At 63.8% G+C, this 55379-nt stretch carries 59 protein-coding genes and 1 pseudogene (1 of these 60 running past the window's edge); 48 read left to right on the top strand and 12 right to left on the bottom strand.

What is annotated here, in order from left to right:
• On the top strand, positions 1 to 492 hold the final stretch of the coding sequence (locus DDF70_RS14130) for a phage major capsid protein (protein ID WP_114945501.1). The gene continues 747 nt to the left of window position 1, outside the view; the window shows 492 of its 1239 coding nt (coding positions 748-1239); its start codon lies beyond the left edge, outside the window; the stop codon is at positions 490 to 492.
• A gap of 187 nt (positions 493 to 679) precedes the next feature.
• Here DDF70_RS14130 and DDF70_RS14125 read toward each other — a convergent pair whose 3' ends face one another.
• Complete coding sequence (locus tag DDF70_RS14125; protein ID WP_114945500.1) at positions 680 to 1477, bottom strand: S1 family peptidase; 798 nt, start codon at positions 1475 to 1477, stop codon at positions 680 to 682.
• 81 nt (positions 1478 to 1558) lie between these two features.
• Positions 1559 to 2299, bottom strand: a complete 741-nt coding sequence (locus DDF70_RS14120) for a S1 family peptidase (RefSeq protein WP_114945499.1) — start codon at positions 2297 to 2299, stop codon at positions 1559 to 1561.
• A gap of 24 nt (positions 2300 to 2323) precedes the next feature.
• Here DDF70_RS14120 and DDF70_RS14115 point away from each other — a divergent pair, with 24 nt between their 5' ends.
• The 7 genes from DDF70_RS14115 (at position 2324) to DDF70_RS36580 (ending at position 5756) form a co-directional block, all read left to right on the top strand.
• Positions 2324 to 2890: a head-tail connector protein gene (locus tag DDF70_RS14115; protein WP_114945498.1), complete on the top strand. Its 567-nt coding sequence runs from the start codon at positions 2324 to 2326 to the stop codon at positions 2888 to 2890.
• 431 nt (positions 2891 to 3321) lie between these two features.
• Positions 3322 to 3657, top strand: coding sequence for a phage head closure protein (locus DDF70_RS14110; RefSeq protein ID WP_114945554.1), 336 nt, complete (start codon positions 3322 to 3324; stop codon positions 3655 to 3657).
• A complete protein-coding gene (locus tag DDF70_RS14105; RefSeq protein ID WP_114945497.1) occupies positions 3654 to 4064 on the top strand; it encodes a DUF3168 domain-containing protein in 411 nt (136 codons plus the stop codon). The genes DDF70_RS14110 and DDF70_RS14105 overlap by 4 nt, the downstream gene beginning before the upstream one ends.
• 194 nt (positions 4065 to 4258) lie before the next feature.
• Positions 4259 to 4669 (top strand): phage major tail protein, TP901-1 family, encoded by a 411-nt coding sequence (locus tag DDF70_RS14100; protein WP_114945496.1) that lies wholly within the window; start codon positions 4259 to 4261, stop codon positions 4667 to 4669.
• Positions 4670 to 4819: 150 nt separating this feature from the next.
• Positions 4820 to 5152, top strand: coding sequence for a gene transfer agent family protein (locus DDF70_RS14095; protein WP_114945553.1), 333 nt, complete (start codon positions 4820 to 4822; stop codon positions 5150 to 5152).
• A 56-nt stretch (positions 5153 to 5208) separates the two neighbouring features.
• Positions 5209 to 5421 carry a phage tail assembly chaperone gene (locus DDF70_RS14090; RefSeq protein WP_114945495.1) on the top strand — a complete coding sequence of 71 codons (213 nt, stop codon included), beginning with the start codon at positions 5209 to 5211 and terminating at the stop codon, positions 5419 to 5421.
• 50 nt (positions 5422 to 5471) lie between these two features.
• Positions 5472 to 5756 carry a hypothetical protein gene (locus tag DDF70_RS36580; protein ID WP_162820401.1) on the top strand — a complete coding sequence of 95 codons (285 nt, stop codon included), beginning with the start codon at positions 5472 to 5474 and terminating at the stop codon, positions 5754 to 5756.
• Between the two features lie 114 nt (positions 5757 to 5870).
• Here DDF70_RS36580 and DDF70_RS36575 read toward each other — a convergent pair whose 3' ends face one another.
• Entirely contained in the window at positions 5871 to 6269 is a 399-nt protein-coding gene (locus DDF70_RS36575) for a hypothetical protein (RefSeq protein ID WP_162820400.1), read from the bottom strand.
• 354 nt (positions 6270 to 6623) lie between these two features.
• On the opposite strand from DDF70_RS36575, the gene DDF70_RS14080 reads away from it, so the two are divergent.
• On the top strand, positions 6624 to 7307 hold the full coding sequence (locus DDF70_RS14080; RefSeq protein ID WP_245435488.1) for a phage tail tape measure protein: 684 nt from the start codon (positions 6624 to 6626) through the stop codon (positions 7305 to 7307).
• Positions 7308 to 7407: 100 nt separating this feature from the next.
• Here DDF70_RS14080 and DDF70_RS14075 read toward each other — a convergent pair whose 3' ends face one another.
• The gene (locus tag DDF70_RS14075; protein ID WP_114945492.1) at positions 7408 to 7653 is read right to left on the bottom strand and encodes an HP1242/YdcH family protein; all 246 of its coding nucleotides are present in this window, start codon (positions 7651 to 7653) and stop codon (positions 7408 to 7410) included.
• An 85-nt stretch (positions 7654 to 7738) separates the two neighbouring features.
• Between DDF70_RS14075 and DDF70_RS14070 the strand changes: the two genes are divergently transcribed.
• The 19 genes from DDF70_RS14070 to DDF70_RS13980 all read left to right on the top strand — a co-directional run bounded on the left by DDF70_RS14070 (position 7739) and on the right by DDF70_RS13980 (position 30212).
• On the top strand, positions 7739 to 8377 hold the full coding sequence (locus DDF70_RS14070; RefSeq protein WP_114945491.1) for a DUF2460 domain-containing protein: 639 nt from the start codon (positions 7739 to 7741) through the stop codon (positions 8375 to 8377).
• Positions 8378 to 8549: 172 nt separating this feature from the next.
• The gene (locus DDF70_RS14065; protein WP_114945490.1) at positions 8550 to 9440 is read left to right on the top strand and encodes a DUF2163 domain-containing protein; all 891 of its coding nucleotides are present in this window, start codon (positions 8550 to 8552) and stop codon (positions 9438 to 9440) included.
• 164 nt (positions 9441 to 9604) lie between these two features.
• Positions 9605 to 10033 carry an NlpC/P60 family protein gene (locus tag DDF70_RS14060; protein ID WP_114945489.1) on the top strand — a complete coding sequence of 143 codons (429 nt, stop codon included), beginning with the start codon at positions 9605 to 9607 and terminating at the stop codon, positions 10031 to 10033.
• Positions 10033 to 13884, top strand: coding sequence for a baseplate multidomain protein megatron (locus tag DDF70_RS14055; protein WP_114945488.1), 3852 nt, complete (start codon positions 10033 to 10035; stop codon positions 13882 to 13884). The genes DDF70_RS14060 and DDF70_RS14055 overlap by 1 nt, the downstream gene beginning before the upstream one ends.
• A gap of 59 nt (positions 13885 to 13943) precedes the next feature.
• Positions 13944 to 15482 carry a DUF2793 domain-containing protein gene (locus DDF70_RS14050; protein ID WP_114945487.1) on the top strand — a complete coding sequence of 513 codons (1539 nt, stop codon included), beginning with the start codon at positions 13944 to 13946 and terminating at the stop codon, positions 15480 to 15482.
• 9 nt (positions 15483 to 15491) lie between these two features.
• Complete coding sequence (locus DDF70_RS14045; protein WP_114945486.1) at positions 15492 to 16091, top strand: glycoside hydrolase family 108 protein; 600 nt, start codon at positions 15492 to 15494, stop codon at positions 16089 to 16091.
• Positions 16040 to 16249, top strand: a complete 210-nt coding sequence (locus DDF70_RS14040) for a hypothetical protein (protein WP_114945485.1) — start codon at positions 16040 to 16042, stop codon at positions 16247 to 16249. Before DDF70_RS14045 ends, DDF70_RS14040 begins: the two co-directional genes overlap by 52 nt.
• 95 nt (positions 16250 to 16344) lie before the next feature.
• On the top strand, positions 16345 to 16659 hold the full coding sequence (locus DDF70_RS14035) for a PepSY domain-containing protein (RefSeq protein WP_162820399.1): 315 nt from the start codon (positions 16345 to 16347) through the stop codon (positions 16657 to 16659).
• Between the two features lie 116 nt (positions 16660 to 16775).
• A complete protein-coding gene (locus DDF70_RS14030) occupies positions 16776 to 17447 on the top strand; it encodes a response regulator transcription factor (RefSeq protein WP_114945483.1) in 672 nt (223 codons plus the stop codon).
• Positions 17444 to 18841, top strand: coding sequence for an ATP-binding protein (locus DDF70_RS14025; RefSeq protein WP_114945482.1), 1398 nt, complete (start codon positions 17444 to 17446; stop codon positions 18839 to 18841). Before DDF70_RS14030 ends, DDF70_RS14025 begins: the two co-directional genes overlap by 4 nt.
• Positions 18842 to 18906: 65 nt before the next feature.
• Positions 18907 to 20007: a c-type cytochrome biogenesis protein CcmI gene (gene ccmI, locus DDF70_RS14020; protein ID WP_114945481.1), complete on the top strand. Its 1101-nt coding sequence runs from the start codon at positions 18907 to 18909 to the stop codon at positions 20005 to 20007.
• Positions 20004 to 20462 carry a cytochrome c maturation protein CcmE gene (gene ccmE, locus DDF70_RS14015; RefSeq protein ID WP_114945480.1) on the top strand — a complete coding sequence of 153 codons (459 nt, stop codon included), beginning with the start codon at positions 20004 to 20006 and terminating at the stop codon, positions 20460 to 20462. The genes ccmI and ccmE overlap by 4 nt, the downstream gene beginning before the upstream one ends.
• A 28-nt stretch (positions 20463 to 20490) precedes the next feature.
• Positions 20491 to 22473, top strand: coding sequence for a heme lyase CcmF/NrfE family subunit (locus tag DDF70_RS14010; RefSeq protein WP_114945479.1), 1983 nt, complete (start codon positions 20491 to 20493; stop codon positions 22471 to 22473).
• Between the two features lie 3 nt (positions 22474 to 22476).
• A complete protein-coding gene (locus DDF70_RS14005; RefSeq protein ID WP_114945478.1) occupies positions 22477 to 22935 on the top strand; it encodes a cytochrome c-type biogenesis protein in 459 nt (152 codons plus the stop codon).
• Positions 22936 to 23029: 94 nt separating this feature from the next.
• Positions 23030 to 23530, top strand: coding sequence for a hypothetical protein (locus DDF70_RS14000; protein ID WP_114945477.1), 501 nt, complete (start codon positions 23030 to 23032; stop codon positions 23528 to 23530).
• 126 nt (positions 23531 to 23656) lie between these two features.
• Complete coding sequence (locus DDF70_RS13995) at positions 23657 to 24871, top strand: S1C family serine protease (RefSeq protein ID WP_114945476.1); 1215 nt, start codon at positions 23657 to 23659, stop codon at positions 24869 to 24871.
• A 154-nt stretch (positions 24872 to 25025) separates the two neighbouring features.
• Complete coding sequence (locus DDF70_RS13990; RefSeq protein WP_114945475.1) at positions 25026 to 25724, top strand: response regulator transcription factor; 699 nt, start codon at positions 25026 to 25028, stop codon at positions 25722 to 25724.
• A 10-nt stretch (positions 25725 to 25734) separates the two neighbouring features.
• Entirely contained in the window at positions 25735 to 27168 is a 1434-nt protein-coding gene (locus DDF70_RS13985; RefSeq protein WP_114945474.1) for a HAMP domain-containing sensor histidine kinase, read from the top strand.
• A gap of 92 nt (positions 27169 to 27260) precedes the next feature.
• Positions 27261 to 30212 (top strand): bifunctional [glutamine synthetase] adenylyltransferase/[glutamine synthetase]-adenylyl-L-tyrosine phosphorylase, encoded by a 2952-nt coding sequence (locus DDF70_RS13980; protein WP_114945552.1) that lies wholly within the window; start codon positions 27261 to 27263, stop codon positions 30210 to 30212.
• 37 nt (positions 30213 to 30249) lie between these two features.
• On the opposite strand, the gene DDF70_RS13975 is transcribed toward DDF70_RS13980, so the two are convergent.
• Positions 30250 to 32523, bottom strand: a complete 2274-nt coding sequence (locus DDF70_RS13975; RefSeq protein WP_245435487.1) for a PAS domain-containing sensor histidine kinase — start codon at positions 32521 to 32523, stop codon at positions 30250 to 30252.
• 245 nt (positions 32524 to 32768) lie between these two features.
• Positions 32769 to 35420 (bottom strand): aminopeptidase N, encoded by a 2652-nt coding sequence (gene pepN / locus DDF70_RS13970; protein WP_114945472.1) that lies wholly within the window; start codon positions 35418 to 35420, stop codon positions 32769 to 32771.
• 197 nt (positions 35421 to 35617) lie between these two features.
• Here pepN and DDF70_RS13965 point away from each other — a divergent pair, with 197 nt between their 5' ends.
• The 7 genes from DDF70_RS13965 (at position 35618) to ybaK (ending at position 42671) form a co-directional block, all read left to right on the top strand.
• Positions 35618 to 36058 carry a VOC family protein gene (locus DDF70_RS13965; RefSeq protein WP_114945471.1) on the top strand — a complete coding sequence of 147 codons (441 nt, stop codon included), beginning with the start codon at positions 35618 to 35620 and terminating at the stop codon, positions 36056 to 36058.
• 133 nt (positions 36059 to 36191) lie between these two features.
• Positions 36192 to 37679, top strand: coding sequence for a xanthine dehydrogenase small subunit (gene xdhA, locus DDF70_RS13960; RefSeq protein ID WP_425374079.1), 1488 nt, complete (start codon positions 36192 to 36194; stop codon positions 37677 to 37679).
• A 4-nt stretch (positions 37680 to 37683) separates the two neighbouring features.
• Positions 37684 to 40014 (top strand): xanthine dehydrogenase molybdopterin binding subunit, encoded by a 2331-nt coding sequence (xdhB, locus tag DDF70_RS13955; RefSeq protein WP_114945469.1) that lies wholly within the window; start codon positions 37684 to 37686, stop codon positions 40012 to 40014.
• Positions 40011 to 40976 carry a xanthine dehydrogenase accessory protein XdhC gene (xdhC, locus tag DDF70_RS13950; protein WP_114945468.1) on the top strand — a complete coding sequence of 322 codons (966 nt, stop codon included), beginning with the start codon at positions 40011 to 40013 and terminating at the stop codon, positions 40974 to 40976. Before xdhB ends, xdhC begins: the two co-directional genes overlap by 4 nt.
• Positions 40977 to 40982: 6 nt before the next feature.
• The gene (locus tag DDF70_RS13945; RefSeq protein WP_245435486.1) at positions 40983 to 41468 is read left to right on the top strand and encodes a nucleoside deaminase; all 486 of its coding nucleotides are present in this window, start codon (positions 40983 to 40985) and stop codon (positions 41466 to 41468) included.
• A gap of 54 nt (positions 41469 to 41522) precedes the next feature.
• Entirely contained in the window at positions 41523 to 42179 is a 657-nt protein-coding gene (locus tag DDF70_RS13940) for an urease accessory protein UreE (protein ID WP_114945467.1), read from the top strand.
• A gap of 21 nt (positions 42180 to 42200) precedes the next feature.
• Positions 42201 to 42671, top strand: coding sequence for a Cys-tRNA(Pro) deacylase (gene ybaK / locus DDF70_RS13935; RefSeq protein WP_114945466.1), 471 nt, complete (start codon positions 42201 to 42203; stop codon positions 42669 to 42671).
• A gap of 55 nt (positions 42672 to 42726) precedes the next feature.
• Here ybaK and DDF70_RS13930 read toward each other — a convergent pair whose 3' ends face one another.
• Entirely contained in the window at positions 42727 to 43023 is a 297-nt protein-coding gene (locus DDF70_RS13930; protein WP_114945550.1) for a hypothetical protein, read from the bottom strand.
• Between the two features lie 219 nt (positions 43024 to 43242).
• Between DDF70_RS13930 and dusA the strand changes: the two genes are divergently transcribed.
• The 5 genes from dusA to DDF70_RS13910 all read left to right on the top strand — a co-directional run bounded on the left by dusA (position 43243) and on the right by DDF70_RS13910 (position 47873).
• Positions 43243 to 44247: a tRNA dihydrouridine(20/20a) synthase DusA gene (dusA, locus tag DDF70_RS13925; protein WP_114945465.1), complete on the top strand. Its 1005-nt coding sequence runs from the start codon at positions 43243 to 43245 to the stop codon at positions 44245 to 44247.
• Between the two features lie 319 nt (positions 44248 to 44566).
• Positions 44567 to 44848 carry a hypothetical protein gene (locus tag DDF70_RS36570; protein WP_162820398.1) on the top strand — a complete coding sequence of 94 codons (282 nt, stop codon included), beginning with the start codon at positions 44567 to 44569 and terminating at the stop codon, positions 44846 to 44848.
• Between the two features lie 59 nt (positions 44849 to 44907).
• The gene (locus DDF70_RS13920; RefSeq protein WP_245435494.1) at positions 44908 to 45708 is read left to right on the top strand and encodes an ADYC domain-containing protein; all 801 of its coding nucleotides are present in this window, start codon (positions 44908 to 44910) and stop codon (positions 45706 to 45708) included.
• A 723-nt stretch (positions 45709 to 46431) separates the two neighbouring features.
• The gene (locus DDF70_RS13915; RefSeq protein WP_205772431.1) at positions 46432 to 46953 is read left to right on the top strand and encodes a hypothetical protein; all 522 of its coding nucleotides are present in this window, start codon (positions 46432 to 46434) and stop codon (positions 46951 to 46953) included.
• A gap of 137 nt (positions 46954 to 47090) precedes the next feature.
• A complete protein-coding gene (locus tag DDF70_RS13910) occupies positions 47091 to 47873 on the top strand; it encodes an ADYC domain-containing protein (protein ID WP_114945462.1) in 783 nt (260 codons plus the stop codon).
• A gap of 34 nt (positions 47874 to 47907) precedes the next feature.
• On the opposite strand, the gene DDF70_RS13905 is transcribed toward DDF70_RS13910, so the two are convergent.
• The 3 genes from DDF70_RS13905 to cobS are packed head-to-tail and all read right to left on the bottom strand — an operon-like array spanning position 47908 to position 49676.
• Complete coding sequence (locus DDF70_RS13905) at positions 47908 to 48612, bottom strand: retropepsin-like aspartic protease family protein (protein ID WP_114945461.1); 705 nt, start codon at positions 48610 to 48612, stop codon at positions 47908 to 47910.
• A complete protein-coding gene (locus DDF70_RS13900) occupies positions 48609 to 48824 on the bottom strand; it encodes a DUF1289 domain-containing protein (protein WP_114945460.1) in 216 nt (71 codons plus the stop codon). The genes DDF70_RS13905 and DDF70_RS13900 overlap by 4 nt, the downstream gene beginning before the upstream one ends.
• A gap of 15 nt (positions 48825 to 48839) precedes the next feature.
• Complete coding sequence (cobS, locus tag DDF70_RS13895; RefSeq protein WP_114945459.1) at positions 48840 to 49676, bottom strand: adenosylcobinamide-GDP ribazoletransferase; 837 nt, start codon at positions 49674 to 49676, stop codon at positions 48840 to 48842.
• 78 nt (positions 49677 to 49754) lie between these two features.
• On the opposite strand from cobS, the gene cobT reads away from it, so the two are divergent.
• From cobT to DDF70_RS13860, 8 genes are all read left to right on the top strand, one after another.
• On the top strand, positions 49755 to 50780 hold the full coding sequence (gene cobT, locus DDF70_RS13890; protein ID WP_114945458.1) for a nicotinate-nucleotide--dimethylbenzimidazole phosphoribosyltransferase: 1026 nt from the start codon (positions 49755 to 49757) through the stop codon (positions 50778 to 50780).
• Entirely contained in the window at positions 50777 to 51280 is a 504-nt protein-coding gene (locus DDF70_RS13885; RefSeq protein WP_114945457.1) for a thermonuclease family protein, read from the top strand. The genes cobT and DDF70_RS13885 overlap by 4 nt, the downstream gene beginning before the upstream one ends.
• Positions 51281 to 51348: 68 nt before the next feature.
• Positions 51349 to 51987, top strand: coding sequence for a uracil-DNA glycosylase family protein (locus DDF70_RS13880; RefSeq protein WP_114945456.1), 639 nt, complete (start codon positions 51349 to 51351; stop codon positions 51985 to 51987).
• A gap of 170 nt (positions 51988 to 52157) precedes the next feature.
• Positions 52158 to 52319 carry a hypothetical protein gene (locus tag DDF70_RS36565; protein WP_162820396.1) on the top strand — a complete coding sequence of 54 codons (162 nt, stop codon included), beginning with the start codon at positions 52158 to 52160 and terminating at the stop codon, positions 52317 to 52319.
• Between the two features lie 80 nt (positions 52320 to 52399).
• Positions 52400 to 52747, top strand: coding sequence for a hypothetical protein (locus DDF70_RS13875; RefSeq protein WP_114945455.1), 348 nt, complete (start codon positions 52400 to 52402; stop codon positions 52745 to 52747).
• A 174-nt stretch (positions 52748 to 52921) separates the two neighbouring features.
• Positions 52922 to 53143, top strand: coding sequence for a hypothetical protein (locus tag DDF70_RS13870; protein ID WP_114945454.1), 222 nt, complete (start codon positions 52922 to 52924; stop codon positions 53141 to 53143).
• 152 nt (positions 53144 to 53295) lie between these two features.
• Positions 53296 to 54087 (top strand): enoyl-CoA hydratase-related protein, encoded by a 792-nt coding sequence (locus tag DDF70_RS13865; protein WP_114945453.1) that lies wholly within the window; start codon positions 53296 to 53298, stop codon positions 54085 to 54087.
• A gap of 12 nt (positions 54088 to 54099) precedes the next feature.
• A complete protein-coding gene (locus DDF70_RS13860) occupies positions 54100 to 54306 on the top strand; it encodes a hypothetical protein (protein WP_114945452.1) in 207 nt (68 codons plus the stop codon).
• Positions 54307 to 54341: 35 nt separating this feature from the next.
• Here the strand turns inward: DDF70_RS13860 and DDF70_RS13855 are convergent, their stop codons facing one another.
• Entirely contained in the window at positions 54342 to 54773 is a 432-nt protein-coding gene (locus tag DDF70_RS13855) for a M10 family metallopeptidase C-terminal domain-containing protein (RefSeq protein ID WP_114945451.1), read from the bottom strand.
• Between the two features lie 241 nt (positions 54774 to 55014).
• A pseudogene (locus DDF70_RS39215) lies at positions 55015 to 55299 on the bottom strand (hypothetical protein); the annotation flags it as partial.
• Between the last annotated feature and the right edge of the window lie 80 nt (positions 55300 to 55379).

Raw genomic sequence — 55379 nt, 5'->3', positions numbered from 1 at the left:
TTTCTCACCGCCGACACGGTCGCGGAGGAGAACTGGGAATGGGGCAAGCTGGGCACCGTCCGGACGGGCGGCGCGACCTTTCCGGCAGACGATCCATCCGATGTGCTCGTGGACCTGATCTATGCCCTCAAGGCCGGCTACCGCCAGAACGCCTCCTTCCTCATGAACCGCAAGACGCAGAGCGCGATCCGCCGGTTCAAGGACGATAACGGCCAGTACCTCTGGGCTCCGCCCGCAAGCATCGGCCAGGCCGCGACCCTGTTGGGCTTCCCCGTCGTCGAGGCCGAAGACATGCCGGACATCGCCGCGAATACGTGCGCAGTCGCGTTCGGCGATTTCAAGCGCGGCTATCTCATCGTCGACCGCGCGGGCATGCGCGTGCTGCGCGATCCTTATTCCGCGAAGCCCTATGTGCTGTTCTACACCACCAAGCGCGTAGGCGGCGGCGTGCAGGATTACGCGGCGATCAAGCTGCTGAAGTTCGCGGCGTGAAGGATACCAAGCCTACGAGTGCAACTCGCCGCGTCATCCTACCCACTCACGTCATCACCGGCCTTGTGCCGGTGATCCCGTTTCTCAAGGACGCCGTGCTCTTCCAATCGGGATGGCCGGGACGAGCCCGGCCATGACGTGGAGGGTGTGGCCGTAGGGTCAGTGCCGACGCGGTGAGTGCGCCGTCCTAATTCCCCGTCCATGCGCCATTCATCGCGCCCAGATAGCGCATGTTGGACGAGATCCAGCCGAGGTGCTCGACGACCGGGGTCACGGCCGTGAGGCCGCCGCAGGCGCTCGGCTCCCGGCTGCGCAGGGGGCCGCTCGACCAGCTCGTGATGCCGTAAAGCAGATAGCCCGACTGGGTGGCGGCCAGGATCGGGCCGCCGGAATCGCCCCGGCAGGCACCGGCGCCGGTCGTTTCCGCCAGCCGGTTGCGGTCGGCGACGATCAGGACGCGGTTGGCCACTTCGATGGGGCCGAGTGACACCAGGTTCGTCTGGCGAAGAGTCCGGGCCGTGCGCTTCGCCCGTTCGGTCAACACGCCGAAGCCCGCGATGGTTACGCCGTCGCCCACGTCGATCCGGCCCGCCTGGGATGGACTGAGAGGCAGAAAATCAGGGCCGAGAGCGCGGTCGAGCTTGAGAATGGCGAGGTCGATCCCCGGCTGCGTGCGCGGCGTGGTGCCGGGCACGAAAGTCGGGTGAACCGCGAGCGCGGCGACGTTGAAGCGCTGCTGCTTGAAAGCGCGGTTGAGTGCCGTCACCCGGTAGGCGGCCCGATCCGTCATGCAATGGGCGGCGGTGAGCACGAGGTCCGGCCCGACGATCACACCGGAGCAGAGTTCGCCGGTGGAACTCTCGATCGACACCACGGATCGGCGCAGCCCATCCGGATCGCGCGAGGTCGCACCTTGCAGGACGGCCCATGCGGGAGTGGCGACAAGGGCGAAGACGGCAAGGGCAAGGGTTGGCAATGCGCGCATGGAATGATGATGCCGTAAGGGAGAGGGATTTTTTAAGGCAAGATCTTGTCCGTCAGGATAGTTCCTTTTCTCCCGGAAAATCTAGTTCTCGCTCCATGAGGCCATACGATTCCAGCCTTTCAGAATCCGGTCGATCCATTCGCGCTGCGGGCCGACGAGGATGCCCTGCGTCACGCCTCCGCAGCTTCGTCCCTTCGCCGGTGATGACCAGCTTGTGATTGCCGCGACTGATGTTCCCGAGGCCATCGGCCCGCCCGAATCGCCCTGGCACGCGCTTGCCGTGCCGGAGCCGTCCGCCCAGAGCAGAATCCTGCTCGGGCCAAAGGGCTCGACGGCCGTCAGGGAGGCGGTGCGGAAGGTGCCGGAGCTTTTGGCGTCGCCCTCGCGGGCGAGGCCGTAGCCGCCGACGGTGACGGGGCTGTTCCTGGTGACGGATCCGGCCGAAAGCGTCGCTCGTTCGAACCGTGCGGGCAGGGCCTCGGGGATCCGCACCAGGGCGAGATCGATGGAACGCTGCCGGGTCTCGATGGCCTTCGCGTTATAGCCCGGGTGCACCGCCTTCGCGGCCGGCGTGATCAGCACCGGCTCGCCGGTCTCATCGCGAAAATGCACCCGGTGCTCGGCGGCGCCCGTCACGCAATGGGCAGCCGTGAGCACCACGTCCTTCGCCAGCACCACGGCGCTGCACACGCCGCCGTTCGAACTCAAGACCATGACGCTTCGGCGGGCGAGGGGGCCTTCATCCTCGGCGCCGCCGACGATGGCTTTCGCCTCCGCGGCCATGAGCGGCAGGGCGAGGCAGAGCATAACCAGACGTTGCATGACACATAAGGATCCCTGTTCACGATGATTCCCATATTCATCAGCGGCCCCGCCGTCGAGCCCGTAACGCTTAACGAGATGAAGGCCTATCTCCGCGTCGATGACGACGACGGCACACAGGACGACCTGATCGCGGGACTCGTCAAGGCGGCCCCGCTCATGGTCGAGGCGGCCTCGCGGCGGGTCCTGATCGAGCAGCGCTGGCATGTTGTGCTGGATGGCTGGCCCGCCGGCGGAACGATCCTGCTGCCTCTCTCGCCGGTGATCGCGGTCGACCGCATCACGGTGGCGGATCCATCGGGCGACACGTCCGACGTTCCGGCAAGCGCCTTCGAGACGGATGTGCTGAGCGATCCGCCGCGCATCCTGGTCGCCGATGCGCCGCAGCCCGGCAGGCCGAGGAACGGCATCTCCATCGAGCTGCGGGCGGGCTATGGCGCCACTCCCGATGCGGTGCCCGCCACCCTGAAGCTCGCGATCCGCATTCTCGTCGCTCATTGGTTCGAGAACCGGGGCGACGCCATCGGCGAGCAGATCCTGCCGCCGGAGGCGCTTGCCCTGGTGTCGCCGTTTCAAAGGATGCGGCTGTGACGCTCCTCCAGGTCATGGCCGGGCTCGTCCCGGCCATCCACGTCTTTGATCCCAACTCTCCCTTCTCATGCTGAGAGGCTGGTTCGTGTAGCGCGGGCAGCTCTCCTCCCCAACAGGTCTCAGGCTTGCCCGAGACCTGTCTTCCTCCCCACCGGCAAGTCGGGAACACCCGACTTGCCGGTGGGGAGGAGCTGGAGGTGGGGGTGTGAGCGCCACGCTGGTCCAGTTCAGCGCCGACACCCCCACCCCGGCTGCTTCGCAGCCACCCCTCCCCACAAGGGGGGAAACACCCGCACCACTTTATGGGCCAGCCTTTCAGGATGAGGTGAGAGTGTCCTGAAGCGGGATCATCAGCACGGATACCGGATCAAGTCCGTGAGATGCTGGCGTGCGATTCCTCGACTTCTCCATTTCCTCCCAAAGACATTCCCATGAAAACCAAGTCCATTTCCATCGGTGCGCGGGCGCGCCGGTTCGTGCTCGAAATGCCGCTCGAGCGACCCGACGGGTTCGGTGGCGTCATCCGCACCTACACGCCCGGTCCGCAACTCTGGGGCGCCATCGAGATGCTCTCCGGCGCTGAGCGCGTGCGCGCCGACCGCCCGGAGCAGAGCCTGACTCATCGCATCACCCTGCGCTATCGCGAGGGCGTGACGGGCGCCATGCGCCTGACGGCCGGTCTGCGCCGCTTCGCCATTCGGGCCGCGTCCGATCCGGACGGTTCGAAGCGCGATCTCGTCTGCCTCGTCGAGGAGATGCGGGCATGACGAGTCCCGTTCTCGCGCTTCGCCGCGCGATCCTCGATGCGGCGGCTGCGGACACGGAGCTGCGCGCGCTCATGGGCGGATCCCTGCGTCTCTACGACGGGCCGCCGCGCGGCGCCGAGCCGGTCTATGCCCTGTTTTCGGACGTCCGCGCGACGGATTGGTCCACCGATCACGACCGCGGCCACGAGCAGAATCTCGGCATCGTCGTCTGGTCGGAGCGCGGCAGCGCCCGAACAGCGCTGGCCGTCGCCGAGCGCTTTGACGCGATTCTCGACGATGCATTGCTTCCGCTCGACGGTCACCGCCTCGTCAATCTGCGCGTCACGGAGCTCTCTTCCGAGCGCGACAAGGACAGCGGCCTCGCCCGCGTCAGCTTACGCCTGCGCGCGGTGACGGAGGTGGCGTGACGGGTTTCTGACAACTGTCATTCCGGGGCGGCCAAAGGCCGAGCCCGGAACCTATAGCCGCTGACAATTCAGAATGGAGCGGCACCCCGACCGCTTCTTCCTAGAGTGCCGGCGTTTATGGGTTCCGGGCTCCGCCGGGCGGCCTGGAATGACAGTGAAGACCTTTCTTTTCCTCATTCAACAAAGGACATCCCATGCCTGCTCAGAAGGGCAAGGATCTGCTCATCAAGATCGGTGACGGCGGCAACGGCTTCGTTACCGTGGCGGGATTGCGCACGCGCCAGATCGCCTTCAACACCGAAACCGTCGACGTGACCCATGCGGAATCCGCCGGACGCTGGCGCGAGCTGCTTTCCGGCGTCGGCGTGCGCCGCGCGTCGATCTCCGGCTCCGGCGTGTTCAAGGACGAAGCCTCCGATGCGCGCATGCGCCAGGTCTTCTTCGATGGCGACATCCTCACCTACCAGATCGTCATTCCGGATTTCGGCCGCATCGAAGGTCCGTTCCAGATTACCAGCCTGGAATATCGCGGCGACCATGCGGGCGAGGTGACGTTCGAGATGGCCTTCGAATCCGCCGGAGCGCTGACGTTCGTGGCGCTGTGAGCGCCTGTCATTTTCGAACAGTACTGAAATTCCCTGCGTCATCCCCGGGCTTGTCCCGGGGATCCATGTCTTTGCTGTGATCAAGGCGTGGATGGCCGGCACAAGGCCGGCCATGACGACAAAGGACTTCTCCAACGGGAAGGAACAACCATGCCCAACAGACGACGGGGCGAGGTGGCGCTGCAACTCGGCGACGCGCGCTATACCCTGTGCCTCACACTCGGCGCGCTCGCGGAACTCGAAGAGGCCTTCGGCGTGCAGGACCTCATGGCGCTCGGCGAACGCTTCGGCTCCGGCCGCCTGTCGAGCCGCGACCTTCTCACGCTGCTCGGCGTCGCCCTGCGCGGCGGCGGGCAGGCGATGAGCGACGCGGAGGTGGCGAAGCTGCCGCTGCATGAAGGCATCGAGCCCGTGGCCGCGGCCTTGGCCGATCTTCTCGTCACGACCTTCGGTGGAGGCGATGAAACGCCAAACCCTCGCTAGCGCATCGTTCGAAGCCGGACGATGCGCTTGCGAGGGAGGGGAGCATCGTGTCCGATATGCGCAGCGCAGAATGCGAGTCTGACGCTTTCCCCTGGGACGCCGCGCTGACCCTGGGCCTCGGCATCCTGCACTGGAGCCCGGACTCCTTCTGGCGCGCGACGCCGCGTGAATTGATGGCGGCCTGGGGTGGATTGAACGGCGGACAGAAATCCAGCCCCGCGCTCAGCGGCGATCTCAGGCGGCTGATGAAGGCATTTCCGGACGGGTGAAGAGCATCCCTTATTCGACCGCGACCTAAATCTTGCCGAGAAGGCAATCGATGAAGATCGCATACGCCAGCTCCCGACGTTCATTGAGCTTTCTGCTGGAGCTCACCTTCTGTTCCAAGAAACTTGATGCCTTTTGTTTCAGCGCACAGAATATATATTCGTCGATGGGTTTCCCCAGTGACATCACCGTATTTCAGAGGCGCGACGGCTTTCGCTGCTTCAAATTTGCATTCTTTGCCTGCTTGTTCCCATTGCTTGTGAGTGAGTACGCCTGCATCAAAAATCAGGTCCGGCTTTTTGCTTGCGGTGTTGCAGCCGCCGAGCAAGACTATTGATAAAAACACAAATTAAGGTGGGCTAATGGCTCCCAACAAGAAGAAGTTGCCGGCTGATTTAGGGCAAGATTCTATCGCCGAGGATGGCAAACGCCAGCTCACCACACTCATAGTTCAATTCCAATAATAAGGTTGGACTGCGATGGTCTTGGGTCCTCGGTTGTGTACGGTATCAGTGCTCCCGAGGAAAGTTGCTCCTTTCGACTCTGCGCAAAGGATGTAAAGTTTACGGTATCGCTCAGTTGCAATGATGCCGATCTTGATCGGTGCAACTTCTTTAGCAACCTCGTATTCGCAAGTCTTATCAACATGCTTCCATTCAGCCTCTTTCAGCGATCCGATCTGGAAGAGAAGCTGAGGCCTTTCTCGCTTGTCGACACATCCCATAGTGGATGCCAACGCCAGAGCTATTATTGAAGAACGTATAATGCCTACAAACCCCCAAGACCAACCGAATGTGATTTCGAATGACGAAAGAGAGAAAGATCGCACCCGCCAGCTCAATACGCTCATCGGCTTCTCCGAAAAGTTCGGTGATTCCCTGTTCGATGCTTTCGCCAGGAAAATAACGAAAGGTATTAAGGTCGATGTCTCTCATGCACTCAGGAGAGAATTTCTAACATTCCTCAGCCTTAATGCTCTCCAACATATTCTATTCCTTTAAGATCAAGGCATTTTACGTACACACGTAGCCAGGGATAATAACCATACCCGGGTTTTACAGCCGCAGTTGCCTTCTCGGCTTCGTATGAACATTCCCTTTTAGCTTGCTTGAGTTCTGCGTCGGAGAGTTTCGAAACGTAAACCGGCTCGGGCGGCTTCGACGTCGTGCAGCCAGCCGTCAAACACACTGTAAGGAGAGCAGTCGTGAAGGATCCCCTTAAACAAGAGGAAATGACCCCTGCCGAGAAGGCAGTCGATGAAGATCGCAAACGCCAGCTCAACACGCTCATTGGCCTCTCCGAAAAGTTCGGCGACTCCCTGTCCAATGCTTTCGCCAAGAATATCGCGGAAGGCAAGAAATTTTATAACGTTATAAAGTCGGTCCGCCAATCAATTGTGGAAACCGGCCTGCGCCTGGCACTTGCGCCCCTGCAGATGGCTCTCAGCCAGAGCGTGAAGGGCATGATGACGGATTCCCTACAGGGATCGCTGCCGCTCGACGGCGGTGGTCTGCTCGGCGGCCTCGTCAAGGGACTGGGCTCGATCGTCGGCTCCCTGTTCGGCGGCGGAGGCTCCGCCTTCGCCAAGGGAGGCGCGTTCTCGCGCGGCATGGTGATGCCATTCGCCCAAGGCGGGGTGATCGGCGCGCCGACCTATTTTCCGCTGGGACGCGGGCTCGGCCTCATGGGCGAGCAGGGCGCCGAGGCCGTGATGCCGCTGGCGCGCGGGCCCGATGGACGGCTCGGCGTGCGCGGCGGTGGAGGCGGGCGGCCGCTCTCCGTCACCGTGAATGTCACGACGCCCGACGCGGAGAGCTTCCGCCGTTCCGAGGCGCAGGTTTCCGCAGCACTGGCCCGGGCGGTCGCGCGCGGCCAGCGCGGGATGTAGTTTTTAGAGCAGTTTCCACTTTCGTAGAAACTGCTCTCTTTTTTGCCTTGCCGCATTTTCTGACGGTGAACCGGATCCACTTCACCGAAAAATGCTCTACTCAGCCGCCCGCACCGTCGAGCATTGCCATGATCTCGTCCTTGATCTGCAGGCGGCGGCGCTTGAGGTCTTCCTCGACCTCCTCGGGCCTGGGCTCCACCCGGGTCTCGATCCGGTGGATGGTGCGGTTCAGCTCGTCGTATTCATCATAGAGCCGCGCGAAGTGATTGTTGCTCGTCTTGAGCTGGTGGATCCGGTCGCGCTTGTCCGGAAAATCGTCCGCGAGATCGTTGGGAGCGTTGCTCATTGCCTGCCGCCTCCTTGTCGTTCGGGTTTCGCGACATCAACGCCACCCCGGCTTTTTTCGTTTCATCTTTCGAAAGGGAGGGATCATGCCCTCGGATTTCCATGAGGTCCGCTTTCCGCTCGACGTCAGCCTCGGCCGCCGGGGCGGGCCGGTGCGGCGGACCGATATCGTCACGCTGTCCTCCGGACGCGAGCACCGCAACAGCCGCTGGGCCGGGGCGCGGCGCCGCTACGATGCCGGCCTCGGCGTCAGGACCGTCGATGCGCTGCACACGGTGATCGCTTTCTTCGAGGAGCGGCGCGGTCGGCTCCACGGCTTTCGCTTTCGCGACCGAACCGATTGGCGCTCCGGCCCGCCTTCGAGCGAGCCGACGCCGCTCGACCAGCGCATCGGAACCGGCGACGGGCAAACGTCAAGCTTTCCGCTGGTGAAGGTCTACGGTTCATCCTTCGCGCCTTACAGCCGCCCCATCGCCAAGCCAGTCGGCGGGACGGTGCGGGTGGCGGTCAACGGGATCGAGCAGAGCGTCGGCACGGGCTTCAACTGCGATCCCACGACGGGCCTCGTGACCTTCATGGCCGCGCCGCTCCCTGGAGCCGTCATCACGGCAGGCTTCGCGTTCGACGTGCCGGTCCGCTTCGACACGGACGAACTCGACATCGACCTTTCCACCTTCGACGCTGGCGGCATCCCGCAGATCCCGCTGATCGAGATCGTTCCTTAAGCCACTCCGCCGGAATCCCCTGCCGGGAATGACACCCACCACGTCATCACCGGCCTTGAGCCGGTGATCCCGATCCGAAAAGCGCTGAGCCACATAGCATCGGGATGGCCGGGACAAGCCCGGCCATGACGTCGTGCGTTTTCCCAACCTTCGCATCTAAGAATAGAAATTCATGCGCACGATCCCCCCAAACCTCGCCGCCCATATGGCAGACGGGACAACGACTCTCTGCCATTGCTGGAAGCTCATCCGGCGCGACGGCACGACTTTCGGCTTCACCGATCACGACCGCGATCTTTTCTTCGGCGGCACCGTCTATGCCGCGCGAACCGGGTTGGAGGCCGCGGAAGTCACGGCCGAACTCGGCTTCGCCGTAGGCGGCGGCGAAGTGTCGGGCGCGCTCGTGTCCGCGGGGCTCACCGAAGACGATATTGCGTCGGGCCGCTACGACGATGCGAGCGTCGAAACCTGGCTCGTCAACTGGAGCCAGGTGGAGGAGCGCCTGCTCCTCGACATCGGCTCCATCGGCGAGATCCGCCGCGCCGATGGTGGCTTCGTGGCCGAGGTGAGGGGGCTCATGCACCGTTTCGACGAGGAGCGTGGACGCCTGTTCCGCGCTACATGCTCGGCCGATCTCGGCGACGAGCGATGCGGCATCAATCTCGCTTCATCCACCTATGGTGAGACCGGAACGGTCACGGCAACGGACGGCACCCTGACCCTCGCGGCATCCGGCATCGGCTTCTCGGACGGATGGTGCACGGCGGGCCAACTCACTTGGGTCAGCGGCGACAATTCAGGTCTCTCGGCGGAGATCAAGGTGCACCGCGCCATCAACGGCACGGACGAGTTCGACCTCTGGCAACGCACGCCAATGGCCATCAGGATCGGCGACACGTTCCGCGCCACGGCCGGATGCGACAAGACCCATGCCACCTGTCGGAAGAAGTTCAGGAATGCCGCGAACTTCCGCGGCTTCCCGCACATGCCCGGCAACGACTTCATCATCCGTATGCCCCAATCGGGCGAGCCGGGCCTGGATGGCGGGAGTTTTTTCAGGTGAGATTGACTTGCGGATTCGTTCTCCACGCAGCCTCATCCTGAGGAGGTCACGTGAGTGACCATCTCCAAGGACGAGGCGTCTCCAGTGCTCTCTGGAACCTCCTTCGAGACGCAGCTGTGCTGCTCCTCAGGATGAGGGCTATTTCTTTGCAAACAATTTCAATCATGTCCCAAACCCACCTCATCCTCGCCGAGGCCCGTTCGTGGATCGGTACGCCTTACCGGCATCAGGCGTCGCTCAAGGGCGTCGGCTGCGATTGCCTCGGCCTCCTGCGCGGGGTCTGGCGCGGCGTCATGGGCGCAGAGCCCGAGTTGCCGCCGCCTTACTCGCCCGATTGGGCGGAGGCCGGGGCCGATACGCTCGTGGCGGCGGCCCGAAAATACCTTGTCGAAATCGCATGCGATGAGTTCACGGCAGGCGACGTGCTGCTCTTCCGCTGGCGCGCGACCATGCCGGCCAAGCACTGCGCTATTGCGGCCTCGCCCGACAGCATGATCCACGCCCATGACGGCGCGTCGGTGGCCGAGGTCGCGTTTCATCCCTGGTGGCGGCGCCATTTGGCTTTCGCCTTTCGTTTTCCGGACATAGACTGATGGCTACAATCGTTCTTCAAACCGTCGGTGCCGCAGTCGGGGGCATGATCGGCGGACCCATCGGCGCCATGGCCGGCCGTGCGCTGGGCGGTCTCGCAGGCGCGGCTATCGACAACGCGCTGTTCAGCGGCGACAGCACCAAGCATGTGGAGGGGCCACGCCTCAAGGACATCGACGGCCTCACTTCCACGGAAGGTGCGCCGATCCCGCGGGTCTACGGCCGCGCGCGCATCGGCGGCCAGCTCATCTGGGCAACCCGGCTCGAGGAGGTGGCGAACACCGACCGCTCGAGCCAAGGCGGCAAAGGCATGGGCGGGCAGAAGACGACGACCACCAGCTATTCCTATTTCGCCAATCTCGCGGTCTGCCTATGCGAGGGGCGCATCGCCTTCATCCGCCGCGTCTGGGCCGACGGGCGCGAGCTCGACCTCAGCACCGTCACCATGCGCGTGCATGCGGGCAGCGAGACGCAAAGCGCCGACCCGTTGATCGTCGCGAAGGAAGGGGCGCAGAACGCACCGGCTTATCGCGGATTGGCCTATGTGGTGTTCGAGCGACTGCCGCTTGCGGATTTCGGCAACCGCGTGCCGCAATTCTCGTTCGAGGTGGTTCGTCCCGTCGACGGGCTCAACCGCATGATCCGCGCCGTGTGTCTCATACCCGGTGCGAGCGAGTTCGGCTACGATACGCTGCCGGTCACGCAAGTGCTCGGTCTCGGCAAGACACGGCCGGAAAATCGGCATCAGATGCAGCGCGACACCAACGTGGCGGCATCGCTGGATGCCTTGCAGGCTCTTTGCCCAAATCTCAAGCGTGTATCGTTGGTGGTGAGCTGGTTCGGCGATGATCTGCGCGCCGGATCCTGCCTCATCGAACCGCGCGTGGACGTGAAGACCAAGAGCAATGACGGCACCACATGGTCCGTGGCGGGCGTGACGCGTGCAGGCGCGAAGGCGGTATCGCTCGTGAGCGGATCGCCGGCCTATGGCGGAACGCCCTCCGACGAATCCGTCAAGCGCCTGATCGCGAACCTGAAGGCGCGCGGGCTCCAGGTGGTACTCTATCCTTTCGTGATGATGGACGTTCCCGCCGGCAACGATCTGCCGGACCCCTACGGCGGCACGGGCCAGCCGCCCTATCCCTGGCGGGGGCGCATCACCTGTCATCCCGCGCCAGGAAAGAGTGGCACCCCCGACGGAACAGCGGCGGCCGCCACGCAGGTCGAGCAATGGTTCACCCGCTCCGCAGGGTTCAACCGCATGGTCCGGCATTATGCCAACCTCGCGGAGCAGGCCGGCGGTGTTCACGGCTTCATCCTAGGTAGCGAACTCGTCGGTCTGACCCGCGTACGCTCGGCATCGGGAGTCTATCCCGCCGTCACGAGGCTCAAGGCGCTTGCGGGCGAAGTCCGCGACATCCTGCGGGCGTCCACGAAGATCGTCTATGCGGCAGACTGGACGGAATACGGCGCCCATGTTCTCGACGGCGGCGACGAGGTGCGCTTTCCTCTCGATCCGCTCTTAGCCAGCGACGACATCGATGCGGTCGGGATCGATTACTATCCGCCGATCTCGGATTGGCGCGACGGCCCCAATCATGCGGACCTGCCCGCTGCCCGCAATATCTACGACGTGGATTACCTGCGTGGGCGGCTGGGAAGCGGCGAGGCCTTCGACTGGTACTATGCGAATGCCTCGGAGCGGGCCGCGCAGACGCGGCGGCCCATCACCGACGGCGCTTACAACAAGCCCTGGATCTTCCGGGCGAAGGATCTCGTGTCCTGGTGGTCGAACCCGCATGTGGAGCGCGTGAACGGCGTCGAGACCAGCGCCACCTCCTGGCAGGCACAATCGAAGCCCATCTGGCTGACCGAGATCGGCGTTCCGGCCGTGGACAAGGGGCCGAACGGTCCGAACGTATTTCCCGATCCCAAGTCCTCGGAATCCGCCTATCCGCCGTTTTCACGAGGCGTGCGCGACGATCTTGTTCAGGCGCGCACGCTCGAAGCGATCCTGTCGCGGTTCGATCCGGCCCAGAGAGGCTTCCTCGCGGAGTACAATCCGGCATCGTCCACTTACAATGGGCGCATGGTGGACCCGGACAACGTGTTCGTATGGGCCTGGGATGCGCGACCCTTTCCGGCTTTCCCCGATTTCGACACGGTCTGGGCTGATGGCGGCAACTGGGAAACTGGCCACTGGATCACCGGCCGCATCGAGGGCGCGACGCTCGACCGGCTGATCGCGCGCATCCTGCGGGATTACGGCTTCGCCGATCCCGGTGCCATTCCGGTCGACGGTTTCGTGGACGGCTACGTGATCGACCGGCCCATGTCCGTGCGGGGTGCGGTCGAGCCTCTGCTGCGTCTCTTCGGCGTCGATGCGGTCGCGCGGGGCGGCAGCATCGCGTGGCAGGGGCGTGGCGGGCGAGCGGTCGTGCACCTGACGAAGGACGATCTCGTGCTCGGCGAAAAGGAGCCGTCGCTCAAGCTCACACGCGCCCAGGAAACCGAGCTTCCGCAGCAGGTCGAAGTCGGATTCATCGAAGGCGACACGGATTACCGCCGGGCCTCCGTGGCCTCGCGGCGGCTTTCCGGCTCGAGCCGCCGCGAGGCGAGGGCGGACAGCGCCGTCATCACCCGGCGCGCGGAGGCGCAGCGCCTCGCCGATACCTGGCTGCAGGATCTTTGGGCAGGACGTGAAGGCGCCGAGTTCGAGCTGTCGCCGCGACGGATGGATCTGGAGCCTGGCGACGTGATCGTGATTTCGACCGATGCCGGTGAGAAGCTGCATCGCATCACGCGCATCGCCGACGGTCCGACGCGCAGGATCAGCACCAGGGCCGTGGAACCCGCCGTCTTCGAGCGGCCGGGCCTGTCCGTTGAGAAACCCGTCAAACGTCCGCCGCCGGTGCCCGGCAAACCGGCCGTCGTTGTGCTCGATCTGCCCGCGGCTCTCGGCGATCCGGCGCCTCTGCAATATCTCGCCGTGGCGGCCGATCCCTGGCCCGGTGCCATGACGATTTGGCGATCCGGCAATGGGACGAGCTTCACGCCCGTCCGCGTCCTCGAGCTGCCGGCCGTGATCGGTCGTACCAAGACAGCCCTCATACCGGGACCGCTCTGGCGCTGGGATCCGTCAGGCGTGCTCGACGTGGAGATTTCCTCCGGCGCCTTGAGCTCCATCGACGACGAACCCGTCCTCGGCGGCCGGAACCTGTTCGCGCTGCAAGGACCCAACGGCCGATGGGAGATTTTGTCCGCCGCGCGTGCGGAGTTGATCGGGGAGCGCATGTACCGCCTCTCGCGGTTTCTGCGTGGCCTTGCCGGTTCCGAGCCGGAGGCCGCCCGCACCGTGCCGGCGGGCGCGCTCCTCGTCAAACTCGACGAGGCCGTGGTGCCTCTCACTGCGAGCCTGCAGGATCTGGGAGGGACCTGGCGCTACAGGATCGGTCCCTCGGGTCGGGACCACGGGGATCCTGCCGTCACCGAAGTCGTCGCAACGGTTGGGCGGGACGCTCTCAAGCCGTTCAGTCCCGTGCATGTCACGGCCCGGCGGGAACCGGGGGGCATTCGCCTCGAATGGGTGCGCCGCACCCGCCGCAACGGCGACGGCTGGGAGGCGGACGAGGTTCCGCTGGGCGAGGATGCGGAGCGCTACGAGATCGATATTCTCAAGAACGACGCCGTCGTGAGGACGCTGACCAGCGCGCAGCCGTCCATCGTCTACGGCAACGCCCAGGAGACGGCTGATTTCGGCGGCATCCAATCCACGCTCGCCCTTCGCATCGCGCAGATGAGCGCCGTGGCCGGGCGCGGTTTCGAGCGTCACGCCACGGTTACTGTTCGCTGACCTTTAGATGACACCCACCGCTAATTTTCGCATTTTCCTATCAGAGAAAAATTGATTCCATGTCGTCGACACCCCATCTCGCTCTGCCGCTCCTCGCGGCCGCGCAGGCGCAGAAGCACGTCACCCACAACGAGGCGCTCGCATCCCTCGATGCACTCGTGCAACTCGCGGTCAGGGAACGCGACCGCTCCGTCGCGCCGGCATCGCCCGCGGAGGGCGACCGGTTCCTCGTCGGAGCCGGCGCAACCGGCGCATTCGCCGATCAGGAGGGGCATGTCGCCCTATTCGATCTCGGAAGCTGGCGCTTCTTTGCGCCGAACCCGGGATGGCTCGCCTATGTGGAGGCCGAAGACCTGTTCGTCGTCTTCGACGGAAGCGAATGGAAACCGTCCGGGGCGGTTCCGGACGAAATCAACAACTTGGAACGGCTCGGAATCGGCACGGCGGCGGACGGCGTCAACCGCCTGTCGGTGAAGCTCAATGCGGCGCTCTTTACCGCGTTGGGTACAGATGAGGGCGGCACGGGCCATCTGCGCTTCGTGCTCAACAAGAGCACGGAAACCGGCGTTCTGTCTCAGCTCTATCAGCGCGCCTACAGCGGGCGTGCGGAAACGGGCCTGATCGGCAACGACGATTTCGGCATCCGCGTCTCGGCCGACGGGAGCCAGTGGCGCGATGCGCTGCTGGTGGATCACCGGACGGGCGTTGCATCCTTCCCTTGCGGGCTCGCCAACGTGCCGGGATCGAACCTTCTGATCAATGCCGCCTTTCTCGTGAACCAGCGCAAGTTTCCGGGCGGTGCTCTGAGCGCGGGACTCTATGGTTTCGACCGCTGGAAAGGCGGCCCGGGCGGCTGTACGCTCGGCCTCGCGGCGGACGGCACGATCACGCTGTCCGGCGCGCTCGAACAGGTGATCGAGGCAGGTCCTGCGGCGGCGCAGATCGGTGCCGCGAGTTTCGCGGGCGCGACCCTGACCCTCTCCGTCGAGGATCCGTCAGAGCCCCTACCGATCTTCATCGGGTCGAAGGCCGCGACGATCCCGGCGGGAGCCGGTCGCCGCTCGGTGAGCGTGACGCTCGACGGGGTCGAGACAGGCAACATCACCGTGCGGCTCCAGCCGTCGGGCACGTGCTCCTTCAGGCGCGTCAAGCTCGAGGTCGGGGCGTACGCGACACCGTGGGCGGGCACGGTGCTCGAAGTCGAGGAGTTCCGTTGCCGCCGCTATTACCAGCGACTTGCCGTGAGCGGCGGAACAGCCGGAATCCTGGGCGCTCTCGGGCAGCGCGTGGGAGCCAACAACATCGATCTCCCCTGTACCCTGCCGGTGCCGATGAGGGCCGATCCGGTGCTGGTGACCAGCGGGTTCTCGTGGTCGAACGGAACACCCGCGGGCAATCAGGTCGGCTTCTACAACAACAGCGGTGCTTCGTGGTCGAGCCTCTCGGGAGCATTGACCGTGACGGCCGTGACACCCGCGAGCCCAACCTGCATCGTCCTCAGGTTCCAGGCCAGCGCCACATTCACCGGTGTGACGGGAGCCATCGGCAACCTCTACCTGGGCAATCAGGCCTTCATCGCCCTGCAGGCGGAACTGTGAGGATCGCGCATGACTGCTTCTCCATACCGCTTCGAAAAAGCCGTCGAGCAAGTGCTGAAGCACGAGGGCGGGTTCGTGCAGCACCCCCGCGATCCAGGCGGCGCCACCAAGTTCGGCATTACCCGTGAGACGCTCTCCCGGGCAAAGAAGCGCCCGGCATCCGTTAACGACGTTCGCCGCCTGAGCCGGCGGGAGGCGATCTCCATTTACCGGCAGCTCTATTGGGACGCCGTGCGCGCCGAGGAGCTTCCACCCGGACTCGATCTCGCCGTCTTCGACCTCGCGGTCAATTCCGGCCCGGCACGGGCTGTGAAAATGCTGCAGACGGCTCTCGGAGTCGAGGCGGATGGGATCATCGGCCCGGTCACGCTGAGGGCCGCGCGCGAGGCCGATATGCCGGACGTCATTCGCCGCCTCACGAAAGCCCGCCTCGGGTTCCTCGGCCGCCTCGCCACTTGGCCCGTCTTCGGCGGGCTGGCGCAGGCGTGTCCTCGCCATCGAGCAGGAGGCTCTCCGGCTCGCATCCCTTCCATTCTCATCTTCAAGGAATGTTTGATATGTTCGAGACCAAGACCATTCTCGCCAGCCGCACCGTATGGGCCAACCTGATCGGGCTTGCGGTTCTCGTTCTCGGGTTGTTCGGCTTCGATGGGACGGCTCTCGCTACGGGGTCTTTCGAGGAGGCTCTCGTGCAGCTCGTCGCGGCGGCAAGCTTTATCGCCTCGACCGTTTTCCGGATCCTGGCTACGAAACAGATTCTGAATTAGAAGCATTTTCAGGGGGATGGGGCTGGTTTCGTGCCAGGAAATCGGCCTTCGAAGCATTCAGAATTTGTTCATTGCGGCAAGGTCATGGTCGGTTCATGCGTTTGGTTTGGCTGGTCATAGCATTATGGGGGGTAACGGGGGCGGCGTTCGCGCAGAGCCCGGCGGCTGCCCTGCAAAACTGTCTGCCGCCCCGCGAGATGCAGGAGGCCGTGGCCGCCAAGGGCGTCGTCGCACCGGCAGCCGCCGTGATGACGGCGCGGCGCCAGGTCCCGGGGGCGGACGTGGTCCGGGCCAGCCTGTGCCGCAACAGCAATGATCTTGTCTATGTGATCTCGGTCCTGCAAAAGGACGGTCGCATCGTGCAAGTGATGATCGAAGGCTCATCAGGGCGCGTGAAATCGGTCCGCTAGCGCATCGCGCGCCCAAGGGCCGCGCCAGTGAAGTGGATCCGGTTTTCACGTCCGAGCAGGGTCGTTAAAGGAATTCAGCATCGGGTCGATCCGATGCTTTAGGGGATACTCGAACCGTGCGCTTACTTGTTGTCGAGGACGATAGAACTCTCAATAAGCAGATCGTGACGGCCCTTGAACAGGCTGGCTACGCGGTCGATACCGCCATGGATGGCGAGGAGGGGCAGTTCCTCGGAGAGACCGAACCCTACGACGCGATCATCCTGGACCTCGGCCTTCCCAAGGTGGACGGAGTTTCGGTCCTGACCGCCTGGCGCCGTGAGGGGCGCAAGACCCCGGTGATCATTCTCACCGCTCGCGACCGCTGGAGCGACAAGGTCCAGGGTTTCGATGCCGGGGCCGACGACTATGTCACGAAGCCCTTCCACATGGAGGAACTTCTCGCCCGCGTCCGCGCGCTGCTGCGGCGCTCGGCGGGGCATGCCACGAGCGAGATCGCCTGCGGCCCCGTGAAGCTCGACACGCGTTCCGGTCGCGTGGCCGTGGACGGCAACCCGGTGAAGCTCACCTCCCACGAGTACCGGCTCCTCTCCTATCTCATGCACCATACGGGCCGCATCGTCTCGCGGGGCGAGCTGACAGAGCATCTCTACGATCAGGATTTCGACCGGGATTCGAACACCATCGAGGTCTTCATCGGCCGCCTGCGCAAGAAGCTCGGGGTCGACATCATCCAGACCGTCCGAGGCTTGGGCTATCTCCTCGACGCGGGCCAGACCAAGACGTGACCCGCCTGCCGCCGTTCGTGCGTCGTTTCGCCAGCCGGCCCATCGCGGTCCGGCTCGCAGTCTCCTCGGTCTTCTGGAGCTTCGTGATCCTGCTGATCGCGGGGCTCATCCTGTCGACGCTCTATCGCGACAATACGGAGCGCGCTTTCGATCAGCGGCTCCTCGTCTACGCCAACACCCTTGCCTCCAACCTTGTCGGGCCCGGGGACCCGGATCGGGATCTCGGCCCGATCGGCGATCCGCGGTTCGAGCTGCCTCTGTCCGGCTGGTACTGGCAGGTGGCTCGGCCCAACGCGGCGGCGGGCGAGATCCGTTCCTCGAAATCTTTGTTCGGCGGGCAATTGCCGAGCCTCGCTTCGGGCGACAACCGTTTCGGCCAGATCCGCCGCGGCTACGGCAAGGCACCGGACGACCGAAATCTGCGCATCATCGAACGCGACATCGATCTTGGCGAGGATGGGCGTTACATCATCCGCGTTGCCGGCCCGGCCGATGAGATCGATGTGGCCGTGCGGGATTTCATCTTCGCGCTCACCGTCACCTTCGCGCTTCTCGGAATCGGCTTAGGTTTCACGACGCTGCTGCAGATCCGCTTCGGCCTGCGACCACTCGCCAATCTCCGCAGCGCCCTCGGCGCGATCCGGCGGGGCGAGGCGGAACGGATCGTGGGCGAGTATCCCCGCGACATTTCCCCGCTCGCCAGCGAGCTGAACCTCCTTCTCGACACCAACCGCGAGATCCTCGAGCGCGCCCGTACGCAGGTCGGCAACCTCGCCCACGCGCTCAAGACCCCGCTCAGCATCATTATGAACGAGGCCGAGAACGCGCCCGAGGACGTTGCCGCCAAAGTCCGCGAGCAGGCGACGACCATGCGCGATCAGGTCAATTACTATCTCGACCGTGCTCGTGCGGCGGCGCTTGCGGGAACGCTTGGAACACTGACAGAGGCCGAGCCCGTCATCGCGGGCCTCGCGCGAACTTTCGCCAAGATCTATCGGGACAAGGACCTGGAGGTCGAGTTGGCCATCCCGTCGGATCTGCGCTTTCGCGGCGAGAAGCAGGACCTGGAGGAGATGGCCGGCAATCTCATCGACAACGCGGCCAAATGGGCCGCGCAGAAGGTGGTGGTATCGGTCGAGATCCTGCGCGACGACGACCGGCCCCGATTTCGCCTTCTCATCGACGACGACGGGCCCGGGCTACCGGAGGCGGCGCGGGAGGAGGTGCTCAAGCGCGGTCGCCGGCTCGACGAAACCAAGCCCGGCTCAGGGCTCGGCCTGTCCATCGTGAGCGACCTTGCCGCCCTTTATCGCGGCACCTTGAGGCTGGACGCCTCACCCGCGGGCGGCCTCAGGGCTATCCTCGAACTCCCCGGGGATAGGAGTTCGACTTAGGGACATTTACGCGTGACACCGTGCCACCGTCGTGCTTGAGGAGGACACGCAGTAAATAGGACTTTATGGTGATCTGGATCATTCTCCTGGCGATGACGGCGGCGGCCGTGATGGCGGTGCTTTGGCCGCTGTCGCGCCATTACGCCGTGGCAAGGCAGGTGGATCCGGACACGCAGTTCTACCGCGAGCAGATTTCCGAAATCGAGAAGGACTTGGCGCGCGGCGTTCTGCTGCCCGCCGAGGCCGAGGCCGCCAAGGCGGAAGCCGGCCGGCGCCTCCTGCGGGCGACCGGCCTGCATGGTGGGGCCATCACGGCTGTCGGAGAGCCGGCCCTGCGCCGCCGTCGCGCCGCTTCGACCCTGGCCCTGTCCATCATCCCGATCCTGGCGCTTGCGACCTATGAAATCTACGGCTCGCCGCAGTCCTTGAGCCAGCCCTCCACCGAGCAGGCGCCGCAGCAGGCCGGCAATGTCGACCTCATGACGGCTGTGGCCCAGATCGAATCCCATTTGGCGAAGAACCCGCAGGACGGCCGCGGCTGGGAAGTGATCGCTCCGGTCTACCTGCGCATGGGGCGCATCGAAGATGCCGCGAAGGCCTATGAGGCCGCGGCCCGTTATCTGCCTCCGAATGCCGACCGCTTCGCCAATTACGGCGAGGTCCTGGTGATGGCCAAGGACGGGCTCGTGTCGAGCGAGGCACAGGCGGCCTTCGAGCAGGCGGTCAAGCTCGATCCTGCATCCCCGAAAGGCCGCTTCTATCTCGCCCGCGCGGCGGTTCAGGATGGACAGGTCGAGAAGGCCAAGACGGCCTATACGGAGCTGCTGTCCTCGTCGCCGCCCAATGCTCCCTGGGTCGAGGCCGTGAAGCAGGAACTAGCCGCCCTCGGCGTCTCTCAGGCGGCGACGGGGCCTGCCGGCGAAACGCAGATCGGGCCGGAGGCGATTGCCGGCATGGTGGCGGGCCTTGCCAGCCGGCTCGAGGCTCAAGGCGGCACAGCGGAGGAATGGGCGCGACTGATGCGCTCCTATGCGGTTCTGGGCCAGCGTGATAAAGCCGTTGCCGCTGCTCGAAGCGCCAGAGAGGCATTGGCGCAGGACAATGACGCCTTGAAGACCATCGACATGATGGCGCAGGAACTGAAACTGACCGACGCTCAGCCATGACGAGAAAACAACGCCGCTTGACCCTGATCGGAGTCGCAGGATCCGTCCTGGCGATCGCGCTCGGTCTCGTGCTCTACGCCATGAACGACACGATCGTGTTCTTCAATTCCCCGGCCGACATCCAGGCGAAGAACGTGCAGCCCGGGACGCGCATCCGCCTCGGCGGTCTCGTCAAGGAAGGCTCCGTCCAGCGTGGCTCGGATCAGCAGATCAGCTTCGAGGTCATGGACGCGCAGGCCGCGATCCAGGTGAGCTACAAGGGTCTGCTGCCCGATCTGTTCCGGGAAGGGCAGGGGGTGGTGGCCGAAGGCGTACTCGTGAGTCCCGGCATGTTCCGGGCCGATTCCGTTCTCGCCAAGCATGATGAGAACTACATGCCCCGCGAGGTGGCCGACACCTTGAAGAAGCAGGGGCACTGGATGGGCGAGGCCAACGCCGCGCCCAAGACGCAGTAAGGTAACGCAGTAGCAAGGGAGATCCCTCGTGTTGGTCGAGGCCGGACATTTCGCACTCGCGCTGGCGCTTGGGTTGTCGCTGATCCAGTTCATCGTGCCGCTATGGGGCGCGCGCGCCAACGATCCCGTGCTCATGGCGGTCGCGCCGACAAGCGCCCTCGCTGTGCTGGCCTGCATCGGGTTCTCGTTTCTGGCGCTGACTTTCGCCTATCTGAACTCCGACTTCTCGGTGCTCAACGTCGTGCAGAATTCCCACTCGGCCAAGCCGCTGATCTACAAGATCTCGGGCGTGTGGGGGAACCACGAAGGTTCCATGCTGCTCTGGGTGCTGATCCTCGCCCTGTTCGGAGGCGTGGTGGCGCTTGCGAGAAACAGCATTCCCCTGCGGCTTCAGGCGAACACGCTCGCGGTGCAGGCGTCGATCACCATCGCGTTCCTGCTCTTCATTCTCACGACGTCGAACCCCTTCACCCGCGTCGTCCCGGCGCCGCTCGAAGGACAGGATCTGAACCCGCTGCTGCAGGACCCCGGCCTCGCGATCCATCCGCCGCTGCTCTACATCGGCTATGTGGGCTTTTCGATCTCGTTCGCCTTCGCCTGCGCGGCCCTGATAGACGGGCGCATCGACGCGGTCTGGGCTCGCATCGTGCGTCCCTGGACCCTCGGAGCCTGGGCATTCCTGACGCTCGGTATCGCCATGGGCTCCTACTGGGCTTATTACGAACTCGGCTGGGGCGGTTGGTGGTTCTGGGACCCGGTCGAGAATGCCTCTCTCATGCCATGGCTCGCAGGCACCGCGCTCATGCATTCCACCGTGGTGATGGAAAAGCGCGATGCCCTGAAGGTCTGGACGATCCTTCTTGCCATCCTGACCTTCTCCCTGTCGCTCCTCGGCACCTTCCTGGTCCGTTCCGGCGTTCTGACCTCCGTACATTCCTTTGCGGTGGATCCGGAGCGAGGGACGTTCATCCTCGGCATCCTGATCCTGTTCATCGGCGGATCGCTGGCGCTCTTCGCCTGGCGCGCGCCGATGCTCAAGCAGGGGGGCCTTTTCGCGCCGGTTTCCCGCGAAGGCGCGCTCGTTCTCAACAATCTCTTCCTCGCCAGCGCCTGCGCCACGGTGTTCATCGGCACCCTCTACCCACTGGCGCTGGAGGTGCTCACCGGCGAGAAGATCTCGGTCGGCGCGCCGTTCTTCAACTTCACCTTTTTGCCGCTCATCGTTCCGCTGCTTCTGCTTCTGCCGCTCGGCCAGACGCTCGCCTGGAAGCGCGGCAACTTCCTCGGTACGGCTCAGCGTCTCTATGCAGTGTTCGGCATCGGTCTCCTGGCCACCCTGGCGATGTTCGCGCTCGAGTACGGCGGGCCGGTGGCCGCGCCGCTCGGCGTTGGTCTGGGTGTCTATCTGGTGCTCGGTTCGCTCAACGAGGTCGTCACCCGGTCCTGGTCCAAGGGCACGCCCATGGCGGTTGCCTGGCGAAAAGCGCGTGGCCTGCCGCGCTCGGCCTGGGGAACGACGATCGCTCATGCAGGTGTGGGGCTGACGGTCATCGGTATTGCCGCGACGGCCTGGGGCGTCGAGGCCATCGGCAGCTTGAAGCCGGGCGAGCGGCTCAAGGCGGGGAACTACGAGGTACGGCTCGAACGGGTCCTTCCACGCGTCGAGGCCAACTATCGCGAGGACGTAGCGCTCCTGACGGTCTTCGGCTCCGGCCGCGAGCTCGGGACGCTCGAGACCATGAAGCGGCTGTATGTGACCCGTGGCATGCCGACGACGGAAGCGGGCATCATGACCATCGGACTCGGTCAGGTCTATGCAAGTGTCGGCGAGATCCAGGCGGACGGGTCTATCGGCATGAGGCTCTATTACAAGCCGCTGGTCCTGCTGATCTGGATCGGCTCCCTCGTGATGGCTGCGGGCGGTGCCCTGTCGCTCACGGATCGGCGCCTGCGCATCGGCGCGCCGGCCCGCGCGAAGGTCGTGCCGCCGACTGCCGTCCCCGCGGAGTAGGCCATGCGTTTCGTTCTCGCCTTCCTCGCTGCCCTCCTGTTCAGCAGCTCCGCCTTCGCCGTGCAACCCGACGAAGTGCTCAAGGATCCGGCGCTGGAGAAGCGCGCCCGCGAGATTTCGTCAGGCCTGCGCTGCCTCGTCTGCCAGAATCAGTCGATCGACGATTCCGACGCTCAGCTCGCCAAGGACCTTCGGCTGCTGGTGCGCGAGCGTCTGGTGGCGGGTGACACGGACGCTCAGGTGCGCGACTTTCTCGTGCAGCGCTACGGCGAATTCGTGCTGCTGAGGCCCACCTTCGGCACGCATACGCTGCTGCTCTGGCTGACCCCCGCTCTCGTCCTGGTTCTCGGCGGCATCGGCGCCTACGTAGCCATGCGACGTCGCCCGCGTCCCGCCACCGCGCTCGATGCCGAGGAGCAGAAGGCGCTGGACGATCTGCTCAAGAGGGATCAGAGCGCTTGAAGCCACGCCGCAGGCGCGGCCGGAAAAAGCTGCCTCGAAGAGGCTGCATGCCTCGTGTTAAGCATGTCCGGTCCTTTGTGGTGATCAGGCCATTATGTCGCGGCGCCAAGCTTGGCAGCGGCTGATATCCGACCTTTACATCTCCCGATATTCCCCTGCGAAAGGTACGGTCGTGAAGCTTGCGGCCTACGGATTGTGTCTGATCCTTCTTGCTCTGCCTTCCGCCGCCCGATCGAGCGAAAATCTCGCCGACAAACGCGAGGCATGCCGCATCGAGGCGAGAAGCCGCATCGTGCCCAAGGGCAAGATCGGGGTGGACGATTACCGCCGCCTCGTCGAACGCCGCGCGGCCTATGTCACGCGATGCATCGACCGGACTGTCGTGGCGAGCAGCACCGCTCCGCTCCCGCCACAAAGGGTGCTTGACGATGCGCCGGCCGACGGACAGCTTGCCGCCGCTTCGAGCCTCGGCAAGGCCCGCCACAAGGCTGAGCGTGCGAAACCACATAGGACGAGGGCGGCCTCGGTGAGGACGCCCAAGGCCACGAAGGCAAGGGCCGGAAAGGTCAGGCCACCGTCTCGCAGGAAGCGGTGAACCGGCCGGGTGGCTTCTCCTGAAACCTTACCAACAATTCATCTTCGGGTGAGAGTACCGTAAGGCTTGAACCCCCATCTTGCTCTCATGACGAACCAACAAGAGTTCTTCGAGGAGAGACAAGACATGTTGGACAAGGTTTCCGCTCCCGCCCGCAACCGCACCACGAAATGGCTCGGCGCAGTCGCCGTAGCCGCGATCATCGCGGGCGGCGCCGTCGAAAGCGGTCTGGTTGCTCCCAATCCCGCCCATGCCGAGCTGCGCTCGATGGCACAGCCGATGCAGGGCATGCCGTCCTTCGCCGATATGATCGACCGGGTGAAGCCCGCCGTCGTCGCCGTGAAGGTCAAGGTGCAGAACGTGGCCGACCAGGGCGACGACGAGGACGGCCAGCAGTTCTCGATGCCCGATTTCCCGCCCGGCAGCCCGATGGAGCGCTTCTTCCGCCAGTTCCGCGATCAGCAGATGCCCGGCCGCGGCGACCGGGGTGACCGCCAGCAGCGTCCGCGCCAGTTCGGGCAGGCCCTCGGCTCCGGCTTTTTCATCTCGGCCGACGGCTATGTGGTGACGAACAATCACGTGGTCGAGAACGGCTCCCAGGTCACCGTGACCATGGATGACGGCAAGGAGCTGAACGCCAAGGTGATCGGCACCGATCCGAAGACGGACCTCGCGCTGCTGAAGGTCGAAGGCAACGACTTCCCCTATGTGCGCCTCGCCCCGCAGAAGGCCCGCATCGGTGACTGGGTCCTGGCCGTGGGCAACCCGTTCGGCCTCGGCGGCACCGTGACGGCCGGCATCGTTTCGGCCCAGCACCGCGACATCGGTTCCGGTCCCTACGACGACTTCATCCAGATCGACGCGCCCGTGAACAAGGGCAACTCGGGCGGACCGACGTTCAATCTCTCGGGCGAGGTCGTGGGCGTGAATACGGCGATCTACTCGCCGTCCGGCGGCAGCGTCGGCATCGCCTTCGCCATCCCGGCGAGCACCGTCGAGCAGGTCGTCGCCTCGCTCAAGGACAAGGGCTCCGTAACCCGCGGCTTCATCGGTGTTCAGATGCAGCCGGTGACCAAGGAGATCGCGGAGGCGATCGGCCTCAAGGAGCCCAAGGGTGCCCTCGTGGCCGAGGCCTTGAAGGACAGCCCAGCTGCCAAGGCGGGCGTCCAGACCGGCGATACCATCATTGCGGTCGACGGCGAGCCGATCAAGGAGGCCAAGGACCTTTCGCGGAGGATCGCGAACGTGGCCCCCGGCAAGTCCGTGTCGCTCACCCTCTGGCGTCAGGGCAAGGAGCGGACCGTGACCCTCGAGGTCGGGAGCCAGCCCAAGGGCGCCTGATCCGGCGCGCCTGATCCACACTAAGAGTAAAAGGCACCGGGCTTTGTAGTTGATCGCCCCCCGCACCTGGTGTCTTCTGCCCACGGCAGGCTGGCCTCTTCCCCTCCAGGGCCGGCCTGCCGTCGGGCATTTTGATGCGTTTGTAAGTAGGCTCATGCGGATTCTCATCATCGAGGACGACAAAGAGGCGGCCTCCTACCTCGTGAAGGCGTTTCGCGAAGCGGGCCATGTGGCGGACCATGCCGCCGATGGGCTCGACGGCTACGCCTTGGCGGAGGAGGGGGATTACGACGTGCTCGTGGTCGACCGCATGCTGCCCAAGCTCGACGGCCTCTCCCTGATCCGCTCCTTACGCGAGCAGCGGGTCGAGACGCCCGTCCTCATCCTGTCCGCCCTGGGACAGGTCGACGACCGCGTGAAGGGCCTGCGCGCGGGCGGGGACGATTATCTCCCCAAACCCTATGCCTTCTCCGAACTTCTGGCCCGTGTCGAGGTGCTCTCGCGCCGCCGGGCATCAACCCCCAATACCGAGCCGACGCTCTATCGTATCGCCGATCTCGAACTCGACCGCCTGTCGCACCGTGTGACGCGTTCGGGTCAGGAGATCGTGCTGCAGCCGCGCGAGTTCCGGCTGCTCGAATACCTGATGAAGAACGCCAACCAGGTGGTCACCCGCACCATGCTCCTGGAGCATGTGTGGGATTATCACTTCGACCCGCAGACGAACGTGATCGACGTTCACGTCTCGCGGCTACGCGCCAAGATCGACAAGGGCTTCGACAAGCCGCTGATCCACACGATCCGCGGTACCGGTTATATGGTGCGCGTGGGACAGGAGGGCGACGAGGAATGAGCGTGCCGCGATGAACGCTTCCATGAGTGCCCTCGGCAAGCTCGTCCGGACGACCGCCTTCAAGCTGTCCTTCGCCTATCTGCTCATCTTCACCATCTTTGCCTTCGTGGGCTTGGGCTATGTGGCCTGGAACGCCCAGCGGCTCCTTACCGACCAGTTCGTGTCCACCATCGAGAGCGAGATCAACAGCCTTTCCGACCAATACAGGTTCGGCGGCTTGCGCCGTCTCGTGAACATCGTCGAGCGGCGCTCGCGGGCGCCAGGCGCGATGCTGTATCTCGTGACGACGGAAGCCGGCGAGAGGGTTGTGGGCAATGTGGGCGCCCTGCCGCCAGGCGTCATCGGCCGCACAGGGCAGTTCGAGACGCTTTACAACCGCACGGACGAAACCGAGGCGCGGCCCGACATGGCCATCGTGCGCGTCTATCTTCTCCCCGGCGGGTTCAGGCTTCTCGTGGGCCGGGACATCGAGGAGCGCAGGCGGCTTCAGGAGGTCATCTATCGCGCCTTCGGATATTCGCTGCTCTTCATCGTCGTGCTCGGCTGTGTCGGCGGCTGGTTCATCACGAGGCGCGTCCTGAAGCGCGTCGACGACATGACCGAGATCACGCGCCACATCATGACGGGCGATCTGGGAGGGCGGCTGAAGATCGCAGGAACCGGCGACGAACTCGACCGTCTCGCCCAGAACCTCAATGACATGCTGGATCGTATCGGCGAACTGATGCGCGGCATGCGGGAGGTCTCGGACAACATCGCCCACGATTTGAAGACCCCTCTGACACGCCTGCGCAACAAGGCGGACGAGGCCCTGCGCACCGCGAGCACGCCCGATGAGCTGAAGTCGGCTCTGGAAGCCACCATCGAGGAAAGCGACAACCTCATCCGCATTTTCAACGCGCTGCTCATGATTGCGCGCCTAGAGGCGGGAAATGCCCGCGATGAGTTGGCGGATTTCGATGCCGCCGAGGCGGTGCGGGACGTAGCGGAACTCTACGACGCGCTGGCGGACGAGGCCGGCGTGTCGCTTGAAGTTTCCGTCGAAGACGACCTTCCGATCCACGGCAGCCGCGAGCTCTTGGGCCAAGCCATGGCGAACCTTCTCGACAACGCCTTGAAATATGGCGCCTCGGCCGGCGGTACTCGTCAGGCGATCAGCGTGACGGCCCAGCGGAGCGACGGGGACGTGCGGATCGTCGTGGCCGACCGTGGTCCCGGCATCCCGGAAGTGGAACGAGGGCGCGTCCTTGAACGTTTCGTGCGCCTTGAGACGGCCCGTTCGCGACCTGGTTTCGGCCTCGGCCTCAGCTTGGCCGCCGCCGTTGCCCGCCTTCATGGCGGAACCCTGCTGCTGGAGGACAATGAACCTGGTCTTCGGGTCATCCTCGCATTGCCCCTGAAGGCCACCGAACTCCCGCAAGCACCCCTGCAATCGGCGGCCTGACTCATCAAGCGTGACCCTACCGGCACTTTTCGGTTGCCTCCGGCTCTCCGGCGTGAACACTCAGGGCCATCGCAGCACCCGATGGATTGGCCGTGCAGGACCAGACGAACTCACTTCTCGACCGCCTGACAAAGGCTCCTTTGGTTGCCGACACCAAGCGCGCGAAGGCGCAATTGGCCGATTTCATCAAACGCGTCCGGGAGGAGCCCGAGGCCGAGGGACTGCTGAGGCATCTCGAAAGCGGCCTATTACGCGATCTCCTCCTGGCCCTGTCCGATCATTCCCCATTCCTCTGGCAGCTTGTCGTCAACGATCCGGCCCGGATGACGAGGCTCGCCTTCGAGCCGCCTGAGGGATCACATCGTGCCATCGTCGATAACCAGTCCAATCTTTTCCGGCAGGTGCGCTCCGGCGCGATGACGCGGATGGAAGCGGTGCGCGCCTTCAGGCAGAACCGCAATGCCCACGCGCTACTCGTGGCTCTCGCCGACATCGCTGGCCTCTGGAGCACGGAAGAGGTCACGCAGGCCCTGTCCGATTTCGCCGATGCCTCAGTGGTCGGCGGGGTGAACCTGGTGCTGACCGAGACGGCCGATCTCGGCCGCATCAACCTCAAGAACCCCGACGCTCCCGGGGAGGGGGCCGGCTTCACCGTCCTGGCGCTCGGCAAGCACGGCGCGGGAGAGCTCAACTATTCCAGCGACATCGACCTCGTCATCTTCTTCGATCCCGAGACGACGGTGCTGAAGGACAGTTCCGAGGCGGCAACGATCTATACACGGATTGCCCAGCAACTCGCCAAGCTCCTGCAGGAGCGCACTGCCGATGGCTATGTGCATCGCGTCGATTATCGCCTGCGTCCCGATCCGGGCTCGACCCCGACGGCCGTCTCGCTGTCGTCGGCCTATGTCTATTACGAGACGGTCGGGCAGAACTGGGAACGTGCGGCCTTCATCAAGGCGCGGCCCGTGGCAGGAGATCTCGCGCTGGGCGAAACCTTCCTGAAGGAGCTTCGCCCCTTCATCTGGCGCAAGTATTTCGACTTCGCCTCCATCGCCGACGTGCATGCCATGAAGCGGCAGATCCATGCGGTGCGAGGGCATGACGAGATCGCGGTCGCCGGGCACGACATCAAGCTCGGACGCGGCGGTATCCGCGAGATCGAGTTTTTCGTGCAGACGCAGCAGCTCGTCTTCGGTGGTCGCCGTCCGAATCTGCGGGGCCGCCGCACCCTCGACATGCTCAAGGCCCTGCACGACGAGAGCTGGATCACCGCCAAGGCGCGCGATGAATTGTCCGAGGCCTATCGTTTCCTGCGCACTATCGAGCACCGGCTGCAGATGGTGGCGGACGAGCAGACGCAGCGCCTGCCGTCGGACGAGGAGCAGTTGAAGCGCTTCGCCAAGTTCTGCGGCTATCCCACCTTGAAGGCGTTCGCGAATGCTCTCACGGATCAGGCGAAGATCGTGCAGGGGCATTACGCACTTCTCTTCGAGGAAGGGCCTGAACTCGCCTCCGATGTCGGCAGCCTCGTCTTCACGGGAACGGCCGACGATCCGGAGACCCTTTCCACGCTTCAACGCCTGGGCTTTCGTGAGCCCGAGCGTGTGGCGGAAACGGTGCGCGGTTGGCATTTCGGCCGCCGTCCCGCGATCCAGAGCGCGCGTGCCCGCGAGGTGCTCACCGAACTGACCCCGGCGCTATTGTCTGCACTCGGGGGCACCGCCGATCCGGACGGAGCACTCGCGGCTCTCGACCGGGCCTTCGGCCGCATGCCGGCTGCCGTCGAGCTTCTTACCATCCTGCAATCGCACGACCGCCTGCGACTTCTCTTCGCGGATCTCCTCGGGACGGCGCCGCGCCTTGCCGATACGGTCGCCCAATCGCCGCACGTGCTCGATGCGCTGATCGATCCCGCCTTCGGGACCCCCACCACCGACGATGAAGCCATCGAAAGCCAGGTGAGACAGCTCATCGGTCCGGTGCGCGATTTCGAGGATTTCCTCGATCGTATCCGCGATGCGGCGCGCCAGATGCGTTTCGTGACCGGAGCCCGCCTCCTCTCCGGCGTCCTGTCTCCCGCTCAGGCGGGGGAGGCTTACGCGGCGATTGCCCGCGCGGTCATTCGCGCGTCGTTCGACGAAGTCCGCCGCGTTTTCGAGAGCGAGCACGGCACCGTGCCGGGCGCCAGAGTGGCGATCCTCGGCCTGGGGCGGCTCGGCAGCCGCGAACTCACCGCAGGCTCCGATCTCGACCTCGTGGTGATCTACGATTTTGACGAGACCGCTCGTGAAAGCAGCGGACCACGCAGCCTCGATGCCGTCGTGTACTACACGCGCCTCACGCAGCGTCTCGTCTCTGCGCTCACCGTGCCGACGCGGCGCGGCCTGCTCTACGAGGTGGATCTGCGCCTCCGTCCGCAGGGCGGAAAGGGACCCGTTGCTTCGCAGTTCAAGGGCTTCGTGAACTATCAGAAAACCGAAGCGGATCTCTGGGAACACATGGCGCTCACCCGTGCGCGCGTCCTGGCCGGAGATAAGGAGTTCGGCGACGAGGTCTCCAATGCCGTGAGGAACATCGTCGCCGAAAAGCGCGATCCGAAACAGGTGTTCAAGGATGTGCGCACCATGCGCGAGCTGATCGCGCAGGAGAAGGGAGATGCGGATCCATGGGACCTGAAGCTCGCCCGAGGCGGGCTCACCGACCTCGACTTCATCGCGCAGGGCCTTGTTCTCTCCTACGGTGCCGCGCACCCGTCACTGATCGGGCAGGCGGCTGAGGGAGCTTTTGCAACGGCGCAAGTTGAAGGCTTGCTCGATACGGAGGACGCCCGGGCATTGATCGACGCGCACAAGCTCTTCAACGATGTTTTTCAGTGGCAGCGGCTGACGATCGAAGGCCGCTTCGACGCCGAGACGGCGCCGAAGCCGATCCTGAAAAGGCTGTCGACAGTGGCGGGGCTGCCGAACGAAACCGTCTTGCTGTCGCATCTCACCGACACGTACCGGCAGGTGACGGAGATCTACAGGGCCGTACTGAAGTAGGTGATTGCCCTCGCCCTGTTCCGGATCGCCGCAGGGCTTACGCCGCCGCATCGGCCAGGGCGATGTCCGCGTTCGTGGCCTCGGTGAGCGGCAGGTGGACGAGCACGATGGTGCCGACGCCTTCCTGGCTTCTGATCCGTAGGCTCCCGCCATGGAGTTCGGCAAGCGACCGGGCGATGGCGAGGCCGAGCCCCGAACCCTTGTAGCTCTTGGAGAACTCGGTCTCGACCTGTTCGAACGGCTGGCCGAGTTTGTGCAGGGCGTGATCGGGAATACCGATGCCGTTGTCTTCCACGTAGATATTGACCGCGTTCCCGGCCTGACGGGTTCTCACCGTGATGCAGCCGCCGTCGCTCGTGAACTTCGTGGCGTTCTGGAGCAGGTTGACGAGGATCTGGTGCAGCGCGCGCTCGTCCGCCGGAACGATGATGTCCTCGGGGTTCACATCGACCGTGACGGAGAGGTTCTTGGCCTTGGTCTGCTCGCCCACGAGCTTGAGGGCGCGCTGGATCGACGCGTGGACTTCGATCGGCTGCTTGGTGAGCGACGTGCGGCCCGCCTCGATGCGCGACATGTCGAGGATGTCGTTGATCACCGACAGGAGATATTCGCCGCTCGAGCGGATGTCGGAGCAGTATTCCTCGTATTTCTCGGAGCCGAGAGAACCGAAGATGCCGCTCTGCATCACTTCGGCGAAGCCGATGATCGCGTTGAGCGGCGTGCGCAGCTCGTGGCTCATATTGGCAAGGAACTCGGATTTCGCCCGGTTGGCGCTCTCGGCCTGAGCCTTTTGGTCCAGGTAGCGTTCCGCGAGATCGGCGAGTTGGTGCGTCTGCGCTTCGAGCTTCTGGCGCGATTGCTTGAGGTCGAGAACAGTGGCGATGAGTTCCTTCTCGGACTCGACGAGACGGTGCTCGTGGCGCTTGAGGGCGGTGATGTCCGTGCCGACCGACACGTAGCCGCCGTCCTTGGTACGGCGCTCGTTGATCTGCAGCCAGCGGCCGTCCTGCAAACGTGCCTCGAAGGTACGCGCGCCCACATCCTGCTGCTCACGGCGCAGGAACTGATGCTGCACTTCTGGCGGGCGTCCGAGCGCCATCACTTCCGCGTAGGACTTGCCCTGGAGCTGCGCATCCGCCGGCAGCTCGTGCAGCTTCTGGAACTTCGAGTTGCAGAGCACGAGGTTGTTGTTGGCGTCCCACAGCACGAACGCCTCGGAGATGGCCTCGATGGCATCGTGCAGGCGGGCGTCGGCCTTTGCGGTCTTTTCTTCGAGGCCGCGTTGCTCGGTCACGTCCACGGCGATACCGACGAGATGACTCGCTGCATCATCCGGATCGTTCATCAGTTCGGCGCGGGCGCGCAGCCAGACCCAGTCGCCCGAGATGCTGCGGATGCGGAACTCATAGTCAACGAGCGACGTGCTGGCCGAGGCAAGCTGCTCGGCCAGCGTAAAGAGATCCTGATCCTCGGGATGGATCATGGTGTTCACTTCACCGAAGGAGAGGAACTCGTCCTGACGCTCGTAGCCCAGGAGTTCGTACATCGAGTCCGACCAGTAGATTCGGCCGCGGCCGATATCCCAGTCCCACAATCCGCAGCGCCCGCGGTTGAGCGCGGAGTCGATCCGGTCGCGCACTTTCTCGCAAACCTCATCGGCTGCGCGAGCGCGGTTCGCCTGCATCACATAAGCCACGCCGATGCCGAGCAGGACCATGATCGTGGCGCCGAGCAGCGAGACATGGCCGATGGTGCGCGTCCACCAGCCGGAGAGAATGTGCGGCATCGGCTGGACGAGCGCGATCTGGCCGGAGGAGGCGTGAAGCGCACGAACGGTCGCCATCCCTTCGGTGCCGCCGGGAAGCTTGATCGTCATGACGCCGGCGCGGTCCGCGAACAGCATCAGGGGCTGCGCCTCGCCGAGGATATCCGTCAGCTTCGCCGGCGCCTCTTCCATCGGCGGATAGACGGCGAGAATAACGCCCGCCGGATCGACGAGCATGAGAGAACGGTTCTGGGTCAGCGCGCTCGGCGGCATGTCCTTCGCCAGACGCTCGAGCTGAGCCGCAGCCTGTACGCGGTCGGACGGTGCACGGGTGGTGCCGAGCTTCGCAGCCGAAAGGGATGCGATGATATCGATGTCGTTGATGGCGTCGAAGAGCGTGTCCTTGCGCCCATCGCGGATTTGGATCCACGCGCTGCCAGCAAGGGTAATAAGGAACAGGACCAGGAGAGCAGGGACTGCAAGCCTCAGCAGAGGCTCATATTGCTCGAGCCGACGATATGCCGGATTCGCGTCCGATCGCGTCACTCCTAGAATCGTACCCGCGCGTGCGGGTACGCATGCGGTCACCGCCCCCGCCATGCGATGCTTCCTCCGGAACCATTTGCGTCCTGTTTCGGAGGACGTGCCGCATCTCTCCGAATCACTAACAATAGAATCTTGAGCGGGTGATTTGTCTAGTTAGTAGAACCCGAAGGTTAATAAAAAATTTCCCATTTTGCTTTCCCCTGGGGAAACCTTGGACAACCGTCTAACCTATTAAGATGAATAGGTTATTTCCCGTTGTTCTCTTCAAGGGTACGACTCACGATATCGCCTACATCGCGGGAAAGATTGGGCTTTTGTGCGATGGAACGAAGGGCCTCTTCCGCATGCGAACGGCGCGTGTTTTCCATCATCCGCCAAGTGCTGAAAGCGGTCAGAAGGCGAGCCGCGAGCTGTGGATTCAGCTCGTCCGTACGAAGCACGATTGAGGCCAGGAAGCGGTAGCCTGCGCCGTCCGCGCGATTGAACTGAACCTGATTGAGCATGGCGAAGCTTCCAATGAGCGCGCGCACGCGATTGGGATTGGCGATCGAGAATGCCGGATGCTGCATCAGGCCTTTGACACGCTCCAGGGTACCGTCCTCCGGAATGGCAGCCTGCAGCGTAAACCACTTGTCGAGCACGAGAGGCTCGTTTCGATAACGATCGCCGAACCTGGCGATGGCCTCCTCGCGCACCGCACCCGGCAAGCTGGTCAGAACGCTCAGGGAGGCGAGGCGGTCGGTCATGTTGCTCGCGGATTCGAGTTGCCTCACAGCGAGAGCTTCGCCTGTGCGCGGGTCGGCAGCAGCGATCAGGTCAAGAGAAGCGTTGCGCAGGGATCGCCGTCCGGCGCTGGCCGCATCGGGGCTATAGGGGCCTGAGGCGGTCAGTGACTCATAAAACCGTCTCAGGTGGTCGATGCAGCTCTGGCCGATGCGCTTCCTCATCTCCGTACGGGCCCGGTGAATGGTATCGGGGTTTAAATCCCGGCCGATCTCCTGCGCGATGTCCGCTTCGCTGGGGAGCGTGACGACAAGCGCTGCGAAGGCCGGATCCTCGCAGGCATCCCTGTCCATAAACGAGGCGAGGGCCGCCGAGAAGGCATCGATTTGCGCGTTGGAGACCTCAGCGCCGGTCGAGCGGGCAGCAAGCAGACGCATGGCGACTGTCTGTGCCGCCTGCCAGCGATTGAAGGCGTCCGTATCGTGCTGGAGGAGGGTCAGCAACTCCTCGTTGGGAAGATCGAGCGATACCTTCACCGGAGCCGAGAACCCTCGGAAGAGGGATGGAACAGGCAGGGACGTCACCCCTGTGAAGGTGATGCTGTCTTCGGGCTTATCGAACAGGAACACGCCCCGCGAGTCCACACGGTCGCAGACGCCGTTGGCCGGCGATTCGTCATGCATCACCAGGCCAAGCGCCACCGGGATCGCCATCGCGTCCTTCTTTACCTGGCCAGGCGTCGGAGGCGTGCTCTGCGCAAGGTCGAGACGGTAGGTCTGGGCGTCGGGATCGTACTGCCCCTTCACCTTGACCCGTGGCGTGCCGGATTGCTCGTACCAGCGGGCGAAGTGCGACAGGTCTCGGCCCGTCACATCGGCGAAGGCGCTCAGGAAGTCTTCCACCGTGGCGGCCGTGCCGTCGCAGCGCTCGAAATAGAGATCCATGCCGCGCCGGAAATCTTCGTCGCCGATGATGGTCTTGAGCATGCGGACGATCTCGGCGCCCTTCTCGTAGACGGTGGCGGTATAGAAGTTGTTGATCTCCCGATACTGGGTCGGGCGGACCGGGTGGGCGAGGGGGCTCGAATCCTCCAGGAATTGCCGCGCCCGCAAGGTCTTCACCTCGGCGATGCGATGCACGGGGCGTGAGCGTTCGTCCGAGGAGAATTCCTGGTCGCGGAAGACCGTCAGGCCCTCTTTCAGGCAGAGCTGGAACCAGTCGCGGCAGGTCACGCGATTGCCGGTCCAGTTATGGAAGTACTCGTGCGCGATGATTGCTTCGATATGGGCGTAATCCATATCGGTGGCGGTCTCAGGAGAAGCCAGAACGTATTTGTCGTTGAAGATGTTGAGGCCCTTGTTCTCCATCGCGCCCATGTTGAAGTCGGACACGGCGACGATGTTGAAGACGTCGAGGTCGTATTCCCGGCCGAAGACCCGCTCGTCCCATCGCATGGAGCGTTCGAGGGCGTCGAGAGCATAGTCGGCGCGGTCCTCCTTGCCGGGCTCCACGTAGATCGCCAGCTCCACGTCGCGTCCGCTCATGGTCGTGAAGTTTTTGGAAATACGGCCGAGGCGCCCGCCGACGAGGGCGAAGAGATATGACGGCTTCGGGTGCGGATCGTGCCAGACGGCATAATGCCTGTGGGAACCTTCCACAGCCCCGCTTTCGACCGGGTTGCCGTTGCCCAGGAGAACGGGGGCGTCATCGCGATCGGCTTCGATGCGGGTGGTGTAGACGCTGAGGACGTCGGGCCGGTCAAGGAAATACGTGATGCGCCGGAAGCCTTCGGCCTCGCACTGCGTGCAGTAATTGCCGCTGGACCGGTAAAGACCCATGAGCTTGGTATTGGTGGTCGGGTTGATCTCGGTCTCGATGGTGAGCGTAAACGGTTGCCGGGGGGGCTGCGCGATCGTGAGCGACTGCGGCGAAGCTTCGAACTCCTCGGCCGCCAGGGTCCGGCCGTTCAGAGCCACGGTCTTCAGGTTCAGCTCGTCGCCGTCGAGGGTGAGCGGCGCATCCGGGCGTCCTTCCGGATTGGGCCTCACGGCCAGGGTGGCGACGACCCGGGTTTCCGTCGGATGAAGTTTGACGTCAAGCTCGACGCGGTCGATCAGGAAGTCACTGGGTCGGTAATCCTCAAGGCGAACAATCGGGTTTGTATCGATGCGCATCAGATACTCGTCTGAAACTGGGTTACGTCGAAAGCTAGGGCCTTGCGGAGGGACCTCCAGTCTGCTTGGAGCAGCATTTGTTAAAAGTCACCTGATCTTGAGCAAATCCAAGGCTTTTTCGGCGCAAGAAAAAGGTACCCCTTGATCTCCTCGACAAATACGCCATGACCTATCCCCGACCCATAGGGAAACTGATCATGGAATATCTGCACACGATGGTCCGCGTCTCGAACCTCGACGCATCCCTCGACTTCTTCTGCAACAAGTTCGGCCTGGTCGAGGTTCGCCGGACGGACAACGAGAAGGGGCGTTACACTCTCGTTTTCCTGGCGGCTCCCGGCGATGTGGAGAAGTCCAAGGACACGAAGGCCCCCTTGCTGGAACTCACCTACAACTGGGACGAGAACGAATACACCGGAGGTCGCAATTTCGGCCATCTCGCGTATCGGGTCGACGATATCTATGAGACCTGCCGCAAGCTGATGGACGCGGGGGTGACCATTAATCGCCCGCCTCGCGACGGCTACATGGCTTTCGTCAAGACCCCGGACAACATATCGATTGAATTGTTGCAGCGCGGCGAGCCGAAGCCTGTGCAGGAGCCATGGGCGTCGATGCCGAATACCGGCACCTGGTAGGTCCGAGCCTCGAAGGCCGGGAAACCCTCTCCCGGCCACGGACGGTCCCGCTTAACGGCGACCTTGGCGAAAAGGTCTTGCTCCGTCATTCTACCCGGCTCACCATAACAAGGCCGGGTGCAACCGGCGGAGGATTACCGTGGTACGAGACACAATCCGCTTCTGGCGGAACGGACAGGCCGTCGAGGTTTCAGGCTTTCACCCGCGCACCACGCTTCTGGACTACTTGAGGCTTCAGGAGCGTCGCGTCGGCACCAAGGAGGGTTGCGCGGAAGGAGATTGCGGAGCCTGCACCGTGGCTCTGGGGCGAGTGAGGGGCGGGCGTATCCGTTACGAGCCCATCAATGCCTGCATCCTGCTGCTGGGCCAGATCGATGGGGCGGAACTCGTCACTGTCGAGGATCTGGCCGCAAACGGGGACCTGCACCCGGTCCAATCCGCCATGGTGGCGCATCACGGGTCGCAATGCGGCTTCTGCACGCCCGGCATCGTGATGAGCCTCTTCACCCTCTATCATGAGGGTGAGCGGCCCTTGAGCCGCGACAGCGTCAACGATGCGCTGGCCGGCAATCTCTGCCGCTGCACAGGTTATCGGCCGATCGTGGATGCGGCTCTTCAAGCCTGCAGCCGGCAGGCCGACGATAGCTTTTCCGCGAACGGCGAGCGCACCGTGCAGCGGCTCATGAGCCTTGCCGATGGGCGCGACGTCTTCGTCGGGAACGAGAGCCGGTTCTTCGCCGCGCCTGCGAGCGAGGCTTCGCTTGCCGCGTTGTATGCACGGCACCCCGATGCAACCTTGGTGGCCGGCTGCACCGATGTCGGCCTTTGGATCACCAAGGCCATGATGGAGATCGAGAAGATCATCTGGCTCGGGCGCGTGGCAGGCCTCGACCTGATCGAGGATTCCTTGGACAAGCTCGGGATCGGCGCGACGGTGACGCATGCGGAGATCCATCCGTCCTTCGCCCGGATCGATCCCGATCTCGGCGAAATCATGCGCCGCTTCGGCTCGGTGCAGGTGCGCGCCTCGGGAACGGTCGGCGGCAGCATCGCCAACGGTTCACCCATCGGCGATCTCGCACCGGCTTTGATTGCGCTTGGCGCAGTATTGGAGTTGCGGCAGGGCGACGCCACCCGCAGCTTGCCTCTCGAAGACTTCTTCATCGCCTATCGCAGGCAGGACCGAAAGCCGGGCGAGTTCGTGCGCCGGGTGATGGTGCCAAAGCTGAATGCCAATGAAGCTTTCCGCGCCTACAAGATCTCGAAGCGCTTCGACGAAGATATTTCATCGGCTCTCGGCGCCTTCAGGTTCAAGCTCGACGGCCGGCGCATCGCGGATGCCCGCGTCGCATTCGGCGGTATGGCGGGAACGCCCAAGAGAGCGGCCGAGACTGAGCGGGCGCTGATCGGGCTGTCGCTCGATGAACCCTCGTCCTGGGGCGAGGCCATGGCGGCGGTCGCACGGGATTACCAGCCCCTCGACGATCACCGGGCATCATCCGTCTATCGCTCCACGGTCGCCCGCAACCTCGTGTTCAAGGCTTTGAGCGAAACGGCGTCGGGTGACACGAGGGCAACCCGGATCGTCGCGCAGCGCGATGCGCTTGAGGCGGCGGAGTAGAGCCATGAACGCACCCGCGAAACCAATCCTGGATGGGGAAGCTCTTCGCCACGTCCGTCGGCCCATAGCTCACGATTCCGGAGTCAAGCACGTCCAGGGCTCGGCACAATATATCGACGATATCCGCGAGCCCGAGGGCACGCTGCACGTGGCCATCGGCCAGTCGCCGAAGGCCCGCGGGAGACTGGTTTCCCTCGACGTATCAGCCGTTCGCGCGATGCCTGGCGTCATGGCTGTTCTCACGGCAGCCGACATCCCCGGCAAGAACGACGTGTCGCCGGCCTTCGGCGACGATCCGCTCTTCGCCGACAAGGAGATCAGCTTCCTGGGCCAAGCCCTGTTCGCCGTCGTCGCGACGAGCCGCGACATCGCGCGTCGCGCCGTCACGCAGGCGGTCATGGACATCGAGGCTGAAACGCCCAGCATCACAGTCGAGGATGCCCTGGAGCGCGGCGAGACCGTGCTGCCGGATTACGCTTACGGCCGGGGCGATCCGCGCGAGGCGATTGCACAGGCACCGCAGAAGCTGGAAGGGCAGTTCCGCGTCGGCGGGCAGGAGCATTTCTATCTCGAAGGCCAGATCGCCCTGGCGGTGCCGGGCGAGGATGGCGACATCCACGTCTATTCCTCGACGCAGCACCCGACCGAAGTGCAGCACGTGGTCGCCCGTGTGCTCGACATTCCCGACGCCTATGTGACTTGTGAGACGCGTCGCATGGGCGGCGGCTTCGGCGGCAAGGAAAGCCAGGCGACACAATGGGCCGTCACGGCGGCTCTCGCGGCCCGCGTGACGGGCAGGCCCTGTAAGCTTCGCCTCGACCGGGACGACGATTTCATCCTCACCGGCAAGCGTCACGATTTCCGCTGCGATTGGCAGGTTGGATTTGACGGCGAGGGGCGCATCCAGGGCTATACGGTCGATCTACTGGCCCGCTGCGGCTATTCGGCGGATCTCTCCAGCGGCGTCGTCGACCGGGCGATGTTCCATGCGGACAACGCCTATTGGATGCCGTCCGTCCGTATCGCCTCGAAGCGGCTGAAGACCAACACGGTCTCGAATACTGCCTTCCGCGGCTTCGGCGGGCCGCAAGGAATGCTCGCCATCGAGCATGTGATGGACCAGATCGCCTGGGCGACGGGACGCGACCCGCTCGATGTGCGCTACGCCAATTTCTATCGGCCGGGCGAGAACGTGACGCCTTATGGCATGGAGGTGGAGGAGACGGATACGCTCCTCAATCTCGTGCGTACGCTTGAGCAGACCTCGAACTACCGTATGCGCCGCGAGGAGATCGCAGCGTTCAACGCATCCTCGCCGATCATGAAGCGGGGCATCGCGCTGACGCCCGTGAAATTCGGCATCAGCTTCACGCTGACGCATATGAATCAGGCGGGCGCCCTGGTCCATGTCTATCAGGACGGTTCCGTGCATCTGAACCACGGCGGCACCGAGATGGGGCAGGGGCTCTACATCAAGGTGGCGCAGGTGGTGGCGGAGGAATTCGGCATCGCCATGGAGCGGGTGCGCATCACCGCGACGACAACCGCGAAGGTGCCGAACACCTCGCCGACGGCGGCTTCCTCCGGCTCCGATCTCAACGGCATGGCGGCGCGCATCGCGGCGGGCGCGATCAAGAAGCGCATGACGGCTCATGCGGCCGAGGCCTACGGCGTTCCGGAGGAGCAGATCGAGTTCCGTGACGACCGGGTCTTCATCGGCAACGAGAGCGTTGCCTTCGACGAGCTTGTGAAGAAGTGCATCCTCGCCCGCGTTTCGCTCTCGGAGGCAGGTCACTACAAGACGCCCAAGATCACCTGGGACCGCGCGAAGGGGACGGGTCGCCCGTTCTTCTACTTCGCCTACGGGGCGGCCTGCTCGGAAGTGATCATCGACACGCTCACCGGCGAAAACCGTCTGCTGCGCGCTGACATCCTCCACGATGTGGGCCGATCGCTCAATCCGGCCATCGATATCGGCCAGATCGAGGGCGGGTTCGTACAGGGCATGGGCTGGCTGACGACGGAGGAGCTGGTCTTCAGCAAGGAGGGACACCTGCTCACGCATGCGCCCTCGACCTACAAGATCCCGGTGGCTTCCGACGTGCCTGCCGATTTCAACGTGGCTCTCTATCCCAACGAGAACCGCGAGGAGACCATCTATCGCTCCAAGGCCGTGGGCGAGCCGCCGATCATGCTGGCGAACAGCGTGTTCTGCGCGCTCGCCGACGCGATCCATGCGCTCGATCCGTCGAAGCCCGTGCCGCTGAATGCACCCGCCACGCCCGAGGCGATCCTGCGCGCCTGCGAGAGCCTGCGTGGGAGGCGGATGGGGTGAGGGTCTGGCGCCAGCTCACTGATTTCGTGGCGCGGCACGGCAGCGCCGCTCTCATCACCGTGCATGACGTGAAGGGCTCCGCTCCCCGGGAGGTCGGCGCTCACATGGTCGTGCGGCCCGATGGGGCCTTCCACGGCACCATCGGCGGTGGGCAGCTCGAATTCCGCATGCTCGACATCGCGCGGGAAATGCTGGCGGCGGGGCGTGGACCCGCGCGGATCGTCGATCAGGCTCTCGGGCCCGATCTTGGTCAATGCTGCGGCGGGCGGGTGAAGATCCTGATCGAGACATTGGACAAGCGGGACCTCGAAGACCTCGAGCCCCTCCTGGAGGCTGAAGCCGGAGGCGGAGTGTTCGAGGTCGAATGCCGGATGGAGGACGGCCGCGTACGCCGGGAGTTTTCCTCTGCCGTGGGCGACGATCATTGGACCGGATGGCGAGAGATTCATGGCGAGGTCCGCACGCCCGTTCTCATCTTCGGCGCGGGGCACGTGGGCCGCGCGCTCGTTCTGTCGCTCGCACCCCTACCGTTTGCGGTCCGCTGGCTCGATGACCGGGAGGACGTCTTTCCCGCCCACATTCCGGGGAACGCACAGGCGGTTCACATGCGCGATCCGGAGGCCGAGATCGCTGAAGCTGCGCCGGGCTCCCTTATTCTGGTCATGACCCACGACCATCCCCTCGACATGGCGATCACCGCGGCGGCCCTCCGGCGGGATTTCCCGTATGTGGGCCTCATCGGCAGCGCCACGAAGCGGGCCCGCTTCGAAAAGCGCTTCCGGGAGCTGGGGATGCCCGAGGGCAAGATCCGCTCGCTCGTCTGCCCCATCGGACTCCCCGGGATCGTCGACAAGGATCCGGCCGTCATCGCAGCCTCCGTGACGGCGCAACTGCTGCAGGTTCGCGAACACGGCAGTATCGAGCGAAATCTCTCGCCTCCGGCCCCCTCAAACGATACATAAGCTTCCATGAGCACCATGAAGACCGAAGATCAGCGCTACCTGGGGCGCGCCATCGAACTGTCCCGCGAGCACATGGACCGGGGAGCCGGAGGTCCGTTCGGCGCCGTGATCGTGCGCGACGGCAAGGTACTGGCCGAGGGCTGGAACCAGGTGACCTCCTGCAACGATCCGACGGCCCATGCCGAGGTTACGGCGATCCGCCGCGCCTGCGAGGCGATCGGCGATTTTTCCCTGGAGGGCGCCACACTCTATACGAGCTGCGAGCCTTGCCCCATGTGCCTCGCCTCGGCCTATTGGGCGCGGGTGAGCCGGATCGTCTTCGCCAACACCCGGAAGGATGCGGCCGATATCGGCTTCGACGACAGCCTGATCTATGACGAGATCCCCAAGCCGATCCCCGAACGCATCCTGCCGATGGATCACCTGCCGAGCCTGGAGGCCCGCGCCGTGTTCGACGCTTGGGCGGACAAGGAAGATAAGATCTCCTATTAATATCCGGCCGCGCCTCTTATCTAAGCCTGACCCGACATCTACCTGAGACAAGCCATGCCCCGCGTCACCACCATCGTCCGCAAGCCCGCCGTGAAGGCCGACCGCGTCGTCGACACGATCAGTCTCGACCATGAGGCCCGCAACCGCCGCCATGGGAAACTGAGAGCCGAGGGCGGAACCGAGATCCTGCTCGACCTCGACATGGAGACCACCATCAATGACGGCGATGCCCTGCGGCTCGAGGACGGACAACTGATCCAGGTGAGGGCGGCCGCCGAGCTCCTGCTGGAGGTGAAGGCCGAGAATCCCTTGCGCCTCACGCGCCTTGCCTGGCATCTCGGCAGCAGTCACGGTTTGGTGGAAGTCACGGCGGACGCTCTTTATGTCGAGAACAATCCGGCCGTGGCCGAGCTGGTGCGCGGGCAGGGCTGCACGGCGACTCCCGTCGAGCGGCCCTTCAAGCCGGAGCGCAGCGCCCATGTCTGCGACCACGACCACGACCACCACCATGGGCATCATCACCATCATCATGGTCATGCTCACAGCCACAGCCATAGTGAGAGCCACAGCCACGCCCATTCCCAGAGCCATGAGCATCATGACCATGGGCACGATCATGGCCATAAGCACGATCATCACCATGACCACGCGCATCACCACGAGCACGGCCATGGCTGCGGTCATGACCACGGTCACAAGCACGATCACTGATCGGCGCTAAGCTTCAGGGCCATGTCCAAGACGACCCGTGCGACCCAGGCGCTGCAGCAGGCAGGCGTTTCCTTCACGGTTCATGCCTACGAGTATGACCCGAACGCGGAGCGCATCGGCCTGCAGGCGGCCGAGGCCATGGGGGCGGATCCGTCGAGCGTGCTCAAGACACTGATGGTGCTGGTGGACAACAGGCCTGCCTGCGTGATCCTTCCTTCCGACCAAGAAGTGAACCTGAAGAAGCTCGCTGCCACTCTCGGCGGCAAGGCGGCTCAGATGATGAAACCGGCGGATGCGGAGCGCATCACCGGCTACCACGTCGGCGGCATCAGCCCCTTCGGCCAGAAGAAGCGCGTTCCGACCGTGCTGGAGCAATCGGCGTTAGCGCATGCAGATGTGTTCATGAACGGCGGTCAGAGGGGGCTGCAGGTCAAGCTCAGTCCGCGCGATGCGGCCTCCGTGTTGGAGGCAAAGGTTGCGGCGGTGATCTAGACCTCTGCTCGGAGATTTTGATGCGGAGAGGCGAGGCCTCCCCGCATGGGACAGCTTATTTGCGCTGCGTGGTCGTTCCAGTCGAATCCGTGGGTAGCTTCTTCTGATGCCCGGGAGCGTAGCCCGAGGCGCCGGAGCCGCTCACCGAACCGGTCGTGTCGTTCTGCATTCGCTGGCCGGGAGCCGCGCTCGATGCACCGGGGCCCGTCATGGTGCTACGGTCCTGCTGACCCGGAGCGTATTGTGAAGCGCCGTTCGACTTCGTGTTCGTCCCCGACGATTGTGCGTAGCTAGCCGTCGAAAGGGCGAAGAGCAGAGCTGCTGCGCAGGAAAGTCCAAGTGTCTTCTTCACGTTATGGCTCCAATTTTCGGTGTACGACTTGGACGTTGGAAACGAATTCTGATGATGGATGTTCCAAAGATTATGCATATTGAATTTATACATTGATGAATGAAAGTTCATCTTTATGGCCGCACAATGAGCGACACTTAATTGGTCCTATTTGCCTTGAGGCTGCCATCACCATATGAAAGGGCCCTTCCAAGCCCCGAACTCGCTGTTTCGCTGATAATGACGGATAAATTTTTCACCGTGGCCCCGATGATGGACTGGACTGACCGGCATTGCCGTGCGTTCCACCGCGTCCTGTCGCGCCGGGCGCGTCTCTATACGGAGATGGTCACCACCGGGGCCGTGATCCATGGGCCGCGCGAGCGACTGTTGGGTTTCAGCGAGGCAGAGCACCCCGTGGCCGTGCAGCTTGGCGGATCCGATCCGAAGGATCTGGCGCAGGCGGCCCAAATCTGCGCCGATTTCGGCTACGACGAGATCAACCTCAATGTGGGCTGCCCCTCCGATCGGGTGCAGAACGGACGCTTCGGGGCCTGCCTGATGCAGGAGCCTGTGCTCGTGGGCGAGTGCGTGGCGGCCATGAAAGCGGCCGTTTCCCTACCGGTGACGGTGAAGTGCCGGATCGGTGTCGACGATCAGGATACGGAGCAGGCTCTGAACCGTCTAACGAACTGCGTCGTAGAAGCCGGCTGCGACGAGCTGACGGTCCATGCCCGCAAGGCTTGGCTGAAGGGACTGTCGCCGAAGGAAAACCGGGACATTCCGCCTCTCGATTACAACCGCGTGTATCGCCTGAAGCTGGCACGTCCGGACCTCTCCATCGCCATCAATGGCGGCATCAAGACGTGGGATGAGATCCATGGGCATCTGACCCATGTGGACGGCGTGATGCTGGGCCGCGTGGCCTATCACGAGCCCGAGATTTTGCTCGGCGTGGATCCCGAGTTGTATGGCGAGGAGCCGCCGGTGGCCGACGGCTTCGAGGCCGTGGCGGCGTATGAGCCCTACATTGCGGCTCAACTCGCGAAGGGTGAACGGTTGAGCAACATCACCCGCCACATGCTCGGTCTCTTCACCGGCCGCCCCGGCGCACGCGCCTATCGTCGTCATCTTGCGACCGAGGCTGTGAAGCCTGGCGCAAACCTGCAGACCCTGCGGGATGCCGTCTCGCATGTCTCGCGCGAGGTTCCGGCCCCATCTATGATGGCCGTAGCGGGCGCTTGAGGCGCCCTCCCAAGTCGATACCCGCTATTGATCGTAGAAGTGCTTGCTCCAGCAGGACTTCTTGACTGATATCAGGCGTTCTCCGGCCACTGCCGAACGGTACTGATGGCAGTGGCCTGCAATGCTCAGGATCGAGATGTGGCGCGATATCGGGGTTGTCATCATCGATTAAAGGTTGTGGGACGGCGCAACAAGGGCGTGAAAGCATTAAGAAAACACGCCTAGATTGCTTTACTATAACATTTCATTTTATAGGATCCTTAACGGATGGCTCCGCTCGGAGTCCTCACATAAGAAGATGCGCTAACAGAGGTTAGTTATGAAAATCTTCCCTAAACCAGCATCGTTCTCCCGGATTGCGCTTCTTTGCGCTGTCCTTGGGGTTTCCGTTGCGACACAAGCTCAAGCCTTTTTCCCGGACGACGAGGAGCGGCCACCGCCGAATGGCCTCAATGGCAGCAGCTTGAATGGTCTCACGTTGAATGGTCTCACCCTGACCGGCCTAACTGTGAACGGCCGTGATGCCAAAGGCCACACCTTACAGATCCTTGCGCCTCATGCCGTCGCTCTGCCGAACGGAGAGCGCGTGGAACTGCGCTGATCGACTCTTCCCGAGAGGAACGGCCCCTTCGTTTCTGACGAGGGGGTCTTTCATTGTCGATGCGTCATTTCCTGTCCTGCTGTCTTCGAATGGGCGCCTTGCTCGCCGTCCTTGCCGTCCCCGCGGCTGCCAGGGAAGGGCGCTTCGCTCTCGATGACCTGGATCTTGTGCTTCGCTTGAGCGACGGAGTTGTGCTCAAAGGCGATGCCCTGATCGGCCTGACACTTATGGCAGGTCAGGTTTCGAACGAATTCGAGATCCGCATCGACGACATCGTTCGAGAGGGCCGACTCGCCAGTCGTGGCATTGCCTTTTACCGCATGTCCGTGAAGGACGTTGTGACCGGAGTATCTCGGCCCTTGTGCGAAGCCGACCCTGATGGCGAGCGCGCGGCCTTTGTCTTTCCGGATGGAGCGGGAAGCTTTTCCATCACCTGCACCAGCGGTGCAGAGGGCAAGTGCATTCTCTTCGGTTATCTGCCGTGGGAGACCAGGGATGGCATTCCCTTGCGCGATCTGCATCGGGCTTGCATCCATATGCTGCGGGCCGATTACGGAGGCGACAACCGTCCCTCGACCCGCAACGGCACGGCCGTGAACGTCTATGATCGTCTGGGCATTCAGCATCCCGATTCAGCGCCGGGTATGGACTTCGAGGCGGCCTGGGGGCCGGATGGGGCCATCTGCGTGGCTCACACGCGGATCGCCGACAATATCAGCCTGGAGGAATTGGCCGAACGCTATCCCCAGTTGCGCGGAAAGCTGGGGCCGCATGTCTGTTCGGAGGAGGCCATGCGAGCCGATCCTCGGGCGCTGCTCTTCAACCAATCCACTCTGACGTGGCGTAGAGATAAAAAGTAACGAGCATCCAACGGATATCGGGCGGTCCTGTGACTCGGCCAGGTCGTCTTCGTAGGCGGTGCCTGTTGTAGCGCTGTAGCGAACTTGAGGCGCATGTCGCACTCGCTCGCTCTCCTCAAGTCGATCTCACCATCATCTCAATTCGTGCCTCGCCTCGCCTCGTCGGGGCCTTTTTGTCGGCCGGGCATGGGCCGAGCCGGTCTCCCCCGCTTTCAAAGGGCTGCCGTGCGCCGCGCCGGCTCATCGTCCAGCCGCGACGGGGCCGCTTTGGAAGAAACGATGCCTCGAACTGCCCGTAGAGCATCTCTTAAGAAACTCGCGGTACGAGTTCGTGCCACAACGAGCGGGCGAACAATCCGATTTTGCAGGATGACGGCTGCGTTCCTTGTTGCTGACGGGGAGGCAGGAGAGCATCGGATCGATCGCTCGAACGAGGCGCCGTTAGGAGATATTTGGTTCCACATGAGGTGGGGGCAGCAAGCCTAACCTAAGGTTATTCCTTCAAAAGAGATTCAACGGTAAATAAATTCTATTCAATCTGTAATGGAATATATTTAAAGCTTTCTCAACTGACAATGTGGCGCAAAGTAAGCTTTGCAATTGTGCATTAATAACGTTGCATTATGCGCTTTGAAGTAAGGTTATTACGTGTATCTTCCTCTGCGTGAACAGGCGAACTGCCGCTGAGTCACTTCGCAGAAAATGCAATCTAAGGGGATAAATATGCGTTTTAAGTCTTGCTTTCCGATTATTGCCGTCGCATTCGGCCTCTCGGTAGCCTCTGATGCAAGTGCGGTTGAGATAGCGAACGGCCTGAGCACGAACGGCCTGAGCACGAACGGCCTGAGCACGAACGGCCTGAGCACGAACGGCCTGAGCACGAACGGCCTGAGCACGAACGGCCTGAGCACGAACGGCCTGAGCACGAACGGCCTGAGCACGAACGGCCTGAGCACGAACGGCCTGAGCACGAACGGCCTGAGCACGAACGGCCTGAGCACGAACGGCCTGAGCACGAACGGCCTGAGCACGAACGGCCTGAGCACGAACGGCCTGAGCACGAACGGCCTGAGCACGAACGGCCTGAGCACGAACGGCCTGAGCACGAACGGCCTGAGCACGAACGGCCTGAGCACGAATGGTCTCAGTACCAACGGACAAGATGCCAAAGGCATCGTCGCTTCAGGTATGCAGCTCGAAGCGGTGATCCTGCAGGATGGTTCGGTCTTCCCGATCGGCCAATAACCTCTTCGCTTTGTATCCTGCAGCCTCTCAAACGAGAGGCTGCTTCCATTTCAAAGTCCGATTCATCACTCCACTTGCGCCTGAGCTCTCAGGATAAGGTCGGATAGCGATGAGCCAGGCCCTCAGGGTTCATTTCGATGCGCGCCAAGGTGCTTTCGCCCTTCCTGTTGTTCATCCTGCACGTTTTCGTCTTCTCTCAGACTGCCCTTGGCGAAGGTGTCAGGCTTCAGGCCGATGGACCGGAGCTTGTGCTGAGCCTGGACAATGGCCGGATCCTGCGGGGCGACACTCTGGTTGGAATCAGGTTCGTTCTGACGGGCCCCGATGGAGCGATTCAAGTGCGGATCGACGGTGTCGAAGAGGATAAGGCGGCCACAGGCGGACCGCTTCTGCTTTACAGCCTATCGGTCCATTCTCCGGAGGGAGAGGAGAAGGGATCGTTCTGCTCATCCGATCCGCAGGGACGCCGTGTCGGCTTTGCGATGCCTGACGGCTCGGGCGGCTTCAGCTTCACCTGCACCAGCGGTGCGGAAGGCAAATGCGTTCGCATGGGCTACCGTCCCTGGGACACCCGCGAGGGATTGCCGTTGAAGGAGCTGCATCGGGCGTGCGTGCATATGCTGCGCGCCGATTACGGTGGGGATGATCGGCCGACGACGCGCAACGGCACATCCGTCGATATTTTCGACAGGTTCGGCATTCAGCGATCGGAGAAGGCGGATGGTATGGAATTCGAAGCCGCCTGGGGCCCCAACGGTGCGCTATGTGTTGCCCACCCGCGCATTGCACAGAACGTCACGCTTGGAGACATCGCCGCGCGCTATCCTCGTTTGACCGATCAGCTGGGACCGAGGAATTGCAGCCTCGAGATGATGGGGGCGGAGCCACAGGCACTGCTCTTCAACCATTCCTATCCCTGAAAAGCCGGGAATTCCTATCTGCCTTGGCACCACATCAAGAATTTGTCCCAGCCCGCAGAATGAGGCGGTTGCCGCGGACCTCGTAAGAGCCCAGCCGTTCGAGAAACGTCATTCCGAGGAGGTTGGCGTGAAGCACGCCTTCGCGTGCGATCAGCGCGCGCACCTTGCGCTCGGTGATTGGGCCGATGGTCAGACGGTCGATGACGATCGGGGCGGCGAGGGCGCTCCCGTTGGCGGTCGCGACAGGAACGGAATAGTCGAGATTGTCCAGTTTGAAACCGAGCGCTGCGGCGTTCTCGGCGCGCAGGACGACGGTGCTGGCGCCCGTGTCGAAGATGAAGCGCGTTTCGTGGCCGTTCACCGCGCCCTGCACCATGAAGCTCCCGTCCGTCCGGCGCGCGGCCACCACCTCGCCCTCCGGCGTGACGACGGTGCGGCCGACCGCAATGTCTCCGATGGCCCGGTCGATCACGGCCTGCAATTCTCCGCGGGATGCGTAGGTCACGAGCAGCGCGACCAGGATGCCGCCGCTGATCGCGATCGTTTGAATGCCGTAGGTCCAGTGGCGGGAGAATGCTTCGACGATCGAAGCCGACATGAGCATGCACACGCCGCCGAAGGCCAAAAGCCCCGAAGCCTCCAGGGCCGAAAACTCTCCGACGGAATCGTTGACGAAGAGCCCGACCAGAAGAGCGGCCAGGAGAAGGAGGAGGCCTGCGCCGCGAATGCCCGGCATCATCCCGCCTTGTCGGGTTGGGGTGCGAAGGGCGATTCGATGGCGAAGGCCTGGCGCATCCGTTCCGGCAACTCGGCCATGATCCGCTGGCGGTCCTCCTCGCTCATGCGGTACCAGCCCGCGATCTCCTCGCGTGTACGGCCGCAGCCCTCGCAGAGGCCCGTTTCAGGGTCGAGCATACAGACGCGGATGCAGGGGCTGGAAACGCGGGTCATCTCACCTTCATGTCGTCACGGGCGGATGGCGGTCAAGAGGCCGATCAGCGCAGCAATCTCCGCCACCTGCTGGGCGGCGCCGATGACATCCCCCGTCTGGCCCCCCAGGTGCCGCGATGCAAAGGCGGTGAGCGCAAGGCCTGCGAGAGCCGAGAGCACCAGCATCAGGGCGATGCCGGATGCGGGTAGGCCCAAGACCGCTCCAAGGACGACGGCAAGTCCCCCGGCAATCCCCGCCGCCAGCCAGAACGTCTCCCGGGCCGGCTGCCCGACTGCCCGGGAGACGCCGTCCCGGCGGGCCGGGGGGAGGAAAACCAGGGGAATCAACCCCGCCGTGCGAGATAGGGATGATGCGATGAGAATCGCCGCCATGACGGCTCCGGCATCGAGTCGGGAGGCAAGGGTGGCGAGCGCCCCGATTCTGAGCGCCAGGGCCAGAAAAAGCGCCGAGGCGCCGAAGGAGCCGATCCGGCTGTCGCGCATGATCTCCAGACGCTTCTCGCGAGTCGAGCCGCCAACGCTGTCAGCGATGTCGGCGAGCCCGTCCTCGTGAAGGGCTCCGGTCGTCATCACCATCGTGGACACCGACAGCATGGCGGCGAGCCAGGGGCCGAGATCGAGCAGCAGGGCCAAGCCGAACAAGGCTGCCGGCAGAAGGCCGATGATGAGTCCCCCAAGCGGGATCATGCGCACCAAACGTGGAAAGCTCGGCAAGGCGTAGGCATCGCGCTCGAAAGGAAGGGGCGGCACCGGCAGCCGGGAGTAGAAGCGCAGGCAATGGGTCAGATCGGCCGCAGCCGCCCGCCAGCCGCCAATGGTCGCGGTCTCATCCCGTTCAAATTGCTCCGACATGCTTCACCCCGCGTGCATGGATCGTTATAGGTCACGCCTCTTCGTGTTCTGCAATGCCCCTTGGGGCCGGAGCCCTCCATGTCTGATGCCGTGTCCTCACCTTTCGACGATATCCGCCGCCTGATCACGACCATGCCCGGTCCTGACGAGGCCGCCGTCGAGGCCGTGCAGGCGCGCGACCGGCAGCTCACCAAGCCGGCCGGAAGCCTGGGGCGCCTGGAGCGGATCGCCGAATGGCTGGCTGCCTGGCAGGCGAAGCCGACCCCCACCGTCGACCGTCCGCTCGTCTGCGTCTTTGCGGCAAGCCACGGCGTGACGGCCAAGGGAGTTTCGGCATTTCCCTCGGAGGTGAACCGCCAGATGCTGGAGAATTTTGCAGCCGGCGGGGCGGCCATCAACCAGATCTGCGCCGCCTATGGCCTGGGCTTCAAGGTCTTCGACCTCGCCATCGACATGCCGACCGGCGACATCACCGAGGCTGATGCCATGGACGAGAAATCCTGCGTCGCCACCATGGCCTTCGGCATGGAGGCGATTGCCGGCGGCACCGATCTGCTTGCCATCGGCGAGATGGGCATCGGCAACACGACGATTGCGGCCGCCATCTACACGGCGCTTTACGGAGGGTCGGCCGAGCACTGGGTCGGGCGCGGCACCGGGGTGGATGACGAGGGGCTCAAGCGCAAGGTCGCGGCGGTGGAGGCGGCCATCGCCCATCACGGCGACAACCTGAAGGATCCGCTCGAAGTGCTGCGCCGCCTCGGCGGGCGCGAGATCGCCGCCATGGCGGGCGCCATTCTGGCGGCGCGCCTGCAGCGGATTCCCGTGATCCTCGACGGCTATGTGGCGACCTCCGCGGCCGCGGTCCTTCACGCGATCCATCCCTCGACCATCGATCACTGCATCGCCGGCCATCTGAGTGCCGAGGGGGCGCACCAGGATGTGCTGACCCGCCTCGGAAAGGTGCCGCTCCTGGCTCTCGGGATGCGGCTCGGTGAAGGGTCCGGCGCGGCTCTGGCCGCCGGCCTCGTGAAGGCGGCGGCGGCCGTCCATCGGGACATGGCTACCTTCGGGCAGGCGGGAGTCTCCGAGCGCCTGTCGTGAGGTTCCGGCGTCGCCGCTCCCGCTCGAGCGGCATCACCTCCCTGATCGTCGCGCTGGCGCTCGCCGGCGGGGCCGGGCTCGCGATGAAACCGAACGGACGCTCGCTCGAGGGCAGGGCCCAGGTGACCGATGGGGATACGATCCGCATCGGCGAGACCCGCATCCGCCTCAAGGGGATCGATGCGCCTGAGATCAGGCAGCAGTGTTCCCGCTCCGGGCGTTCCTATTCCTGCGGCGAAACCTCACGCCGGGCATTGATCGATCTCGTCTCCGGCGAGACGGTGCGCTGTCGCGCCGCCGGCCGCGATCGCTACCAGCGCGTTCTCGCCCGCTGCATCGTGAACGGCCTGGACATCGGCGCCCGCATGGTGGAGGACGGTTGGGCCGTCTCCTATGGGCGCGATTATGATTCCGAGGAGACCCGCGCCCGCAACCGGTCAGCCGGGCTCTGGGAGGGGAACTTCGAGCGTCCGCAGGACTGGCGCCGGCGCAATTCGTGAGGGGAGCGACCTCGTGTCGTTCCCGCCATCACCTCCTCAGCCAGGGCTGGCGGCCCCATCTGACAGGCATGAATCCCTCGCCGAATTTCGAAGACCTCGCCGCGCAACTGAGAGCCTGCCGCATCTGCCGCGATGCGCCGCGCTTTGGTGCGCCTCTGCCGCACGAGCCGCGGCCGATCATCCAGGGCAGCGCCACGGCGCGGCTGTGCATCGCCAGCCAGGCGCCGGGGACCCGTGCCCATGCCAGTGGCGTTCCGTTCGACGACCGCTCGGGCACGCGGCTGCGCGATTGGCTCGGCCTCGACAAAGGCACCTTCTACGATCCGGCCAAGATCGCCATCGTGCCCATGGGCTCCTGCTTTCCGGGCCAGGACGCCAAGGGCGGCGATCTCGGCCCGCGGCGGGAATGCGCCGAGGCCTGGCGTACGCCACTCTTTCAGGCGCTCCCCAATCTCGATCTCATTCTGCTGATCGGCCAATATGCCCAGGCTTGGCATATGGGCGAGGATTTCAGGGACGGGCTGACCGAAACGGTCCGGCGCTGGCGTCAAATCCTTGCGAGCCCGCAGAAGCCCCGCATCCTGCCTCTGCCGCATCCGTCTTGGCGCAACAATGGATGGCTCAAGAAAAATCCCTGGTTCGAGGCTGAGCTTCTGCCCGTTCTTCGAGACGAAACTCGTGCGATCCTCGCAAGGGAGACAGGGTGAGGAAATAAAACTTGGACGAAATATTTTAGAACATCAGAAAATATATGGTTTTATTTTTATGAATATTTTGGAACTAAAGTTAAGCTATTCTGTTGTCAAAATATAATTCAGGTAATTTCATGCCAAATAGCCCCGGACATCAGAGCGGTTACATTTTCGCGGGACGCCATATGCGCGAGGTTCAAGCCAAGTGGGACCGACTGTCCATATCCGACCTCGCGAAGATCAAGACGAAAGCCGAGCTGATTCAGCGTGTGCAGGAGCAGTACGGTCTGCCTCCTGAGGTCGCGGCCCGGGATGTCGAAATCTGGGATGCGGAACGGCGCCTCTGAGCGAGCCGGCCCGTGGTTATGTCGCAGGGACGAACGACCGGGCAGGCGCAGCCTGCGCGGACTTCAGGAAGGAATGGCCCATGAAAGCTCACCGCTTTGCTGTTGGAGATCATGTTCTTTATACGGAGCAGCGTTTCCCTCACGTCGTTTGCAAGCAGCCATACACGATTATCGGCTGCCTGGATTCGAGACGCTTCGAGCCACAGTACCAGATACGATCCGCCATCCGGCCTCATGATTGCGTCGCGGGCGAGGATGAATTGAGCCGCGATGCGTCGCCGGTGAGCGCCTTTAGAGACGCGGATGTCCCAGGTATTCTTGATGGGACCGGCATGAACGAGCCCGCCAATCTCAATCTTGTTCCCTGGATGAGTCTGCCGAGACGGGTCCAGCACAAGAATGAGCATGCTTACCCGCTCCGGCACTGACATCCATGATCGAGCGTGGTTTCGTTCTGACTCATAATGGATCGAACTCACGCATTCTCGACGGTGCTCGTCGCCGTTTCGGGTTTCGGCTTCGTCTTATGGTCGTTCTCCGACCCTGAAGCATCCCATTGAACGTCTGTGGCACACCACATTCGAAACGCGAAAGGATCCCCTGTGTCCGAGTACCTCTACGCACGCGGGCAGCATGTGACATTCACTGCCAAGCGCTTCGTCGGCCCTGCCTGGACCGGTGCGTTCATCGTCACCAAACTCTTGCCCTCGGGCGGTGGCGAGCCCCGGTACGAGATAAGAAGCACCGGCGAAACCTTCAGTCGCGCAGCTTTGGAAAGCGACTTGAGCGCCCGTTTCGAAATCCTGCAGCCGACCGATCTTTGACGCGGCACGGCAAGTGAACGGCCGAGGTGCTTCGGGTTGTCGACCGGGCTAATCCGCTTCAACATCCTTCCTTAGTCTGAACCGGGCTTTTCCGGGTTTTCGGGTCCGAGATCCGTACTATGTTCGAGCTTGAGGACATGGAGCTGTAAGGCATGAGCCCGACGACCCTGCGCTGCACCGTCGATGGATCGGTCGCGACGATCACGCTGGCGCGGCCCGAGAAGATGAACGCGTTCAACGCCGACATGCACGCGGAACTGAGGGACGCGTTGGATCGGTTCGAGCGGGACGAAGCGGTGCGCGTGGTGGTGCTGACCGGGGAAGGGCGGGCATTCTCCTCGGGCCAGGACCTGACGGTCGATCTGAAGCGCGACGGGCAGGGCCGTATCGACCTCGGCCCCGCGCTCACCCGCGATTACAACCCGCTGGTGCTCAGGCTCTCCAATTATCCGAAGCCGACCATCGCCGCCCTGAACGGCCCGGCGGTCGGCGCCTCCATGAACATCGCGCTCGCCTGCGACATCGTCGTGGCGGCCCGCTCGGCCTATCTGCAGGAAGCTTTCGCCAGGATCGGCCTGATACCGGACGCCGGCGGCACCTGGATCCTGCCGCGCCTCGTCGGGCCCAAGCAGGCGCTTGCCCTGATGATGAGCGCCGAGGCGATCCCGGCCGAGGAAGCCCAGAGGATGGGGCTCGTCTACAAGGTGTTCGACGACGCGTCCTTTGCGGTCGACGTGGCGGCCTTCGCCGCACGGCTCGCCGAGGGGCCGGGGCTCGCCTATCGCCTGACCAAGCAGGCGGTAAAAGAGAGTCTGGCGAACGATCTCGAAACCCAGCTCGATCTCGAAGCCCGGCTCCAGGCCGAGGCCGGATCGAGCCGGGATTTCATGGAAGGCGTCGCGGCTTTCCGTGAGAAGCGCGCGCCCCGGTTCGAGGGACGATAAGGAGAAAACCCGATGCGCCCCACCTACTGGATTCTCGGCCTTGCCACGTTGAGCATCGTGATCGGGCTCTTCATGTCGCGCGATCCCGAGCGCGCCGAGCGCCTCAATCAGATGTACCGGGACGCGGCTCTGACAGGCGAGACGCGTCAGCTGGTGATCATGGGCCTCGCCGTCGCGATCGGTGCCTTCGTCGTCTACCTGACGATGACGCGGCGCTGACGCGCCGCGTTCGATCGATCGGCACGCTTGGCGTCTCAGACGACGAAGAAATCGAGGTTGGTGAGCTTGAGGTTCTTCGGCAGGGTGGCGACCTGGATCGCCTCCTTGGCGCCGGTGCCGTCTGGATCGTAGAACAGCGCCCCGGTCTTCTTGTTGTAGATCACCCGATCGTCGCGGTCGTGCGCCGCGCTGCCGACGAAGAACTCGCCCTTCTTGAGCACGCCCTTCTTGGCGATCTTCGCGAACACGCTTTTCGCCAGATGGATGGTGTCGTCGGCCACCACGAAGTCGAGGATCCGGTCCAGGTTCTGCTTCTTGTTGAGCGTGTTGGTCTTCGCCAGCTTGGCGTCGAACACGAAGATGTCCGCTCCGGCCCCGCCGGTGAGCGTGTCGTTGCCCAGCCCGCCGGAGAGCCGGTCGTTGCCGCCATCGCCGACTAGTGGGTCGTCTGCCGTCGGGTCTGGCATTCTGCTGGTGCCTGTGATTTCGGCTGGGGCAGCGGTTGGCTGGTACAGGCTCCGGAACCGCCAACGCGATGGATCTGCTCCGTCGCGCAGCGCCGGCGCCGCTGCCGGCGCTGCCGTTCCAGACAAACGGTGTCGGCTGCGCATTCCAGCAGCGTGCCGTCTGCTCGAACCAGATCCCGATCTCGTCGGAACTCTGCGGATGCTGTCCCGCGAGCGCCCGCCGTTTGAGCACGCGCTGGATCGACTCCGCCATGTTGAGCCAGCTGCCGGCGACCGGCGTGTACAGCGGCATGACGCCATGCGCACACAGCCACAGCACCAGTTCAGGAGTCTTGTGGCCGGTAAGATTGTCCCACACCAACAGCAGCCGCAGCGGCGGCACCTCCTCCGGCAAGGTGAAGCACCGGCTCAGCCCGGCCTGCCAGGCCTCCCACGCCGCGTGCGTGAGAGCGGGATCGGCGACAGCTGGGGCGGGCAACTCCGCCAGGATCGCGCTGAGACGCTCGCGCAGCCAGGGATGCAGCACCGCATTCGTACAGTGCTCGGCCGGCTGCAGGCGCACCTGGCCCGAGGCGGGATGGAACAGGGTCAGGATCTTGGTCGTGC

Source organism: Microvirga calopogonii (assembly GCF_003347665.1).
Classification (GTDB): domain Bacteria; phylum Pseudomonadota; class Alphaproteobacteria; order Rhizobiales; family Beijerinckiaceae; genus Microvirga; species Microvirga calopogonii.
This window is presented reverse-complemented; position numbering and strand designations above follow the sequence as displayed.

Coding starts and splice junctions, on each gene's coding strand:
- DDF70_RS13905 (WP_114945461.1), bottom strand. CDS start 48,612: ATGATGCCGGGCATTCGCGGCGCAGGCCTCCTCCTTCTCCTGGCCGCT.
- DDF70_RS13865 (WP_114945453.1), top strand. CDS start 53,296: ATGAGCCCGACGACCCTGCGCTGCACCGTCGATGGATCGGTCGCGACG.
- DDF70_RS13855 (WP_114945451.1), bottom strand. CDS start 54,773: ATGCCAGACCCGACGGCAGACGACCCACTAGTCGGCGATGGCGGCAAC.
- DDF70_RS14115 (WP_114945498.1), top strand. CDS start 2,324: ATGATTCCCATATTCATCAGCGGCCCCGCCGTCGAGCCCGTAACGCTT.
- dusA (WP_114945465.1), top strand. CDS start 43,243: ATGACGGATAAATTTTTCACCGTGGCCCCGATGATGGACTGGACTGAC.
- DDF70_RS14110 (WP_114945554.1), top strand. CDS start 3,322: ATGAAAACCAAGTCCATTTCCATCGGTGCGCGGGCGCGCCGGTTCGTG.
- DDF70_RS13910 (WP_114945462.1), top strand. CDS start 47,091: ATGCGCGCCAAGGTGCTTTCGCCCTTCCTGTTGTTCATCCTGCACGTT.
- DDF70_RS14070 (WP_114945491.1), top strand. CDS start 7,739: ATGCCCTCGGATTTCCATGAGGTCCGCTTTCCGCTCGACGTCAGCCTC.
- DDF70_RS14095 (WP_114945553.1), top strand. CDS start 4,820: ATGCCCAACAGACGACGGGGCGAGGTGGCGCTGCAACTCGGCGACGCG.
- DDF70_RS13985 (WP_114945474.1), top strand. CDS start 25,735: ATGAACGCTTCCATGAGTGCCCTCGGCAAGCTCGTCCGGACGACCGCC.
- xdhB (WP_114945469.1), top strand. CDS start 37,684: ATGAACGCACCCGCGAAACCAATCCTGGATGGGGAAGCTCTTCGCCAC.
- DDF70_RS13940 (WP_114945467.1), top strand. CDS start 41,523: ATGCCCCGCGTCACCACCATCGTCCGCAAGCCCGCCGTGAAGGCCGAC.
- DDF70_RS13875 (WP_114945455.1), top strand. CDS start 52,400: ATGAAAGCTCACCGCTTTGCTGTTGGAGATCATGTTCTTTATACGGAG.
- DDF70_RS36570 (WP_162820398.1), top strand. CDS start 44,567: ATGAAAATCTTCCCTAAACCAGCATCGTTCTCCCGGATTGCGCTTCTT.
- DDF70_RS13990 (WP_114945475.1), top strand. CDS start 25,026: ATGCGGATTCTCATCATCGAGGACGACAAAGAGGCGGCCTCCTACCTC.
- DDF70_RS13915 (WP_205772431.1), top strand. CDS start 46,432: ATGCGTTTTAAGTCTTGCTTTCCGATTATTGCCGTCGCATTCGGCCTC.
- DDF70_RS13880 (WP_114945456.1), top strand. CDS start 51,349: ATGAATCCCTCGCCGAATTTCGAAGACCTCGCCGCGCAACTGAGAGCC.
- DDF70_RS14120 (WP_114945499.1), bottom strand. CDS start 2,299: ATGCAACGTCTGGTTATGCTCTGCCTCGCCCTGCCGCTCATGGCCGCG.
- DDF70_RS36580 (WP_162820401.1), top strand. CDS start 5,472: ATGAAGATCGCATACGCCAGCTCCCGACGTTCATTGAGCTTTCTGCTG.
- DDF70_RS36565 (WP_162820396.1), top strand. CDS start 52,158: ATGCGCGAGGTTCAAGCCAAGTGGGACCGACTGTCCATATCCGACCTC.
- DDF70_RS14100 (WP_114945496.1), top strand. CDS start 4,259: ATGCCTGCTCAGAAGGGCAAGGATCTGCTCATCAAGATCGGTGACGGC.
- cobS (WP_114945459.1), bottom strand. CDS start 49,676: ATGTCGGAGCAATTTGAACGGGATGAGACCGCGACCATTGGCGGCTGG.
- ccmI (WP_114945481.1), top strand. CDS start 18,907: ATGGTGATCTGGATCATTCTCCTGGCGATGACGGCGGCGGCCGTGATG.
- DDF70_RS14125 (WP_114945500.1), bottom strand. CDS start 1,477: ATGCGCGCATTGCCAACCCTTGCCCTTGCCGTCTTCGCCCTTGTCGCC.
- DDF70_RS14090 (WP_114945495.1), top strand. CDS start 5,209: ATGCGCAGCGCAGAATGCGAGTCTGACGCTTTCCCCTGGGACGCCGCG.
- DDF70_RS14035 (WP_162820399.1), top strand. CDS start 16,345: ATGCGTTTGGTTTGGCTGGTCATAGCATTATGGGGGGTAACGGGGGCG.
- DDF70_RS14000 (WP_114945477.1), top strand. CDS start 23,030: ATGTCGCGGCGCCAAGCTTGGCAGCGGCTGATATCCGACCTTTACATC.
- DDF70_RS14105 (WP_114945497.1), top strand. CDS start 3,654: ATGACGAGTCCCGTTCTCGCGCTTCGCCGCGCGATCCTCGATGCGGCG.
- DDF70_RS13995 (WP_114945476.1), top strand. CDS start 23,657: ATGTTGGACAAGGTTTCCGCTCCCGCCCGCAACCGCACCACGAAATGG.
- DDF70_RS14065 (WP_114945490.1), top strand. CDS start 8,550: ATGCGCACGATCCCCCCAAACCTCGCCGCCCATATGGCAGACGGGACA.
- DDF70_RS14060 (WP_114945489.1), top strand. CDS start 9,605: ATGTCCCAAACCCACCTCATCCTCGCCGAGGCCCGTTCGTGGATCGGT.
- DDF70_RS13900 (WP_114945460.1), bottom strand. CDS start 48,824: ATGACCCGCGTTTCCAGCCCCTGCATCCGCGTCTGTATGCTCGACCCT.
- DDF70_RS14040 (WP_114945485.1), top strand. CDS start 16,040: ATGTTCGAGACCAAGACCATTCTCGCCAGCCGCACCGTATGGGCCAAC.
- ccmE (WP_114945480.1), top strand. CDS start 20,004: ATGACGAGAAAACAACGCCGCTTGACCCTGATCGGAGTCGCAGGATCC.
- DDF70_RS13965 (WP_114945471.1), top strand. CDS start 35,618: ATGGAATATCTGCACACGATGGTCCGCGTCTCGAACCTCGACGCATCC.
- DDF70_RS13860 (WP_114945452.1), top strand. CDS start 54,100: ATGCGCCCCACCTACTGGATTCTCGGCCTTGCCACGTTGAGCATCGTG.
- DDF70_RS14075 (WP_114945492.1), bottom strand. CDS start 7,653: ATGAGCAACGCTCCCAACGATCTCGCGGACGATTTTCCGGACAAGCGC.
- DDF70_RS14005 (WP_114945478.1), top strand. CDS start 22,477: ATGCGTTTCGTTCTCGCCTTCCTCGCTGCCCTCCTGTTCAGCAGCTCC.
- DDF70_RS13920 (WP_245435494.1), top strand. CDS start 44,908: ATGCGTCATTTCCTGTCCTGCTGTCTTCGAATGGGCGCCTTGCTCGCC.
- cobT (WP_114945458.1), top strand. CDS start 49,755: ATGTCTGATGCCGTGTCCTCACCTTTCGACGATATCCGCCGCCTGATC.
- DDF70_RS13945 (WP_245435486.1), top strand. CDS start 40,983: ATGAGCACCATGAAGACCGAAGATCAGCGCTACCTGGGGCGCGCCATC.
- DDF70_RS14055 (WP_114945488.1), top strand. CDS start 10,033: ATGGCTACAATCGTTCTTCAAACCGTCGGTGCCGCAGTCGGGGGCATG.
- ybaK (WP_114945466.1), top strand. CDS start 42,201: ATGTCCAAGACGACCCGTGCGACCCAGGCGCTGCAGCAGGCAGGCGTT.
- pepN (WP_114945472.1), bottom strand. CDS start 35,420: ATGCGCATCGATACAAACCCGATTGTTCGCCTTGAGGATTACCGACCC.
- DDF70_RS14045 (WP_114945486.1), top strand. CDS start 15,492: ATGACTGCTTCTCCATACCGCTTCGAAAAAGCCGTCGAGCAAGTGCTG.
- DDF70_RS36575 (WP_162820400.1), bottom strand. CDS start 6,269: ATGAGCGTATTGAGCTGGCGGGTGCGATCTTTCTCTCTTTCGTCATTC.
- DDF70_RS14050 (WP_114945487.1), top strand. CDS start 13,944: ATGTCGTCGACACCCCATCTCGCTCTGCCGCTCCTCGCGGCCGCGCAG.